Source organism: Pseudomonas sp. PME37.24/025 (assembly GCF_055556615.1).
Genome location: NZ_JBVHNK010000011.1, coordinates 1 through 57,671, shown reverse-complemented (window position 1 = coordinate 57,671; position 57,671 = coordinate 1). Strand labels below are relative to the sequence as shown.

41 protein-coding genes and 2 pseudogenes (1 of these 43 running past the window's edge) are annotated in these 57,671 nt (G+C 60.9%); 19 read left to right on the top strand and 24 right to left on the bottom strand.

Translation table 11 applies throughout. The annotated features are described in order from the left end of the window. Window positions 1-524, bottom strand: the 5' portion of a protein-coding gene (locus tag ACZ3HH_RS20195; RefSeq protein WP_465807048.1) for a chorismate--pyruvate lyase family protein. 40 nt of this gene lie to the left of the window's left edge; only the first 524 of its 564 coding nucleotides appear in the window; the start codon lies at window positions 522-524; its stop codon lies off the left edge, out of view. 200 nt (window positions 525-724) lie between these two features. Here ACZ3HH_RS20195 and ACZ3HH_RS20190 point away from each other — a divergent pair, with 200 nt between their 5' ends. From ACZ3HH_RS20190 to ACZ3HH_RS20180, 3 genes are all read left to right on the top strand, one after another. Beyond that, entirely contained in the window at window positions 725-892 is a 168-nt protein-coding gene (locus ACZ3HH_RS20190; RefSeq protein ID WP_465807046.1) for a rubredoxin, read from the top strand. 19 nt (window positions 893-911) lie between these two features. Continuing rightward, window positions 912-2,060, top strand: a complete 1,149-nt coding sequence (locus ACZ3HH_RS20185) for an NAD(P)/FAD-dependent oxidoreductase (protein ID WP_465807044.1) — start codon at window positions 912-914, stop codon at window positions 2,058-2,060. A 192-nt stretch (window positions 2,061-2,252) separates the two neighbouring features. After that, entirely contained in the window at window positions 2,253-2,528 is a 276-nt protein-coding gene (locus ACZ3HH_RS20180; protein ID WP_003213368.1) for an HU family DNA-binding protein, read from the top strand. 307 nt (window positions 2,529-2,835) lie between these two features. Here the strand turns inward: ACZ3HH_RS20180 and ACZ3HH_RS20175 are convergent, their stop codons facing one another. From ACZ3HH_RS20175 to tssA, 15 genes are all read right to left on the bottom strand, one after another. Beyond that, window positions 2,836-3,150, bottom strand: coding sequence for a hypothetical protein (locus ACZ3HH_RS20175; RefSeq protein WP_465807036.1), 315 nt, complete (start codon window positions 3,148-3,150; stop codon window positions 2,836-2,838). Between the two features lie 15 nt (window positions 3,151-3,165). Then, window positions 3,166-7,506: an RHS repeat-associated core domain-containing protein gene (locus tag ACZ3HH_RS20170; protein WP_465807034.1), complete on the bottom strand. Its 4,341-nt coding sequence runs from the start codon at window positions 7,504-7,506 to the stop codon at window positions 3,166-3,168. 12 nt (window positions 7,507-7,518) lie between these two features. Next, the gene (locus ACZ3HH_RS20165; protein WP_465807032.1) at window positions 7,519-7,953 is read right to left on the bottom strand and encodes a DcrB-related protein; all 435 of its coding nucleotides are present in this window, start codon (window positions 7,951-7,953) and stop codon (window positions 7,519-7,521) included. An 18-nt stretch (window positions 7,954-7,971) separates the two neighbouring features. Beyond that, window positions 7,972-9,909, bottom strand: a complete 1,938-nt coding sequence (locus ACZ3HH_RS20160; protein WP_465807030.1) for a type VI secretion system Vgr family protein — start codon at window positions 9,907-9,909, stop codon at window positions 7,972-7,974. Between the two features lie 171 nt (window positions 9,910-10,080). Next, window positions 10,081-12,759, bottom strand: a complete 2,679-nt coding sequence (gene tssH, locus ACZ3HH_RS20155) for a type VI secretion system ATPase TssH (RefSeq protein WP_465807028.1) — start codon at window positions 12,757-12,759, stop codon at window positions 10,081-10,083. Beyond that, complete coding sequence (tssG, locus tag ACZ3HH_RS20150; RefSeq protein WP_465807026.1) at window positions 12,752-13,804, bottom strand: type VI secretion system baseplate subunit TssG; 1,053 nt, start codon at window positions 13,802-13,804, stop codon at window positions 12,752-12,754. Before tssG ends, tssH begins: the two co-directional genes overlap by 8 nt. After that, window positions 13,768-15,627 (bottom strand): type VI secretion system baseplate subunit TssF, encoded by a 1,860-nt coding sequence (gene tssF / locus ACZ3HH_RS20145; RefSeq protein WP_465807024.1) that lies wholly within the window; start codon window positions 15,625-15,627, stop codon window positions 13,768-13,770. The genes tssG and tssF overlap by 37 nt, the downstream gene beginning before the upstream one ends. Further along, entirely contained in the window at window positions 15,624-16,136 is a 513-nt protein-coding gene (tssE, locus tag ACZ3HH_RS20140) for a type VI secretion system baseplate subunit TssE (protein WP_465807022.1), read from the bottom strand. The genes tssF and tssE overlap by 4 nt, the downstream gene beginning before the upstream one ends. Then, entirely contained in the window at window positions 16,130-16,570 is a 441-nt protein-coding gene (locus ACZ3HH_RS20135; RefSeq protein ID WP_465807020.1) for a hypothetical protein, read from the bottom strand. Before ACZ3HH_RS20135 ends, tssE begins: the two co-directional genes overlap by 7 nt. 68 nt (window positions 16,571-16,638) lie before the next feature. Beyond that, a complete protein-coding gene (locus tag ACZ3HH_RS20130) occupies window positions 16,639-17,079 on the bottom strand; it encodes a hypothetical protein (protein ID WP_465807018.1) in 441 nt (146 codons plus the stop codon). Then, window positions 17,076-17,534 (bottom strand): type VI secretion system amidase effector protein Tae4, encoded by a 459-nt coding sequence (locus ACZ3HH_RS20125; protein WP_465807016.1) that lies wholly within the window; start codon window positions 17,532-17,534, stop codon window positions 17,076-17,078. The genes ACZ3HH_RS20130 and ACZ3HH_RS20125 overlap by 4 nt, the downstream gene beginning before the upstream one ends. Window positions 17,535-17,616: 82 nt before the next feature. Next, window positions 17,617-18,105: an Hcp family type VI secretion system effector gene (locus ACZ3HH_RS20120; protein ID WP_007894494.1), complete on the bottom strand. Its 489-nt coding sequence runs from the start codon at window positions 18,103-18,105 to the stop codon at window positions 17,617-17,619. 234 nt (window positions 18,106-18,339) lie between these two features. Next, window positions 18,340-19,833, bottom strand: coding sequence for a type VI secretion system contractile sheath large subunit (gene tssC / locus ACZ3HH_RS20115; RefSeq protein ID WP_465807013.1), 1,494 nt, complete (start codon window positions 19,831-19,833; stop codon window positions 18,340-18,342). Window positions 19,834-19,848: 15 nt separating this feature from the next. After that, complete coding sequence (gene tssB, locus ACZ3HH_RS20110) at window positions 19,849-20,358, bottom strand: type VI secretion system contractile sheath small subunit (protein WP_007894500.1); 510 nt, start codon at window positions 20,356-20,358, stop codon at window positions 19,849-19,851. Window positions 20,359-20,438: 80 nt separating this feature from the next. Beyond that, window positions 20,439-21,458, bottom strand: coding sequence for a type VI secretion system protein TssA (tssA, locus tag ACZ3HH_RS20105; RefSeq protein ID WP_465807010.1), 1,020 nt, complete (start codon window positions 21,456-21,458; stop codon window positions 20,439-20,441). Between the two features lie 404 nt (window positions 21,459-21,862). Between tssA and tagH the strand changes: the two genes are divergently transcribed. The 12 genes from tagH to tagQ all read left to right on the top strand — a co-directional run bounded on the left by tagH (window position 21,863) and on the right by tagQ (window position 39,078). Beyond that, complete coding sequence (tagH, locus tag ACZ3HH_RS20100) at window positions 21,863-23,260, top strand: type VI secretion system-associated FHA domain protein TagH (protein WP_465807008.1); 1,398 nt, start codon at window positions 21,863-21,865, stop codon at window positions 23,258-23,260. A 75-nt stretch (window positions 23,261-23,335) separates the two neighbouring features. Next, complete coding sequence (tssJ, locus tag ACZ3HH_RS20095) at window positions 23,336-23,848, top strand: type VI secretion system lipoprotein TssJ (protein ID WP_465807006.1); 513 nt, start codon at window positions 23,336-23,338, stop codon at window positions 23,846-23,848. Window positions 23,849-23,863: 15 nt separating this feature from the next. Then, window positions 23,864-25,198 carry a type VI secretion system baseplate subunit TssK gene (tssK, locus tag ACZ3HH_RS20090; protein ID WP_465807004.1) on the top strand — a complete coding sequence of 445 codons (1,335 nt, stop codon included), beginning with the start codon at window positions 23,864-23,866 and terminating at the stop codon, window positions 25,196-25,198. 6 nt (window positions 25,199-25,204) lie between these two features. After that, window positions 25,205-26,503, top strand: coding sequence for a DotU family type VI secretion system protein (locus tag ACZ3HH_RS20085; RefSeq protein WP_465807002.1), 1,299 nt, complete (start codon window positions 25,205-25,207; stop codon window positions 26,501-26,503). Beyond that, entirely contained in the window at window positions 26,500-30,000 is a 3,501-nt protein-coding gene (gene tssM, locus ACZ3HH_RS20080) for a type VI secretion system membrane subunit TssM (RefSeq protein WP_465806999.1), read from the top strand. The genes ACZ3HH_RS20085 and tssM overlap by 4 nt, the downstream gene beginning before the upstream one ends. Next, window positions 29,997-30,647, top strand: a complete 651-nt coding sequence (gene tagF / locus ACZ3HH_RS20075) for a type VI secretion system-associated protein TagF (protein WP_465806997.1) — start codon at window positions 29,997-29,999, stop codon at window positions 30,645-30,647. Before tssM ends, tagF begins: the two co-directional genes overlap by 4 nt. Next, a complete protein-coding gene (locus tag ACZ3HH_RS20070; protein ID WP_465806995.1) occupies window positions 30,648-31,379 on the top strand; it encodes a PP2C family protein-serine/threonine phosphatase in 732 nt (243 codons plus the stop codon). Next, window positions 31,376-34,432, top strand: coding sequence for a serine/threonine-protein kinase (locus tag ACZ3HH_RS20065; RefSeq protein ID WP_465806993.1), 3,057 nt, complete (start codon window positions 31,376-31,378; stop codon window positions 34,430-34,432). The genes ACZ3HH_RS20070 and ACZ3HH_RS20065 overlap by 4 nt, the downstream gene beginning before the upstream one ends. Then, entirely contained in the window at window positions 34,432-35,148 is a 717-nt protein-coding gene (locus ACZ3HH_RS20060) for an ABC transporter ATP-binding protein (RefSeq protein ID WP_465807423.1), read from the top strand. The genes ACZ3HH_RS20065 and ACZ3HH_RS20060 overlap by 1 nt, the downstream gene beginning before the upstream one ends. Then, complete coding sequence (locus ACZ3HH_RS20055) at window positions 35,148-36,344, top strand: ABC transporter permease (RefSeq protein WP_465806991.1); 1,197 nt, start codon at window positions 35,148-35,150, stop codon at window positions 36,342-36,344. Before ACZ3HH_RS20060 ends, ACZ3HH_RS20055 begins: the two co-directional genes overlap by 1 nt. Next, window positions 36,337-38,064, top strand: a complete 1,728-nt coding sequence (locus ACZ3HH_RS20050) for a formylglycine-generating enzyme family protein (RefSeq protein WP_465806989.1) — start codon at window positions 36,337-36,339, stop codon at window positions 38,062-38,064. The genes ACZ3HH_RS20055 and ACZ3HH_RS20050 overlap by 8 nt, the downstream gene beginning before the upstream one ends. Window positions 38,065-38,148: 84 nt before the next feature. After that, window positions 38,149-39,078, top strand: a complete 930-nt coding sequence (tagQ, locus tag ACZ3HH_RS20045) for a type VI secretion system-associated lipoprotein TagQ (RefSeq protein ID WP_465806987.1) — start codon at window positions 38,149-38,151, stop codon at window positions 39,076-39,078. A gap of 165 nt (window positions 39,079-39,243) precedes the next feature. Here the strand turns inward: tagQ and ACZ3HH_RS20040 are convergent. After that, window positions 39,244-39,465, bottom strand: a pseudogene (locus ACZ3HH_RS20040) (DUF2931 family protein); the annotation flags it as partial. 206 nt (window positions 39,466-39,671) lie between these two features. On the opposite strand from ACZ3HH_RS20040, the gene ACZ3HH_RS20035 reads away from it, so the two are divergent. Further along, entirely contained in the window at window positions 39,672-41,552 is a 1,881-nt protein-coding gene (locus tag ACZ3HH_RS20035; RefSeq protein ID WP_460143884.1) for a methyl-accepting chemotaxis protein, read from the top strand. A 136-nt stretch (window positions 41,553-41,688) separates the two neighbouring features. On the opposite strand, the gene ACZ3HH_RS20030 is transcribed toward ACZ3HH_RS20035, so the two are convergent. From ACZ3HH_RS20030 to ACZ3HH_RS20010, 5 genes are all read right to left on the bottom strand, one after another. Then, window positions 41,689-42,156: an SRPBCC family protein gene (locus tag ACZ3HH_RS20030; RefSeq protein ID WP_465806984.1), complete on the bottom strand. Its 468-nt coding sequence runs from the start codon at window positions 42,154-42,156 to the stop codon at window positions 41,689-41,691. A 29-nt stretch (window positions 42,157-42,185) separates the two neighbouring features. Further along, window positions 42,186-45,602 (bottom strand): amino acid adenylation domain-containing protein, encoded by a 3,417-nt coding sequence (locus ACZ3HH_RS20025; RefSeq protein WP_465806982.1) that lies wholly within the window; start codon window positions 45,600-45,602, stop codon window positions 42,186-42,188. Window positions 45,603-45,615: 13 nt separating this feature from the next. After that, window positions 45,616-46,545, bottom strand: a complete 930-nt coding sequence (locus ACZ3HH_RS20020) for a diiron oxygenase (protein WP_465806980.1) — start codon at window positions 46,543-46,545, stop codon at window positions 45,616-45,618. Next, window positions 46,542-47,318 carry a DUF3050 domain-containing protein gene (locus tag ACZ3HH_RS20015; protein ID WP_465806978.1) on the bottom strand — a complete coding sequence of 259 codons (777 nt, stop codon included), beginning with the start codon at window positions 47,316-47,318 and terminating at the stop codon, window positions 46,542-46,544. Before ACZ3HH_RS20015 ends, ACZ3HH_RS20020 begins: the two co-directional genes overlap by 4 nt. Window positions 47,319-48,075: 757 nt before the next feature. Beyond that, entirely contained in the window at window positions 48,076-48,786 is a 711-nt protein-coding gene (locus ACZ3HH_RS20010; RefSeq protein ID WP_465806976.1) for a GntR family transcriptional regulator, read from the bottom strand. Window positions 48,787-48,985: 199 nt separating this feature from the next. Between ACZ3HH_RS20010 and lapG the strand changes: the two genes are divergently transcribed. From lapG to ACZ3HH_RS19995, 3 genes are all read left to right on the top strand, one after another. Continuing rightward, window positions 48,986-49,678, top strand: a complete 693-nt coding sequence (lapG, locus tag ACZ3HH_RS20005; RefSeq protein WP_038978373.1) for a cysteine protease LapG — start codon at window positions 48,986-48,988, stop codon at window positions 49,676-49,678. Window positions 49,679-49,692: 14 nt separating this feature from the next. Beyond that, window positions 49,693-51,639: a cyclic di-GMP receptor LapD gene (gene lapD, locus ACZ3HH_RS20000; protein ID WP_465806973.1), complete on the top strand. Its 1,947-nt coding sequence runs from the start codon at window positions 49,693-49,695 to the stop codon at window positions 51,637-51,639. A 456-nt stretch (window positions 51,640-52,095) separates the two neighbouring features. After that, a complete protein-coding gene (locus ACZ3HH_RS19995) occupies window positions 52,096-52,404 on the top strand; it encodes a DUF6124 family protein (RefSeq protein ID WP_465806971.1) in 309 nt (102 codons plus the stop codon). Between the two features lie 156 nt (window positions 52,405-52,560). On the opposite strand, the gene ACZ3HH_RS19990 is transcribed toward ACZ3HH_RS19995, so the two are convergent. Then, window positions 52,561-52,899, bottom strand: a complete 339-nt coding sequence (locus ACZ3HH_RS19990) for a tryptophan synthase subunit beta (protein WP_465806969.1) — start codon at window positions 52,897-52,899, stop codon at window positions 52,561-52,563. A gap of 147 nt (window positions 52,900-53,046) precedes the next feature. Further along, a pseudogene (locus ACZ3HH_RS19985) lies at window positions 53,047-57,671 on the bottom strand (LapA family giant adhesin); the annotation flags it as partial.

Genomic DNA, 57,671 nt, shown 5'->3' with positions numbered 1-57,671 from the left:
GTCGGCAGGAAAATCTCGGCCACCAGCACGCTCAAGGCGCCGCGGTCGAAACGCGAGCGCCGGCCCCACAGTTCAGGCGCCCGAGCATCCACCGGCAGCCATGCCTGAGGATAGTGACAAACTTCGATGGCCCGGCGCTGAAACGCCTGATCGCAAAACAGCAATTCGCCCAGAGAACGGCTGCCCAGCTCGTCCATATGCAATCCGTCGCCCTGCAACGCGCTACGCGCCGCTACGCTGCGGGCAAACACCCAGGCTTCACCGTGGCCGCGCAAATACACCTCGCGCACCCAGCCTTCACTGCCTTCGGCCAGCTCCAGCGCAGCACATTCGTCGGCGCGTAGCGATTGCCAGCCTTCGAACAGCGGCGTGACGCTGAAACCATCATTCGACAGGCGGATCAGGCGCCGGGTCAGCGATCCTTCGTCGAACAACCAGTCGAGCGTAGAGGCGTCGGGGAGGGGCATCAGTTGGCTTCGAGGGAGCCAGGCCGGTGTCGCGGAAGGGGATTTTGAGTGCGGCACAGTGAGTCATTATTGGCAGCAAATGAGGCGGCGAGCTTACCATGTCAGGCGGCGATTTTGATTGACCGGCCTGACGTTGCGCCGAACAGGCTTGCATCTGCCGGGTCCGATCAGTACAAAACGCCCCTGAGCCGGACGGCAACGCTTCACCGATCGACCGTTCGCGCCGGCAAAAGCCTGAATCCTGAGGAAGTACCTGAATGAAAAAGTGGCAATGTGTGGTCTGCGGCCTGATCTATAACGAAGCCGAGGGTTGGCCGGACGACGGTATTGCAGCGGGCACACAGTGGCAGGACGTGCCGGAAGATTGGCTGTGCCCGGACTGCGGCGTGGGCAAAATGGATTTCGAAATGATCGAAATCAACTAAGAATCCAAGGAGTAAGGGAATGAACGCACCTGTCGTGATCGTCGGCACTGGGCTGGCTGGCTACAACCTGGCCCGGGAGTTTCGCAAACTCGATGGCGAAACTCCGCTGCTGCTGATTACCGCAGATGACGGACGCTCCTACTCCAAGCCGATGCTCTCCACCGGCTTCGGCAAGAATAAAGACGCCGATGGCCTGAGCATGGCCGAACCGGGCGCCATGGCCGAGCAATTGAAGGCCGAAGTGCGCACCCACACGCGCATCAGCGGTATCGATCCGGGCCATAAACGCCTGTGGATTGGTGAGGAAGCGGTGATCTACCGCGACCTGATCCTGGCCTGGGGCGCGGAAACCGTGCGGGTGCCGATCGAAGGCGACGCGGCGGATGCCGTTTTCCCGATCAATGATCTTGAAGACTACGCACGCTTTCGTGCGGCTGCGGTCGGCAAGCGTCGAGTGTTGCTGCTGGGCGCCGGTTTGATCGGCTGCGAATTCGCCAACGATCTCATCCTCGGTGGTTACGAGGTGCAACTGGTTGCACCGTGCGAACAGGTCATGCCGACCTTGCTGCACCCGGCAGCGGCCGCTGCGGTCCAGGCCGGCCTGGAAAGCCTGGGCGCGCGCTTCCATCTCGGGCCAGTGCTCAATCGCCTGCAAAGAGTGGCTGATGGCCTGGAAGCGCATCTGTCCGATGGCCAGGTCATCCCTTGCGATGTGGTGGTGTCGGCCATCGGTCTGCGTCCGCGCATCGACCTGGCGGCCGCTGCCGGGCTGCAGGTCAACCGTGGTGTGGTGGTCGACCGTCATCTGAAAACTTCTCACGCCAACATCTATGCCTTGGGCGACTGCGCCGAGGTCGACGGGCTGAATCTGCTGTACGTCATGCCCCTCATGAGCTGTGCGAGAGCGCTGGCCCAGACCCTTGCCGGAAACCCGACGGCGGTGAGCTATGGCCCGATGCCCATCACCGTTAAAACCCCGGTCTGCCCATTGGTGGTTTCACCGCCACCACGGGGCATGGAGGGCGTCTGGACGGTCGAAGGGCAGGGCGCGGACATCAAGGTGTTGTGCCGCGACAGCGCCGGCAAATTGCTGGGCTATGCCCTGACAGGCGCGGCGGTGATGGAAAAACTCGCCCTGAACAAAGAGCTTCCAGCCTTGCTGGCGTAAATACCGGTCGTTCTGTCGGAATCACCCCGCTTTTGCTCCCACAAAGGTCGCGGGGAGACTGGCGCCGCTCTAAAGCGCGTGCCATTCTCACTCCCGTCTGCCGCAGAGTAGAGCACCTGCGGCGCCTTAGGCGCTGTTCCAACGAGAACAGCACGGACATAACAACAAAAAACCGTCAAAGGGGCTTCACTAATGCGTAAACCAGAACTCGCCGCTGCAATTGCGGAAAAAGCAGACCTCACCAAAGAACAGGCCAACCGCGTTCTCAACGCCGTTCTCGAAGAAATCACCGGCGCTCTGCACCGCAAAGACAGCGTCACGCTGGTGGGCTTCGGGACCTTCCTGCAACGCCATCGTGGTGCACGTACGGGCAAAAACCCGCAGACCGGTGAGCCAGTCAAAATCAAGGCCAGCAACACTGTTGCTTTCAAGCCGGGCAAGTCGTTGAAAGACAGCGTTAATCCATAGTTGCGGCGAATTCCCTGAAGAAGGGGGAGAACCGTATCGAAAAATGGGCATGCCGATTGAATCGGGTGCTCATTTTTTTGCCTTTATTACTTGCGCACATCGGCTCGGGTCAAATCCAGAGCGTTGTTGAGCTGCACTATTTTGCTGCCCAGTATCCGTTTAGACAGATCTCCCCCAGTAATTGACACCCCCAGTCCCTTGGCGTGTCGCGTTGAATGGTCACAATTTGGGTTGGGCCGTTGATGCGGGTGCCGTTGACACGGGCCCGGGGTTCGTAGTCTTCGTCCTCGTATAGAAAAAGGCTGGCTTAATCGCAATAAATGTATAAGTTCAAATTTTCATTGTAGGTATTATTTAGGAAGTTTATTAAGTTATTCAAATCGGTTGAATTTTGTTTGCTGGTTTTCATTGCTTTTTTTATTTCAGCTATTAGAGGTTCTATTTCACCAAAAAGAATGCTGGTGTCGGAGTAGTAATCGGAAAATTTATGTATTTTCGGGAAGTCTTTTTTGGGTTTTGCGATGCTCAGCAGAATATCGTGTGCGTCTTCACTTAGAGAAAATACGGGAGTTTTTTCATTAATGTTTTTTTGACTTTCTGAAGCCATAAAATCGAGTGGCATAGGGGTACCTGATTTTTAGGACGGGAAGGCTGTTACCACTTCGCCGTGTTTGTTGAGGATAACAGTCATTTTATTTTGGTGCTCAACGATGCTGGTTTGCTTGTTGGTGCGAGATCCAACGGGTTTTCCGAAATCAAGTTCGTATTTTGTATTGCCCTGCTTATCTTTCTGATAAGTCGCGGTGCCTCGGTTAACTGTTTTGTTCACCATGCGTTTCAATTTCTGCTCGTTGCCGACAGTAAACTTGCTCTTATGCGACCAGCGTGGGCCCGGAGTTCTAAAGTGACGTTCGTAAACATGTTTCCAACCTTTTTTTGTCCATTTCGGTCCGCTGCCACAAGACTTGAGTCCAAGCGGATCTATCCACCCAAATGGATCGAGTACATATTGATATAGATTGATTCCCCCCGCCAACCCAATCGGGTCCGGCGTCGTAAACCGCCCCACATCCGGATCATAAAACCTGAACGTATTGAAATGCAGCCCCGTCTCCCGGTCCAGGTACTGCCCCTGAAACCGCAGGTTCTGCTCTTCAATGTAATACGGCTCGCGCACCTCTTCTAACGTGTTGCCCCACACCCGATAAGTCGCCTGCCAGACGTTGTGGCCGTCCGCCTCGGTTAGCTGTTCCGGTAGGCCGTTGAGGTTGTTGTGGTAATAGCGGACTTTTTGCAGCGGTCCGGTGCCGTCGACGCGGGCCAGGGGTTCGTAACCTTCGTCTTCATAGAGGTAAAGGCTGGTCTGGCTGTGTTTATGTTCCTGCAACAGGCGCAGGCCGTCCCAGGTGAAGCGGGTTTCGCCGAGTGGGTAGCCGTTAGTGTCGTGCTCGGTTTTTTCGATGCGCCGGCCCAACGGGTCGTAGGTCATCCTGACCACGCTGCCGTTTTCATTGCGTACTTCAATCAATCGGCTTTCGGCGTCGTAACCGAAGCGCTGCAGGCCCCGCTTAGCGCTGCGTTTTTCGATCATCCGGCCAAATGCGTCGTAGCGGTAACGCTTGTCCTGGTAGGTCAGCAGTTTGTTGTGTACCACCAGTCCGGCGCCGGGTTGTGGGCCGTCCAGCAGGTTGGCGGCGGCGTCGTAGGCGAAGGTTTCGCGTTGGCCGTGCAGGCTGTCCTGACTGGCGATGATGCGGCCGGTGGCGTCGTAGTGCAGCAGTTGGCGGTGTTGCGCGGCGGGTTGTTGGTCGAGTTTGCCGATCAGGTTGTCGGCGGGGTCGTACTCGAAATGTTTCTGCACGGCGGCCGGCATCAGCGATGGCTGGCTGGTGTGTCGGCGTTGGCGTGAGCGTAAGCGCCCGCTGCGATCGTATTCGCTGCGGGTGCTGATCTGGCCTTGGGTGCGCAGCACTTCGCGGTGCAGGCGATCGCGTTCGAAGTCGCTGATGACCTGGCCGTCGAGGTTGATCTGATGCAGGTGGCCGCTGCCGTAATACAGGCGATTGATCCAGCGGTCGTCGGGCAGTTGGGTCTGGATCAGGTTGCCGAGTTCATCGTAGTGGTGGTGCAGGCTGCCGGCCGCGCTTTGTTCTTCGAGCAATTGGCCGAGGGCATCGTAGGCGAAGCTCAGGGTTTGTGCGTTGCCGTGGTGGTCGGTAAAGGTGACGGCGGTGAGCTGGTCCAGCGGGTCGTAGGTGTAGTCGGTACGGCCATCGTCGGTGAGTTTGGCGATCAGCCGGCCGACAGCGTCGCGTTCCAGTCGATGAACGACGGGGGCCAGGGGCGTTTCGGGGACGACGGCCAAGCCGGTGCCATAAGGCGCCGGAACAGCCGTTACCGCCGCGACGTTATCCAACAGGTTATAGGTGTAGCGCTTGGCGCTGCCGTCGAGATCTTGTTGTTCGGTCAGTCGATCAGCTGCGTCCCAGGCAAACCGATAACTTTCGCCGTTCTCGTTGGTCAGCGCTTGCAGCCGCCCATAGCTGTCATACCCGAACTGCACTTGCCGGCCATGGGCGTCGGTGCGCTGACGCACCTGGCCGCGACGGTTGTGTTGATAGAGCGTGGTGTGCCCGGCCGGGTCGGTATAACCGGTCAATTGGCCGCTGACGTCGCGCTGATAGTGCTCGGTACGGCCGCCCGGCAATTGGCTGCTGAGCAACCGCCCTTGGGCGTCGTAGCTGAATTGGGTGCGCTCGCCGAGGGCATCGGTGATGGTTTGCAGATAGCCCCGGTTGTCGTAAGTGAACCGCGTCGGGTAACCCGAGCAATCGATGTGTTCGACCAATTGGCCGAACGGGTTCCAGCGCAGCTTTTTGCTTTTACCGGTGGCGTCGATGATCTCGACGACCTGGCCGTGGGTGTCGTAGCGGTATCGGGTGATGTGGCCCAGCGGATCGGTTTCGGCGAGGCAGTTGCCGCGCTGATCGTAGCGATACTGCCAGCTGTTTCCGGCGGCGTCGGTGTCTACCAGCGGCAGGGCCCAGTGCTCGAGCCATAGGGTCGAATCGCTGCGGCCCAGCGGGTCGGTTTCGCCGATCAGGTTGCCAGCGTCGTCGTAGCTGTATTCGTAGTGCCCGCCCTGCGGGTCGGTGGCGCTGAGCAATTGGCGCTCGTCGTTCCACTCGAACTGCCAAGTCTGGCCGAGGTTGTCGGTGTACTCGGTGATTTGGTGTTGGCTGTTCCAGCGCCGCGTACTGACGCGCTGCAAACCATCGGTAATGCGCGTGACACCGGCGACGAGGTCATAGTCGAGCTGGTAAGCGTCGCCCTCGTCGGTCCAGTGCCGGACCACGCGCCATTCACGGTCTTCAATCAACGCCCATTCATAGAAACAACGTAGCCCCGTAGGCAACTTATGCTCGACCATCCGCTGCCCGGCATCGTAGGCGAAGCGCCGTTGCACCTGGCCGGTGGCGTCGCGCACTTCGGCCAGGTTGCCGGCTGCGTCGTAGCCATAGCTGGCGAGTATTTCGCGATGTTGGTCGGGGTACAGGCGTTCAACCCGAGCCACGCGACCGCCTTCTTGAATCAGCTCGACCTGCACCAGATCGAAGGTGTCGCGCAGTCGAACAAGTTGCCCGACGCCGTCATAGTCGAGATAAATGCGGTTGTCATTGCGGTCACCCAATTGATCAAGGCGCAGCAGCGCCGTATTGCCCGGCGTTGGATTGAACAACCGGTACACACCGTCATCGCTTTCAATCAGCAACTGCCCATTAACGTGGCGTCGAACACTCAGCCCTTCACCCGCACTGAACACCGCGCCGCCCAAGGGGATCGAACCCATGTCGATGCGCCGCGCCTGTTCATCGGTGTAGACCAGCGTTTCGCCGCCCTCGGGATGAGGCAGGATTTCAACCCGCACCTCATAAGACACACTCCAACCCGCCCCGAACAACCCGTTGCGACGCTCGTCGCGGCTGTTGTAGAAACGCTGCCAATCCATCGGCAAGATTCCAGGCAACACGAAATCCAGCTCATCGTCACCGCCCAGCACCTTGGCCCCGGTCGCCGCATGCACCGGGTTCGACGAGCCCATGGCGGCGTTGGCCATCGCCCCCATCGCGCTGCTGACGGCCATCGACGTCGCGCCACCGACCAGCATGCACGGCAGGTTACTCAGGAATTTGCCCTTGCCGCCCTTGAGCATCAGCAACGCCGTGACCGCCAGCCCCACGCCCGGGGTCTTGCCGCTGCGGATCTCGCGCACCACCACCGAACCGCCGCCAATGGTCACGTTGGAGGAAATCAGCCCGGAGCCCACCACCTTGGCATCGCAGGTGCTGCGGTCGCCGCTGCGCACGGCGGGCTGGCCGTTGATGGTGACTTTGTCCGAGCCCTCGGCCAGAAACTGCGGCGGCATCGGCGGATGCTTCATGCAGACGAGCAGGTCCAGCGGCTTGGGCACCGCGCCGGGCGCCGGGGTGGCGACGGTAGGGCGCCACATCTGCGAGAAGAAGCTTTCGGCCATGTCGAGGTAACTGGCTTCCGCTTCGGGCTCGGGTATTTCCAGCTCGGTGCCGGCCGGCGCGACATGGGACGGGATCGCCCCGGCGGCCCTGGCGGCGGGAATGTTGTTGGTGAGGGTGTTGGTGGAGCCGGTGAGAATGTTCGCCTGCACTGTGGGCGGAAACAGCGAATTACTGAAACTCTCGCATAAATTGCTCAGGCCCTTGTCGGCCCCGGTCTTGCTCATGGCGAGGCCGACGATCGTGCCCACCACCAAGCCGAGCACGACGCAACCCAACCCCCCGGTGACGACCGTGATGCCCGTGGCCGCCACCACGGCGGCGGTGGCCAGCGCGGTAATCGCAATGTTGGCCGCTACTTCCAGCACACCGCCGAGGATGTCGGCCATCATCGAGGTGTGGTTGAGTGCATCGCCCAGCCGGGCGGCCCAGAGTGCGTCAGACATGCAGGGTGCTCATCAGGCCGGAACGTCGAACAACAGCGAACTCTTGATGATCGCCCAATGCGCGGCTTCGGCATCGCCAAGTTTTTCGGCCTTCACGTAGCTCAGGGCGAGCATTTTGCGGGTGCCGGGCAACACCAGTGCCAACTGGTATTGGAAGACTTTGTCGTTGCCCTTGTTGAACTGGCTGCGCAATTCGATGCCTTCGACTTCCTGGTTGGCGCCCATGCGCACGGCGACGCCCGGTTGGAAACGCAAGTCTTGCACTTGCTTTTCCAGGCGCTTGAGCTGATCGTCGAAGTTGCTTTGCAAGGTTTCGCCCTCAGCCAGCAAGCTGCGGCTGACAATCAGCGAAGTGCCCAGTTCAGGGAACTTGAGGATGTTGATCGACGCGTCTTGCAGTTCGCCTGCCGGCAGTTGGAACTGGAGTTCATTGATTCGGTAAGTCATGGAACACAGCTCTCGTGATTAGCCCTTGGGCTTGGGAAACGCGGCATTGATGTTGGCGTCGATGCTGGCCTTGACGCCCTGGCCATCAGGCGTAGCGCCAGCGCCGCCGCCGTTGTTCAGGTGCAGCACGCCGCCGGTGTTGAACTCGGCATCACCGCTGGCATAGAAGCTGATTTGCACGCCGGTCAGGTTGATCTGGCCGCTGGCATTGAGCTCCAGGATGCTTTCACCACAGACCAGCCGCAGGTTCTCACCCACTTCAATGACGTAGCTCTGGCTGATGCTGTCGGTCTTGCGCTGACCCACCGAAAGAATGTCTTCCTGTTTGACGATACGCAGGCGGTTGTTGCCGATAGTCACCGTCTCGTTATGCCCGATGCTCTTGTTGCGGTCGTGGCCCACCGAGTGGCTTTCATCCACCTCGACCACGATGTCCTGGTTGCGCTCGGCATGGATGTACAGTTGCTCGGCGCCTTTCTTGTCTTCCATCCGGATTTCGTTGAAATTCGCCGGCGTGCCGCCCTTGCTCGAACGGCTTTTGGTACCGCTCTGAGTGGCATTGGCGGGTAACGCATAGGGTACGGTTTGTTCGGCGTTATACACACGACCGGTGACGATGGGCCTGTCGGGATCCCCTTCAAGGAAGCTGACGATCACTTCCTGCCCAATGCGCGGGATCTGCACCGTCCCCCAGTTCTTGCCTGCCCAAGCCTGCGACACACGTATCCAGCACGAACTGTTTTCGTTGGACTGGTCGTGGCGATCCCAATAGAAATGCACTTTCACCCGACCGAACTGGTCGGTCCAGATTTCCTCGCCCTTGGGGCCAACCACCAGTGCGGTCTGCGGACCTTTGACGATGGGGCGGTGGGTGTTGGGCAGGGGGCGGTAGCTTTGTTGGGCGTCGATGCAGGTCAGGCTGCTTTCGAACTGCGCCGAAGCGGCAGCGCCGCCGGTTTCCCCGCTTCCCTGGGCGACGTAGTAACGGGCGCCGACGATCAGGTATTCGCGGTTCTGGTCCTGGCGGCTGAAGCCGGTGAGGCTGAACAAATGACCGGACCCCAGACCCCGGGCGTTGCCGGCGAACTCGACCTGTTCGTGCAGGGTCTGCAAGGCTTCGATGCGGGTGCGGGCATAATGTTCGCCGTCTGCACTTTGCACATAGGTGCCGGGATAGTCGTACAGCGGGTAATCGCCTGCGGTGTGCGGACGAGGCATGGCCGAGCGCACGTCAATTCGCGCGCTGGGGCGCTGGAAGTCGTAGTCGTTGAGTTCCAGCGAGCCCGGCTGGACTTCCTGGGCCAGGTGCCAATCGTGGATGTGGTCGCGTTCGCGCTGCTGTTCATTCTTCGGGTAGTAGGGCACCGAAGCATAGCCGGGCGCGTTGGTGTGGGCGCCGTAGGCATCGGCCAACACCAGCACATGACGACCCTGTTCATGGCGGAAGAAGTAGTAGATTCCCTCCTGCTCCATCAGGCGGCTGACGAAATCGAAACTGGTTTCGCGATACTGCACGCAGTATTCCCACTCGCGATAAGGCCGGCTCAGGGCATCTTCGAAATCGGAAAACCCCAGGTCGCGAAAAACCTGTTTGATGATCTGCGGGATGGTCAGGTTCTGGAAAATCCGGCAATCGGACGTGCGGGTCAGCAGCCATAGCCAGGGCCGCAGCGTGGCCTGGTAGCTGGCGAACTGGCCCTGGTCGACGTTCTGGCTGCAACGGGCAACGATGCCATGGAAATAGCGCTCGCCACCGCCGTCCAGTTGCAGGCTCAAGCACATGGGTTTGCCCAGCAACTGGTTGAGGTCGATGGCGTTGTCCAGTGAGTGCAACTGCAGCTCGTAGTTGAACAGCCGCCCCAGCTCTTCGCCGCCGCCCATGTCCTTGAGCAACAGCACATCCGGCCCCAAGGGGCTGGTGATTTTTGCCAGGCGTGAGAGTTGCTTGAATAGCATCAGTTATCCCGTAAACGTTGTAATCGCCGCGCCGCTTTTCCCAGCAGAAACCAGATCAAATGTGGGAGCTGGCTTGCCTGCGATAGCGGTGTGACATTCAGCATTGATGCCGATTGATACACCGCTATCGCAGGCAAGCCAGCTCCCACACTGACCGCATTCCTCCAGGGGCTATGCGGCGTCGCTGAAGTCGTAGTGCAATTCGTTATCCCGGGCGCTGATCCGCACGCCTGCCAGCGCTTTGCCTTCGAGCATGCGGGTGAGGAACTCGCGGCTCATGTCCGGCAGCAGGCTGTTGGTCAGGATGGTGTCGATCATTCGCCCACCGCTTTCGGTTTCGGTGCAGCGGGAGACGATCAGGTCGATCACCGCGTCGTCGTAATCGAAGGCCACTTTATGGGTGTTCTCCACGCGCTTTTTGATGCGGTTGAGTTGCAGGCGGGTAATGGCCTTGAGCATCTCGTCGCTGAGCGGGTAGTACGGAATGGTCACCAGGCGGCCCAACAATGCCGGCGGGAAAATCTCCAGCAGCGGCTGGCGCAAGGCCTTGGCGATCTCTTCGGGCTCGGGCACGTTTTGCGGGTCTTTGCAGACCCGGGCAATCAACTCGGTGCCAGCGTTGGTGGTCAGCAGGATCAAGGTGTTCTTGAAGTCGATCACCCGGCCTTCGCCGTCCTCCATCACGCCTTTGTCGAAGACCTGGAAGAAGATCTCGTGCACGTCCGGGTGGGCTTTTTCCACCTCATCCAGCAGCACCACGCTGTAGGGTTTGCGTCGCACGGCTTCGGTCAGCACGCCGCCTTCGCCATAGCCGATATAGCCCGGTGGCGCGCCCTTGAGAGTGGACACGGTGTGAGCTTCCTGGAATTCGCTCATGTTGATGGTGATGACGTTCTGCTCACCGCCATACATGGCTTCGGCCAGGGCCAGGGCGGTTTCGGTCTTGCCCACGCCGGAGGTGCCAGCGAGCATGAACACGCCAATCGGCTTGCTCGGGTTGTCCAGGCCCGCACGGGAGGTCTGGATGCGTTTGGCGATCATCTGCAAGGCGTGGTCCTGGCCGATGATGCGTTTTTTCAGGTGCTGGTCGAGGTTGAGCACGGTTTCCAGTTCGTTACGGGCCATGCGGCCCACCGGAATCCCGGTCCAGTCGGCGACCACCGAAGCCACGGCCTGGTAATCGACCGTCGGCAGAATCAGCGGGGTTTCCCCTTGCAGAGCGCTGAGGCGCTGCTGCAGGTCCACCAGTTTCTCGCGCAGGGCGTGGCTGTCTTCACTGCCAACGTCGCTGTCTACCACGCCGACGCTTTCGCGCAGGGTGGCGCGGGTGGCGAGCAGTTCGTCCACCAGGGTTTTCTCTTCGGCCCAGCGGCTTTCGAGTTCGGCCAGGCGTTCGCGCTCGGCGGCCAGCAGGTTCTCGCTGTTGCTCTGGCGGGCGCCGATGACGATGCCGATGGCGTGCTCGCGGGCGATGATTTGCAGTTCGGTTTCCAGCGCCTCGATGCGACGACGGCTGTCGTCCACTTCGGCCGGCACGGCGTGCAGGCTGATAGCGACCCGGGCGCAGGCGGTGTCCAGCAGGCTCACGGATTTGTCCGGCAACTGGCGCGCCGGGATGTAGCGATGGGACAGCTTGACCGAGGCTTCCAGGGCTTCGTCAAGGATCTGCACCTGATGGTGTTTTTCCATGGTCGAGGCCACGCCGCGCATCATCAACAGCGCCTTGTCTTCGGACGGCTCGGCGACTTGCACCACCTGGAAGCGGCGGGTCAGGGCCGGGTCTTTCTCGATATGCTTCTTGTACTCGGCCCAGGTCGTGGCGGCCACGGTGCGCAGGGTACCCCGGGCCAGGGCCGGTTTGAGCAGGTTGGCCGCGTCCCCGGTGCCGGCGGCGCCACCGGCACCTACCAGCGTGTGGGCTTCGTCGATAAACAGGATGATCGGTTTTGGCGAGGCCTGGACGTCTTCGATGACCTGGCGCAGGCGCTGTTCGAATTCACCTTTCATGCTCGCGCCGGCCTGCAACAGGCCGACGTCGAGGCTGCGCAGTTCCACGTCCTTGAGCGCTGGCGGCACGTCACCGGCGACGATGCGCAGGGCAAAGCCTTCGACCACGGCGGTTTTACCGACACCGGCTTCACCGGTCAGAATCGGATTGTTCTGCCGGCGGCGCATGAGGATGTCCACCAGTTGGCGGATTTCTTCGTCACGCCCGACAATCGGATCTAGCTTGCCGCTGCGGGCCTGCTCGGTGAGGTCGACGGTAAAACGCTTGAGCGCTTCCTGCTTGCCCATGGCGCTTGGAGCCATGGCGCCACTGGCTTCACCGGGCACGCTGCCTGCGTTGAAACCATCGCTGGCGCTGAGCGCATTTTCCGGCGAGTCACCGACGTATTCGTCAAAACGCTCGCTCAGGGCTTCGACCTTGATCTTGTCAAACTCCGCCGACAGCCCCAGTAGCCCATGGCGCAGGCTCGGCGTCTTGAGGATGCCCAGCACCAGATAACCGGTGCGCACCTGGCTTTCGCCGAACATCAGGCTGCCGTAGACCCAGCCACGTTCCACGGCTTCTTCCACATGGGAGGACAAGTCAGTGATTGAAGTCGAGCCGCGTGGCAAACGGTCCAGGGCATCGGTCAGGTCCCGGGCCAGGCGCGCCGGCTCGATATTGAACTGACGGATGATGCGGTGCAGGTCTGAGTCCTGCAATTGCAGCAACTGATGAAACCAGTGGGCCAGTTCCACATAAGGGTTACCGCGCAACTTGCAGAACACGGTGGCGGCTTCGATGGCTTTGTAAGCCACGCTGTTGAGTTTACCGAACAACGCGGCGCGACTGATTTCACCCATGCTCTTGGCTCCTTGAGGTCTGTGAGGTGTTGGCTTGCTCGGCGTAATGCCGGGCCAGTATTAGATCGTTGGCATCTTTTTCAGGACGTCCCAGCCAGGTGTTGAAACCCAGGCGGAAGCGCCCATTGAGTTGCAACGCCGGTACTTCGGGCTGTTTCAGAATCAGGTTCAGGTCCCAGTCCAGTTCATGGCCCAGGTATTCGGCCACCCAGGCCACCAGCTCATTGAAGGGTTGGCTGCCGGGCAACATGCCCATGTAGTCATCCAGCTTGAGTGGGCCCAGGCGAATACGGAATTTGTGCTGGCGATCCCAGACGTAACGCCCCAGGCAAAAATCCATGCCCAATTGATGGGCGCTGACACCCACGCGGCTGCGTTCGGGCAGCTCCAGCCATTGGCCGACATACTCTTCGATCTCCACCGGCAGGCCGAAGTACTCGCTGAGAATGGCCTTCAAACCGTCCGGGTAGCGGGTTTGTGCCGACAGATGACCGCTGTAATGCAACTTCGCCGTGTCGGGGATCCGCCCTTGTTTGAGCAGGCTCGGCATGCCCCGGCCGCTCAGTGCTGCCAGGCGTGCCGACCAGTAGTCATCGTCCGGGCGGTCATGGCTGACCGTCGGCCGCGCTTCGGCCCAGGCCCGGTAAAACAGGCTCAGCAGGCGGTGATGGAACACATCCAGGAAGCGTTTACTGGTGCTGTCGGCGTTGTTGCGCTGGCGTTCGCGCACATATTCGGTGATGTGCAGCGGCAATGGGCCGTTGGGGCCGCCGAGGCCGAAAAAGAACTGCTCCAGGCGCGCCGGCGCACCGTCGATGCCTGGCTGTACCGACGCCAGAGTCGCCGGGGCGAAGGTGCAATCGGCTTGTTGCCCAAGACGCAGCGGATCATCGGCCAGACGCAACGAATGGCCCAGGCGCGGCAGTTCAGGCGATTCGCACTCGATGCGCCGCAACGCCTGGAAGAAGTCGTATTCCCAGGGCTCCCTGTGCATCGCGTCCAGGGTATTCACAGGGTCGGACGGCGTCCGGGCTTGGCTTTCCATCGCATGATCTCGCCGCGTTCGGTGGTACGGATCACCGTCTCGGTAAAGCTGTTGATCGACACGTAGCGTGCCAGGAAGCGTTCGAACACTGCACCGAGCAAGAAGACTCCAGTGCCGCGAAACGCGTTTTCATCGAATTCCAGGGTGATCTCCAGGCCACGACCAAACACGATCGGGCCCGGCATGGGCAAGCGTCGGGTGCAGGCCTTGCTGCTGACTTCGCGCAGGCCTTCGATCTGCAATTGCAACGCCGCATCGTTGCTGTCGCCGTACAGGCGCAGCAGTTCGCGCAGGGCGGCGGCGCCCTGGCCTTGTTCGCTGAGGGACAAATAATTCAGCGAAAGCTGGCTGATCAACCGCCATGCCTTGGCGTCGTGGGCATGGCTGGCGCGTGGGCGACTCGGGCCTGCCACGCAGCGCACCGCCGCTACCGGTGCGCTGTCGGCCAGGGTGAAATCGGTCTTGCTGTTGCCCACGCTCATGAACAGCGGCAGGTCGCGGTTGGTGCACAACGCTGTTACGCCCAGTTGACGCAGATCGTGGCGATAAGGCGCCTGCTGGCTGTCCACCAGGCTGACGAAGGTTTCGCTGCCGATGTAAGTCGAGCGCGGGCCGTTGCGCCGCTGACCGCTGGACAGCACGCGGGGTTCGCGCCGCACCGTGTACCAGGCCTGATCGCGGCCGTAGCGAGACGGATCGCGTACCGCATAGAACGGCAAAAAAGGCTGCTCCGACCCGGTGCCGTGGCCGGTGAGGGTGGTCAGGGAATGAATCTCGAAATCCATCGGCCGGGTGCGGTCGGCGATCACATGGTGTTCATTGACCCGTTCCGACAAGTGAATGCGATCCAGGCGCTTGGGAAACAAGTTGATTGCCGGGGTGCAGAACGGCAGGAACTGCGCGGCTCCGACGCTGCCTTCCAGGCTCGGATCGTGACGGTCGAACAGCACGATCAATTCCAGTTCCTGGCCGCCGCAGCGTTTGACCGCACGGCTCAACTGGGTGAAATCGACGAACAGAAAGCGGTGGGGCAGGGCGAAGTATTCCTGCAGCAGGCGATAGCCCTGGAAGGCCCGCGAGACCACTGGCAGTGCGGCGTCGGTATCGTCGAATCCCTGGGAGCGCAATGCGTCCTGCGGCAGGCGTTCCACCCAATCGCCGCCGGGCTGACGGGCGAACACGGCGCAGACATTGCCCAGCAGCTGTTCGTAGAGGCGGAAGGGTTGTTCGTCTGCGCCGCTGAGGTACAGCGGCAGGTTGTCCAGGGCCAGACTGTTGAACGGTAGTTCGGCGCCGGTGCGCAGGGTCAGGCGCAGACCGGCCTTGGCCTTGGGTTCGCTGGCGGCCAGGCGCCCGAGCACGGCGGACGGGTTGCCGAAGTACTCGGCCTGGCTGACCTGCAGCGGCCACAACGTCACCGCGTGGGCGGTGCGGTACTCGCAGCAGGTTTGGGTTTCGCGGCCCAGGGCGGCACGCAGGACCGTGTCCCGGGGCAGCGGGAAGCCGCTGCTCAGCGAGCCTTCATCAGGGTCGGCCTGCAATTGCACCACGGTCATCGACGGTGTCGGCGCCAGGTAATGGGGGTACGCGATTTCCAGCAGGTTATGAGTGAAGGTCGGGTATTCGGCATCGAGCTTGAGTTGTACCCGCGCCGTCAGATAAGCAAACCCTTCCAGCAAACGCTCGACGTACGGGTCGGCGCAGTCCATGCCGGACAACGTCAGCCGACTGGCGATTTTCGGGTATTCCTGGGCGAACTCCGCCGCGCTTTCGCGCACGTGGTGCAGCTCCTGGTTGTACAGTTCCAGCAGGCGCGGGTTCATGAGCGTCTCCGTTGTTCGGCGTTGATCACTCGCACATGGCCGGATTCCAGGTCCAGGTCGGTTTGCAGCATCAGGCGCAGCGGCACCGGCTGCGCCCAAAGGTCGCCTTCGATCTCGAAACTCAGGGCGTTGTGGTTCATCTCGGCGGATGCCCGGGCCCGCACGCGCAAAGTGTTACGCAGAATCCGCGGTTCGAAGGTGGCGATGGCCTGGTGGATCAGCGCTTCAAGCGCCGCGATATCGACGTTCGACGCACTGTTGCCGGCCAGGGCTGGCAGCCCGAAGTTGACCACTGACGTGCCGGCCTCGGTGTGCAACGTCGCATCGGCGCTGAGCAACGACGTGGTGTTGAGCAGCCACGCCAAATCACGCAGCACCGAGGCTTTCAGTTGGGTCAGGGAGAGCACGCGCTTGTCGGCGCTTTCCTTGAGGTTGCTCGGGTCGTCGTCGGTCAACCGGTCCAGCAGGGACGGTTGCAGGCGATCGCGGGTGGCGATTTCGGTTACCACGAGAAATGCGCCACGAAATTTTTCTGGTCCATGCCGCCGGTCATGCAGCCAGCACTATGAGCGACTTTCGACACTTCCATGGGCTGACCTTTGATTTGGCGGATGGCCTGATACCGAGCGTCACAATCACGGCTGGGAGCGGGTTCGGGTGTGGAGTGCTCCACGATAATGATTTGGGCGTTGTTGAAGGTTTCGACCCGTGGTTGACCCTTGCGGTCGACGCTCAGAAAGCACGGCCACGACATGTCTAGTTTCAAGATGCTTTGGTCCTGTTTGCGTAACGCACATTGCTGATCGTGGTTTTCCAGAGTCAATGTTTGTCCGGCGACAATGACTTCATTGCTGGGGGCAGCAAGTGGTTGCTGCCCGGCCCAGGCGTTGAGGCTCAACGGCAGGCAGCCGGACAGCAGCATCAACAGGGTTCGTTCGATCATTTCAACCCTCAAAGCCCAATCTGTTTTGCGCGATGCGCAGAGTCGTGTGTGATTGCATGTGAAGTCGCTTACCAAGTGAAAAGCGCTGTGTAGTCTTTCTGATCGCCTGCGCCGCGCAGGCAACTGGCACTGCGAGAAACCACCGAAGGTTCGAGCTGGCCTTTGATCTGGCGTACGGCGCGGTACTCGGACCGGCAGTCGCGACTGTTCGCAGGGTCAACGCTTATATGCAGCACAATGGCAATCGGTACATTGTTGAAGGACTCGACGTGCGGCTTGCCTTGTCGGTCAACCGCAAATTGGCAAGGCCATGGCATTTCGAGTGGCAGCACGCTCCGATCCGGTTTACGCAACACGCAGCGCTGCTGGTCGTTCTCCAGTGTCAGCTGTTGTGCGCCCAGGGTGACTACCTGATCCGCGGCAGCAGGCGGGGCTTGCTGGTCGGCGCACGCGGATACACTCGACAATACGCAACACAGGACCACAGCGTTTCGGCTGGACTTGATCATGTCAGCTCCCAGAACCAGATGGCTCGGGATCGGTAGGAAGGGTCGCTATACCGGCCGATGGTCAGGCCGCGATTCCACAGGTCGATATGGTCGCCAGTGCGATTGTCCGATGACTCTCCTGTCTGCTGGAAACAATCCTTGAAGAAGATGAGTCCGGTCTTGTCTTGTAACTTGCGGCGTTCCTCGGCACTTCCACCGAGAATCAGTGGCCGCCCCAGATGATGCTTCCACAACCAGTTCGCCAGCGACTCGGCACCCCTGGCATGTTCATGCGCACATTTGGGTTCGGTATAGGTAGATTTGTTGACCTTGATGGTCAGCTCCGCATTGAGCGTCATGCTCATACGGATAGCACACTGGTTTTCCCAAGGGCCCTCACAGGGCTTGGCGTCAGGATACGTAACCAGAAGGTCGGAATAGGCTTTCCACAAATTAATAAACGAAGGCTTGGCCATGACTCAGACACCGAGTGGAAAAGGATTGGATTCGAGCAGGCACCAAAACGCCCCCGGCGTATAACGCCGGGGGCATCTTCGATTACACCTTGACGTTCTGGCGGATGTTCCAGCCGAACTTGACCGGCCCGCCTTCCTTGGTGCCATCGGCCTTTTGCGGCTGGTAGTCCACCAGTACCTTGGCGAAGTTCAGGGTGAGGTTTTCGGTCAGGCGATCATCGCTGCCCGAGCCGCCGGTGCTCAGGGACGTGACCAGCACTTCTTCCAGGTTGATGATCATGTACTCGACCTGACTTTCGCCGCCGGCCTTGCGCACGGTCAGCTTGACCTTGTCGATGTGCTTGCCGCTAGCGCAGTGCATCATCAGGTTCGGTGAGGCTTTGTCGACGTACTTGGTCAGCGACAGGTCCTGGATGTTCACCTTGCCGGCACCACCACCGCTGCCCACGTGCATATTGCCGGACTGAGACATGCCCCAGCTCCAGTTCAAGACGTCGATTTCGTCCTTGTGGGCCTTGTCCATGGACTCGCCCTTGATGTCGCCGATCTTGATGAAAATATCAACAGCCATGTTTTCTCCCTGTGTGGTCTCTACCACATTGTTTAGTTAACGCCGACCTTGCGAAATCTGTTCAAAGCTCCTGCAGCATCACGCTCTTTTCGGGTCTGTCCCAATGCCAGTCAAGGCACAAAACCTGTGGGAGCGAGGCTTGCCCGCGATGCAGGCACCGCGGTTTTCAGCCGGACCGTGTTGATGCCATCGCGGGCAAGCCCGGCTCCCACACAAGCGTGCCACTGCAGGTTTTTATGCGCCTTTGGCCGAAGGCAGCTTGGATACCAGGCGCAGCGACACGGTCAGACCTTCGAGCTGATAGTGCGGGCGCAGGTAGAACCTGGAGTTGTAGTACCCCGGGTTGCCTTCCACGTCCTCGACGATCACTTCGGCCGCCGCCAATGGGTGCTGGGCCTTGGTGGTTTCGGTGGAGTGCGCCGGGTCGCCGTCGACGTAGTTGAGGATCCAGTCCTGCAGCCAACGCTGCATTTCGTCCTTCTCTTTGAAGGAGCCGATCTTGTCGCGCACGATGCACTTCAAGTAATGGGCGAAACGGCAGGTGGCGAACAGGTACGGCAGGCGCGCGGCCAAGTTGGCGTTGGCGGTGGCGTCCGGGTCGTCGTACTCGGCCGGTTTCTGCAACGACTGGGCGCCGATGAACGCGGCGAAGTCGGTGTTTTTCTTGTGCAGCAGCGGCATGAAACCGTTCTTCGCCAGTTCCGCTTCGCGGCGGTCCGAAATGGCGATTTCGGTCGGGCACTTCATGTCCACGCCGCCATCGTCGGTGGGGAAGGTGTGCGCCGGCAGGTTTTCCACTTCACCGCCAGACTCCACGCCACGAATGCGCGAGCACCAGCCGAAGTGTTTGAACGAGCGGTTGATATTCACCGCCATTGCGTAAGCGGCGTTGGCCCAGGTGTACTTGGAACTGTCGGCACCGTCGGTGTTTTCTTCGAAGGCGAAGGCCTCCACCGGATCGGTCTTGGCGCCATACGGCAGACGCGCGAGGAAACGCGGCATGGTCAGGCCGATGTAGCGCGAGTCTTCCGATTCGCGCAGCGAGCGCCAGCCAGCGTATTCCGGTGTGGTGAAGATTTTGGTCAGATCGCGTGGGTTCGACAGTTCCTGCCAGGAGCCCATGCCCATCACGGTCGGCGATGCGGCGGCGATGAACGGCGAGTGCATGGCCGCGCAGACTTTCGACAACTCGCCCAGCAGCTCGACATCCGGCGGCGACTGGTCGAAGTAGTAATCGCCCACGAGGCAACCGTAAGGTTCGCCGCCGAACTGGCCGTATTCTTCCTCGTACATCTTCTTGAAGATCGGGCTCTGGTCCCACGCGGTGCCCTTGAATTTCTTCAGGGTCTTGTGCAGGTCGGTCTTGGAGATGTTGAGCACGCGAATCTTCAGCTGCTCATCGCTCTCGGTGTTGTTGACCAGGTAGTGCAAGCCACGCCAGGCGCTTTCCAGTTGCTGGAAATCGGGGTGGTGGATGACCTGGTTGACCTGGGCGGTGAGCTTGGCGTCGATGGCCGCGATGATTGATTCGATCGACTTGATGGCGTCGTTGGACACCAGGTCGGTCTGCGCCAGGGCCTGTTCGGCCAGGGTGCGCACGGCGGTCTCGACGGCTTCGCGAGCGCGTTCGGTCTTGGGTTTGAATTCTTGCAGCAGCAGGGAGGAGAAGTCGCTGGTTTGCTCGGTTCCGGCGGCGGTTGACTGATTGTCACGTACTAATTCGTTCATGATCATTCGTCCTGATTAAGCCTGAGGCTCGGCTGGCTTCGGCGCACTGGCAAGCGCCTGGAGCAGCGCCGGATCCTTGATGGCCTTCATGATGATTTCTTCGGCACCGGTCTTGCCGTCCATGTAGGTCAGCAGGTTGGCCAGTTGGGTGCGCGCTTCGAGCAACTTGTTCAGCGAGTCGACTTTGCGCGCCACGGCGGCCGGGCTGAAGTCGTCCATGCTTTCAAAGGTGATGTCCAGGCTCAGATTGCCTTCGCCGGTCAACTCGTTGGGCACGTGAAATGCGACGCGTGGCTGCATGGCCTTGAGGCGCGAGTCGAAGTTGTCGACATCCACCTCGAGGAACTTGCGATCGGCCACGGGCGCCAGAGGCTCGGCGGGCTTGCCGGCGAGGTCCGCCATGACGCCCATGACGAAGGGCAACTGGACCTTTTTCTCGGCGCCGTAGAGCTCGACGTCGTACTCGATCTGCACTCGAGGCGCGCGGTTGCGCGCGATGAATTTCTGAGAACTTTGCTTCGCCACGTTGCTGCTCCTGGTCGCTTGAGCGACGGTGTTGGCGTCATCGGTGGTACCGGTGACGTGACTGCGTGATCCGTTCGCTTTTATTCGCTGTCTGGTCCGCGCAGGTTTTCAAATTGGCTCATGCCGTCGGGAATCAGGTTGCGCACGATGGCCGCAAAGTCGGCGTGCACCAGATTCTTCGCCCGGTTCAACAGCACCGGCAGCGGGCTGGAGGGCTCATGACGGGTGTAATACGCAAGAATCCGGTCCAGGCTGCGCAGCACGTCGTCGCGGTTGTTGATTTCGCCAGTGCTGCGCGGTGTGCTCGTCGCGGTGAGGTGTTCAACCGGCGCGGCACTGTCGTCGCTGATGGAATCGGGCAGGGGGCTGTCGCCGCTCTGCGGGGCGAACTGGCCGAGAATCTGCAGGGCCATTTTTAGCGGTTGCTTCAACAGGCCAAGGTCAACGCCCTGGGCGGAACCGATGTGTTCGCTGACTTGTTGCTCGATGGCCTCGGCGACGCTGCGGGCCTCGTGTAAAGCGGCGCGAGTGATTTCCAACTGTTCGGGATCGCTGTCGAGGAACGCCCCGGCGAGCTGCTCGGCGCCGAGGTTTTCGTCAGGGAAACTTTGCAGGCCGCTGGCATTGGCGGCGGCGCGCAGGCTGACAGCACCAAAGGTTCGCGAACGGGCCAGGATGCTTTCGCGCAGCAGGCGAATGGTGGCATCGGACGTCAGGCCGGCGAGGGCATTGATGCGCACGGTGGGGTCGTTGTCGTCTTCGGCATCCAGGCGCGGATGCAGGTCGGCCCAGTACTGCTTGAGCAACTCGCTGATCAGCGTCAGGACGCGGGCCAGGCCGGTGACGCCTTCGAGGGCAAGGGAGCTTTGCAAAAGGAAGTGGGTGATACGCAGGTCTTTGCTGCGTTGCAGCAAATCCAGACTTTGCTGCTGGATGCTGCGCCATTCAGGGGGGGCGGCAGGCAATATCGAATCGCCCATGCTGCGCTCGGGCTGGCCTTGGGAATCGCGTTCCAGGCGCAAAAAATCCGCGTCGTATTCCAGATCTTCGCCACAGGGCGAAGTCGCGGAAACGGCAGCGAGCAACAAAGGCACTTCCACTGAATTTGATCTCCCTATCGCCCGACTGACAGAGTCGGGCCGTTCACATGTTAGCTCCAGGTGGAACTACGCATGTTTCCTTGAGTGTAATGGCCCTTTGGATACGCGGTGATCTTAAAGTGCCATCATTGTTATTCAAGAAGTTGTTATTTTTGGTGTAGTACTTATGGCTTGTCAAGGTAAGCTATTTCCCCCGTGTGACAGATGTGAGGTGCTTAACAACCTGCGCGACCGATGGGTCGAGGCAGGCACTGATGCAGGTTTTTTGTCACGCAAGCCGGTTAAGATCAGCAATCATGCTGGAAAAATACCGTTTACGAGGTTGTTTGCAAGGTTGTCGGACCGAGTCTGGCGGGAGTGAATCCCGATTCGTCCGCGCGCAAAGTGTTCAGCAAGGAGGCAAGATGTCGCTGTGTTTGACTATCACTAGTTATCACAAAATTACCCCTGGCCAGTGCCCTGAGAAATCCATGAATCAGGGTGTGATGGCGATAGGTCGAAACTCTGATAATGACTGGGTATTGCCCGACCCTGAGCGCTTGGTTTCCGGCAAACATTGCGTTATTCAATATAAAGATGGCCGGTATTACTTAACCGATAACAGCACTAACGGTGTGGAATTGGTCAAGGCCGGTATTCGTCTGCGCAAGGGAAACAGCGAGCCGTTGCAAGATGGCGAAGTTATTCGCATCGGTGATTATGAAATCCAGGCACGTATTGATTTCAGTCTGCCAGTGACCGACGGCAATCCTTTCGCTGACTCGTCCAGCAGCTTTGAGGCCCTGATGGGGCGTCAGGGCGCCGTCGTGAATACGCCGACGTCGTTGCCCGTGACACCACCTGCGCATTTTCAGGGCGTATCGGCCATGGACACGATGCCGGACCTGTTCGACTTTCTGACACCGACCAGCGTTCCGCCGGCCACCCAGCCCGACCATGTCCCGGCCGAGCTGCACGACTTCCGCCCACCGACCCCGATCCCCACCCCAACGCCCGTGGCCGGGCCTGAACCGTTGGTGTCGGCCCCGGTGATTCCGGAAGATTGGGACCTGTTCAGCGACAAGCCTGCGCCGGTGGCTGTTGCCCCTTTGCCTGTTGCAGAGGTTGCGCCGCCAGCCGTACCTCACATCAGCGTACCGATCGAACCGGCACCCCGTTGCGAACCGCCTGTGGCCGTCGTCGAGCGCCTGGTCGATCCGGTCAACAATTCTGAACCCGACCTGTTGCAAGCCTTTCTACGCGGTGCCGGGCTGGATCAAGTGCGCCTGGACAAGGCCCAGGCCGAAGCGCAAATGGAAAGCATCGGCCGCAGTTATCGGCTGATGGTCGAAGGCCTGATCGATGTCTTGCGCGCCCGTAGCAGCCTCAAGGGCGAGTTCCGCATTCAGCAGACGATGATTCAACCGGTGGAAAACAACCCGCTGAAATTCGCTCCCAACGTCGATGAAGCGTTGCTGTTGCTGTTGCGCCACAGCAATCAGGCGTTCATGGCGCCGGACCTGGCTGTGCGCGACAGCTTCGATGACTTGCGTGCCCACCAATTGGCGGTGATGGCTGGCGTGGAGGCTGCAATCAAGCACCTGCTGGCGCGCTTCGAGCCGGCGCAACTTGAAGAACGCATGGGCAAGCCCGGTGGCCTTTCGAGTATTTTCAGTGGCTCGCGACAGGCCCAGTACTGGCAGCAGTTCACCGAGCTCTACAGCAATATTTCCCGCGAGGCCCAAGAGGATTTCCAGGACCTGTTCGGTCGGGAATTCAGCCGCGCCTACGAAGAACACAGTACAAGGCAGCGCCGCGGCTGAGCATCGCCATCGCATAGCGCCATTCATAGCAAAGAACGGAACAACGGATAGCTGAAACGTCATTGAGGACGCAGGATGATTCCCAGGTTTTTACTCGCAGTCGCCACCGCGCTTCTGCTGACCGCATGTGCCAAGGATGCGGTCAAACCCCAGCCCGAAGAGGCTGAGGTCGAGGCCGACACTGCCGCTGTCGAGTTGCACTTTCACGCCATTGCCGGGCTCAACCCCGGCGCCACTGGCCAGCCAGCCCCGGTCCGGGTGCGTATTTTCGAATTGAAAAACGCCGCCACCTTCGGCCGTTCCGATTATTTCGCACTGGCCGAACGGGCTCAGGCGACGCTCGGCGCAGATTTGATCGATCAGGACGAAGTGCTGATCCAGCCCGGCCAGCAGTTGAGCCTGCAACGCGACCTCGACCCGGCCACCCGCCATATCGGCGTACTGGTGGGGTATCGCGAGCTGGATCAGTCGTTGTGGCGCGCGGTGATGAATGTCCCGCCGCGCCAATACACCGAATACCAGATCAGCCTCGACGTGCGAGCCGTGCGCAGCGCCGTCGTGGTTTCCCCATCCAGCCCTGCCCAATAAGCAATCGGAGCCCCCATGTCCTGGAACAATCGTGTGGTCTGGTCGGAAGGCATGTTCATTGGAACGCAGCACTTCCAGCAGCATGACCGTTACCTGGAGAACCTCATCGATGCCCGGAGCCGTCCGCTGTCGGCCGGCGCCTGGGGTTTCTCCGAATTGCTGATCGACCAGGGTCTGCTGGCCCAGGGCAAACTGGCCATCATCTCGGCGCGGGGCCTGTTGCCGGACGGCACGCCATTCAACATTCCGCAGGATGACCTGGCGCCGAGCCCGCTGAATGTCGATGACAACCTGCGCGATGGTTTGGTGTACCTGGCTTTGCCGCTCAAGCGCGCCGGTGCGCGAGACACCGTTGACGAAGGCGAAACCCTGGGCGCTGCGCGCTACGTGAGCCAGGTGCGCGAAGTACGGGACGACAACGCGCCGTTTGAAAACCAGGCGCCGGTGGCCGTCGGCTCAAGGGCGCTGCGATTATTGGTTGCCCAGGATGGCATCAGCGACTACGCCGCCATCGGCCTGGTGCGTATCAAGGAGAAACGCGCCGACCGCGCCGTGGTGCTCGACGACTCTTATATCCCGCCGCTGCTGGACGTGGTCGCCTCCAACCCCCTGGCCGCGTTTCGCAACGAACTGCTGGGCCTGCTGCATCAACGCGGCGAAGCCCTCGCCGGGCGGGTGGTGGCATCCGGTGCCGGCGGTGCCTCGGAAATTGCCGATTTCATGCTGCTGCAACTGGTCAACCGTGCCCAGCCGCTGATCCAGCACTTGAGCCAGTTGAGCCCGTTGCACCCGGAGCGGTTCTACAGCGAGCTGGTGAGTCTGGCCGGGGAGTTCTCGACCTTTACCGCTTCCGGGCGGCGACCTCAGGAATACCCGCAGTACCAGCACGATGACTTGGCGCTGAGTTTTGCTCCCGTGATGCAGGCTCTGCGTGAGGCGCTATCGATGCTGATCGACAGCAAGGCCACGCCGATTCCGATCGTCGAAAAAGCCTACGGCGTTCATGTGGCGATGCTGGCCGACAAGGCACTGCTCGACAGCGCCAGCTTCATCCTGGTGGTGCGCGCCGATGTGCCCGCCGAAACCCTGCGTAGCCACTTCGGCCAACAGAGCAAGGTCGGCTCGGTGGAGCACATCCGCAATCTGGTCAACCTGCAATTACCGGGCATTGGTCTGCTGCCGCTGCCGGTGGCGCCACGGCAAATCCCGTATCACGCCGGCTCCACTTATTACGAACTGGACCGGGGCAGCGAGCATTGGCAGCAACTGGCCAACTCCGGCGGTTTTGCGTTCTACATCGCGGGGCAATTCCCGGGGCTGAACCTGGCTTTCTGGGCGATCCGAGGATAAACCGCAATGAGCAACGACGATCGTACCCAATTCATGCCGACACCCGGTGGCCGTGGTGCCGACCCGGTCCGCCCGGAGGCTGGTCGCGCCCAGGCCGCGCCGCTTTCGATGCCGGCCGCGCCGCTTTTGATCGGCACGGCCGAAGGTCTCAACCCCCTGGAGAGCGCCGCGGGCCCGTTGCTGGCTTTGCTGACTCGCTTGCGCAACACCATTGCCCATCCGGCGCCGGCGAGTCTGCGGGCGCAATTACTGGCCTACCTGCGCCAGTTCGAGGAGCGCGCCGAGGCTGCCGGCGTGGTGCGCAACGATGTGTTGCTGGCCCGTTACGCCTTATGCACGGCCCTGGATGAAGCGGTGTTGAGTACGCCGTGGGGTGGTGCCAGCGACTGGGGCAAACAGAGCCTGCTGATCACCGTGCACAACGAAGCCTGGGGCGGCGAGAAGGTGTTCCAGCTGTTGGAACATTGCCTGCAAAGCCCCCGCGAACGCTTGTATCTGCTGGAGCTGTTGTACCTGTGCATGTGCCTGGGTTTCGAAGGGCGTTATCGGGTCATGAACGACGGTCGCAGCCAACTGGAAGCCTTGCGTGAACGCACCAGTGCGGTTATCCGCAGTGCCCGTGGCGATTATGAGCGTGAACTGTCGCCCCATTGGCGCGGCGTCACCGTGGCCCGCGACCGGCTGGCGCAATTCATGCCGCCATGGATCGCCGTGGCCATCGGCGTGGCGTTGCTGCTGGCGCTGCTGTTTGGTCTGCGCTTGAAACTGGCCGCCGATGCCGAGCCGGTGTTCAAAAATATCCATGCGCTGGGTGAGATCCCGGTGCAGGCCATCGACCGTCCGGTGGTGCAACCGAAACTGATCGAGCGTCCACGCCTGGCGGGCTTTCTTGCCGATGAAATCAAGGCTGGGCGGATAGCGGTGGAAGACGCCGTTGACCGTTCAGTGGTGACCATCCGTGGCGATGAACTGTTCGCTTCGGGCAGCGCCAGCATCGTCGACAATTTTCAGCCGCTGATGCTGCGCATCGCCGATGCCATTCGCAAGGTCAAGGGTCAGGTCCGGGTGACCGGCCACAGCGACAATCGCCCGATTGCCACTTTGCGGTTTCCATCGAATTGGGCCTTGTCCGAGGCGCGGGCCACTTCGGTGCTGCAAATCCTTTCGGCCAAAACCGGCCAGCCTGAACGCTTCAGCGCCGAAGGCCGCAGCGACACCGAACCGTTGGCCTCGAACGCGACTACAGAGGGCCGCGCACGCAACCGTCGGGTCGAAATCACAGTGTTGGCGGAGGGGGTCGAGTGAAGGCGTTTTTCAGTTTTATCATCCGCTGGGTCATTCCGTTGCTGGGGTTGATTGCCCTGAGCCTGATCATTTGGTTTGTCGGGCCGCTGCTCGAGTTCCTGGTGCCCGAAGGCCGGCGCTGGGCGCTGATCATTCTGGTATTCGCGGTGTGGATCGCCTATCGGGTGTTTCGCATCATCCAGGCCCGGCGTCAGGCCGCTGAAGTGATGCGCAGCCTGGCGGCGCAAACCCCGCCGGACCCGACCAGTATCGCGACGGCAGAAGAACTCGAAACCCTGCGCCAGCGCATGGACGAAGCCTTGGCGCTGTTGAAGAAAGCCAAACTGGGCGGTGACGAGCGTCGTAACCTGTACGAACTCCCGTGGTACGTGATCATCGGCCCGCCGGGTTCGGGCAAGACCACGGCGCTGGTCAATTCCGGGCTGCATTTTCCGTTGGCGGCGCAGTTGGGCGCCGGGGCGGTCCGTGGCGTCGGTGGCACGCGCAATTGCGATTGGTGGTTTACCGATCAGGCCGTGCTGCTCGACACCGCCGGGCGCTACACCACCCAGGACAGCGACGCGACAGTCGATAAAGCGGCGTGGCTGGGTTTTCTCGGCCTGTTGAAAAAACAGCGGGCCCGACGCCCGATCGACGGCGCGTTTATCGCCATCAGCCTCTCCGATCTGCTGCTGGGCAGCGACGCCGAGCGCGCCGCCCATGCCGCCGCGATCCGCCTGCGTATCCAGGAGCTGTACACGCAACTCGGCGTGCGCTTTCCGATCTACCTGATGCTGACCAAGCTCGATCTGGTGCCAGGGTTCATGGAGTATTTCGATACCCTGAGCAAGGAAGAGCGGGTCCAGGTCTGGGGTATGACCTTTGCCCTGGACGACGGCAAAAACAATGACAGCCCGCTGGCCCATCTGCAAAGCGAATTCACCGGCCTGGAACAGCGCCTCAACGATCGTTTGGTGGAGCGTTTGCAACAGGAACGCGACCCGGCGCGGCGCGATCTGATCTACGGCTTCCCGCAACAGTTCGGCGCGTTGAAAGATTGCCTGCAAAGCTTCCTTGAGGGCGTATTCAAACCCAACGCCTTTGAAGAGCGGGTGCTGTTGCGCGGTGTGTATTTCACCAGCGGCACCCAGGAAGGCAGCCCGATTGACCGGCTGATCGGCTCCATGGCCCAGAGCATGAACCTGGACCGCCAGCATCTGGCGCGCCAGAACGGCACCGGGCGCAGTTACTTCATTGAAAAACTCTTCAGCGCCGTGGCCTTTGCCGAGCGTGGGCTGGTGGGGGTCAATCCGAAAGTCGAACGTCGGCGCAAGTGGATTGCCCGGGGCGTGCTGGCCTCGACCGTGGCCCTGGTGCTGGTGGTCGGGACCTTGTGGTGGGTCAGCTACCGCGCCAACCAGGCGTATATCGCGCAAGTCGATCAGAAAGTTGCGCCCCTGGGCCAGGCCGTGCAGAACCTCAGCCCGGCACAACGGGACGTGCTGGCGGTGTTGCCCTTGCTCAACGCGGTAAAGCACTTGGCCGACGATGCGCCGAGCTGGGCCGAAGGCCTGGGCCTGTATCAGGGCAACATGCTTGAAGCCGAGTCTGGCAGCGTCTATCGCAAGCTGCTGATCGCGGTCTTCGCGCCACGCTTGCTCACGCGCATCGAAGAGCAACTGCACGGCGGCGGCAATTCGGACTTCCTTTACGAAGGCTTGAAGGCCTACCTGATGCTCGCCGACGGCGAGCATTACGATGCCGACTTCATCAAGGCGTGGATCGCCCTGGACTGGGATCGCAGCCTGCCGCGCGACTTGCCGGCCGAGCAGCGCGCTGCCCTCGGGGAGCATTTGCAGGCACTGTTTGAGCGCCATCCACCCACCGCACGTCTGGACCCGCGCCTGATCGACGACCTGCGCCGACAGTTGCAGCAGCTGCCGGTGGCCCAGCGCGTCTATGACCGGGTCAAGCGGCAGAAACTGCCGGACGGCATCCCGGATTTTCGGATCAACGAGGCGGCCGGGCGTGATGCCGCGCTGGTGTTCAGCCGCAAGAGCGGCAAGCCGCTGGGCGAACCCTTGAGTGGTTTCTTCACCGCCAAGGGTTACCGTCAAGGGTTTTTGCTCACCAGCCTGAGCCAGACCGGTACCTTGGCCGAGGAGCAGTGGGTGCTCGGTCGCGACCAGGCAGAACAACAGAACGTCGCCAGCCTGGCCGCCGATGTGCGCCGTCTGTATTTCCAGGATTACCAGCGCCAGTGGGACGCCTTGCTGGCCGATATCGACTTCGTGCCGATCACCAGCGTGGCCCAGGCCGCCGATGTGCTGCGGGTGATTTCCGGCCCGACCTCGCCGTTGAAAAAACTGCTGGTAGCAGTGGCGAAGGAAACCGACCTGCAACAGGAAGAACGCCTGCTGGCCGCCAAGGGCGCGCCGGTGGAAGGCGGGGTCGACAAGCTCAAGGAGCGCTTGGGCACCTTGCTCGGCCAGGAGCAGGCGACGCAAAACACCCCGGATGCCAGTGAAGATCCCATCACCGCGCATTTTGCCGAACTCAACAGCATCGTCAGCAAAAACGAAGGCGAGCCGGCGGCTATCGACGGCCTGCTGGCCGACATGAACGCCCTGTATGTGCAGGTCAGCGCCATGGTCGGCGCCAGCGGCGACGCTTTGCTCGGCGAAGCCAAGAACCAGGCCGCAGCGGCGGCGACACGGGTCAGCCTCAACGCCGAACGTCAGCCGCCGCTGGTGCAGGGCCTGGTCAAGTCGGTGGTCAACTCCACCACCAACAGCATGATGGGCGGGGTACGCAATCAACTGAACGCGGCCTGGACCAGCGAAGTGCTGAACATCTATCGCCAGTCCCTGGCCGGGCGTTATCCGATGTCGCCCGGCAGTGCGCGGGACGCAACCCTGGACGACTTCGGCCAGTTCTTCGGCGTAGGCGGGGTGATGGACAACTACTTCCGCAAATACCTGCAGCCGTACGTGGATACCTCGACCCAGGCCTGGCGCTGGCAACCGGGTGCCGCACAGAAGCTCGGCATCGCCCCGGGCGTGCTGCAAACCTTCCAGCGGGCAGCGACCATCCGGGATGCGTTTTTCCGTTCCGGCGGCACCCAGCCGATGGTGCGCTTCGAACTCAAGCCCGTGGCGATGGACGCCACCATCACCCAGTTTTTGCTCGATCTCGATGGCCAGCAATTGAGCTACGACCACGGCCCGAGCCGCCCCACCTCCATGCAATGGCCCAACCCCGGCAGCATCGGCGTGGTGCGGATCTCGATCATGCCGCCTTCAGCCAGCGGTCGTTCGGGCATCACTTTGGACGGGCCTTGGGCCTGGTTCCGTCTGCTGGAGCAGTCGGACCTGACCGCCGGCAACTCGCCGGACCGCTTCAACCTGCGGCTGCGGGTCGATGGCGCCAGCGTCTCTTATGAGCTGCGGGCCAACAGCGCCTTCAACCCCTTCAAGAGCCGTGTGCTCAGCGGTTTCAGCCTGCCGGAGCGTCTATGAGCACGCCGGGCTTCTATGGAAAACTGGCCAGTCGCGGGGACTTTGTCAGCCGTGGCTTGCCGCAGAGTTTTATTGGCCCCTGGGATTCGTGGCTGGCGGCGGGCTTGCTCGCCAGCCAGAGCCTCGGGGACCGTTGGCTGGATGCCTATCTGGTCAGTCCGCTGTGGCGCTTTATGCTCGGGCCCGGTGTATGTGGGCCGCAGGCCGCCGTTGGGGTGGTGATGCCGAGCATCGATCGGGTTGGCCGGTATTTTCCGCTGACCGTCGCGGTGTTGCTGGATCACGACGCTGATCCGGCGTCGGTGGTGGGCGGCGCGGATGTCTGGTTTGAACAGGTTGAGCAATTGCTGTTGAGCACGTTGAGCGTGGAGGCGAGCTTCGAAGCCTTCGGTGCAGGACTGGAAACGCTGGGCGGCCCGGCGTACCTGCCACGTGCTCCAAGCAGCCGTTTTGCCGGCCTGCATCGCTTTGATGCCACTGACCCGAAGGCGCGAATGACCGTGCTTGCCGAACTGGCCTGCGAAGGCGCAAGCCTGTGGTGGGGCCGGGGTTCGGAGCGTATCGCTCCTGCTTTATTGCGGTGCCAGGGCTTGCCGGCCGCCGCTGATTTTGCGCAATTTTTGCTCGGCCAAGAAGGTGTTGTGTAGATGTGTCCAAGCCTTGGAAAGACGTTCAAGTCTGCAAGCAAGAGCCATGTCGGTATGGTCCGCCAGGTTAACGAAGATGCCTGCCTGGACCGGCCGGAAAACGGTCTGTGGGTGGTCGCCGATGGCATGGGCGGGCACGCGGCGGGCGACTACGTCAGCAGTCTGATCGTCGACAGTCTGCGTAACATCGCCGTGGGCCGCTCGCTGGATGAATACGTCGCGGCGCTGAAAACCGACCTGCTGCGGGTCAACGCCGCCGTGCGTGAAGAAACCGCCAACCGCGGCGTGACCATGATGGGCAGCACTGTGGTGGTGCTGGCGGCGCGCGGCTTGCGCGGGGTTTGCCTGTGGGCGGGTGACAGCCGCTTGTATCGCCTGCGTGACGGTCTGCTCGAAAGCATCTCGCGGGACCACAGTTACGTTCAGGATCTGCAGGACAGCGGCCTGCTCAGCGAAGCTGAAGCCCGGGTGCATCCACGAGCCAATATTGTCACCCGTGCCATTGGGGTCGAGGCGCAACTGGAGCTGGCGACAGTCGAGCTGCTGTTGATGCCCGGCGACAGTTACCTGTTGTGCAGCGACGGGCTGAACAAAACCATCGCTGACCATGAGATCAGTGAGGTGCTGAGTCACGACGAGCCCGGCGAAATCGCCAGCAGCCTGGTGTCCCTGGGTCTGATGCGCGGCGCTCCGGACAACATCACCGTCATCGTCGTGAAGGTGCCTTCATGAGCCTCACCGCGAACATTCTGATCCCGGGCTACGACATCGGCGATGAGATCGGCGAAGGCGCCATGGCCAGCGTTTACCTGGCGACCCAGCGCTCGCTGGAACGCAAGGTGGCATTGAAGGTCATGGCCGCTGCGCTGGCGGCCGACCCGAGTTTCTGCGAGCGCTTCCTGCGCGAAGGTAAAACCCTGGCGCGCCTGTCTCACCCGCATACGGTCACCATCCATGACATCGGCCATGTCGGTGAGCTGTATTACATGGCCATGGAATTCCTGCCCAACGGCACGCTCAAGGAGCGCATCGCCGCCGGTCTGACGCCGGAGCAGGGCCTGATCTATATCCGTCAGATCGCCTCGGCCCTGGGCTACGCCCATGGGCTGGGGCTGGTTCATCGCGACGTCAAACCGGCGAACATTCTGTTCCGTGCCGATGGCACGGCGGTGCTCTCAGACTTCGGCATCGCCAAGTCCATGGATGACCGCACCCAGTTCACCCAGGCCGGTTTCGCCGTCGGTACTCCCAGCTACATGAGCCCGGAACAGGCGCGCGGCCAGGATATTGATGGCCGGGCCGATCTTTATGCCCTGGGCGTGGTGCTCTACGAAATCCTCGTCGGCAAACTGCCGTATACCGGCAATGACGCACTCTCCACGGCCCTGGCGCATTTGACCGAACCGTTGCCGGAGTTGCCGGTGCACCACGGTCGCTATCAAGAAGTGCTGCGCAAGCTGTTGGCCAAGGATCCGGCCGAGCGTTTCCCGGATGCAGCGGCGCTGTTGCAGGCGCTGGATAATCTGCCTCGGGAATCGGTTGAGGCGACCACCATCCGGCCATTGCCAATTGCGGTATCGCCGATTGCGGTGAGCAATGATCTGGCGGGACTGACGCCGGTGTCCATCGATATACCGACTGGCCCCGCGCAGCCACAACCTCGATCCAAGCCTATACACAAGCCTGTTCCGCCGACTGTGAAGCCGTCGCCGTCGTCCACGGTCTCGGAACAGCGAAAAGGGCCGGTGTTTGCACTCGCCTTCGTCGCGGTAGCCGTGGCGCTGGCCTTGGGCGGCGCGGGTTATTGGTGGCTGTCCGGTGATGTCGAAGCCGACGCCAAGGTGCCGGTGGTTTCAGCACCGCCGGCCAGTGTGCCGCCGACCGTGGCGCCACCCGTAAAGCCCCCCGTGGCAACGGAGGTCGATGGCGGTCAGCGTCCGCTGCTGATGGCCGGCAAAAAAACCTTGTTCCAGCGAGTACTCAGCAAGCCGGGGGCGAAACTCGCCAGCGACCCGGGGGCCACACCCGACAAGTCCTTGCCGGCGTTCTCGGTGCTTTACGTCTATCAGCGCAAAGAGGTGGATGGCAGCGCGTGGTTGCGTGTCGGCGCCGCCACCGACGGGCGCAGCGACGGCTGGTTGCCGGCTGCGCAAGTCAGCGACTGGAAGCAAAGCCTGGTACTTAAGTTCACCGAACGCTCCGGCCGTGCGCCGGTGATGTTCCTGCGTCAGCCCGGCGACGTGGAGAAGCTGCTGGCCGATCCGTCGGCAGCCAAAAACCTGCTGCTCAAGGCCCAGCAGAATCGCGAAGACAACCAGCAGGTACTGGCCCTGGAACCGGCTGCGAGCGCGGTACCGCAAAACCAGTTTTACCTGTTGCCGATTTTCGATTCGCGCGAGAGCTTCGATGAGAACGGCCAGTCGGTGCAGTTGCTGAACGTGGCATCCATCGACCCCGGCAATGCGCCGAAGGCCGCTGCCAACAGCACGCCAATCATCACCGCCAACGCCGACGCATTCCGCACCGCCGTGGTGTTGGTCGTTGATACCACGGTGTCCATGCAGCCCTACATCGATCAGGTTCGCGACGTCGTACACCAACTGCAAACCCGCATCGCCGAGCGGGGCGAGCAGGACAGTGTCAGCTTCGGCCTGGTGGGGTTTCGCAGCAGCACCCAGAAAACCCCGGGCCTGGAATACGTCGCCAAAACCTTGATCACCCTGGAACAGGGCCGCGACCCACAGCGCTTCATGGATCTGGCGCGGCAGGTCAAGGCGTCTACGGTTTCCAGCCATTCGTTCAACGAAGATGCGTTTGCCGGTGTGATGGAAGCGGTCGAGGGCATGGACTGGTCTGGCTATGGCGGGCGCTTGATCCTGTTGGTCACCGATGCCGGTGCCTTGCGCAAGAACGACCCGTATGCCGCCACGCAAATGAACGAAGCCGAAGTGCGCCAAGCCGCGCTGGGCAAGCAGATCAAGATCTACGCCTTGCACCTGCTCAGCGATGCCGGCAAGAAAACCCATGGCGGTGCGCAAAGCCAATATCGCACCCTGACCGCCGACGCCAACCCGCAGATCGGCGACCTGTACATTCCGGTGCCGGGCGCCGATGTGCGCAAGTTCGGTGAGCGGGTGGACGAGATCGGTTCGGTGTTTGCCGACCTGGTGCATCAGGTGCGTGGCAACAAGCCGCAAACCGTACCGCTGCTGAGCGCCGCGCCGAGCCTGAGCGACAAATCGGCGGCCGTCGGCTACGCGATGCACATGGACTTCCTGGGGCGTAAAGCCGCCAGCCAGGCGCCGCAACTGGTCAGCGCCTGGACCGCCGACCGCGACCTGACCAACCCGGCACTGCCGGCGTTCCAGGTGTGCGTGATGTTGACCAAGTTGCAGCTCAACGACTTGCAGCAATCGCTGAAACTGATCGTCGATGCCGCCCGCAAGACCCAGACCTCACCGAAGAATTTCTTCCAGGAAATCGCCAGCGCCAGTGCCTACATGAGCCGCGATCCTTCGGCCTTGCGCAAGGGTGGCAACCTGGCCGATGGCGGGGTTCTGGGTGAGTACCTGGAAGGGCTGCCATACCGCAGCAAGTCGTTGAACATGACCCAGGATTTGTGGCTTTCGCTGAGCGTGGCCGAGCAGGAGGACTTTATCGACGAGCTGGATTCGAAGATCCGCCTCTACGAAACCTTCCACAACGACCTGGCTAACTGGGTGCGTTTCGGCGATGCCGAACCGGGCGATGCCTTGTACCGCGTTCCATTGTCGACGCTGCCGTGATGCTGAACATGAGCGCAGTGCACAAACACCGGGGCGTCGGCAGCCAGCGTTACAGCCTGGTGATTCCACGGCTGCAACTGCATGCCGGTGAACAATTGGCGGTGGTCGGTCCCAGTGGCTGCGGCAAAAGCACGTTGCTCGATTTGCTGGCGCTGGTGCTGGCGCCGGATCAGGCCGGGCAGTTTGATTTTGCGCTCGGCCAAACCAGGACGGACATTACTCGGCTGTGGCGCGCTGATGCGCAAAGTGCCCTGGCGGACCTGCGCCGCCGGCACTTGGGCTACGTGCTGCAAACCGGAGGCCTGCTGGATTTTCTGGACGTGCGCGGCAACATCGACCTGTCGCGCAAACTGCTCGGCTTGAAAGACGACGGCAGCGTGGATCGACTGGCCGGGGCGTTGGATATCGCCGATCAACTGGGCAAAAAACCGGGTGATTTGTCCGTCGGCCAACGGCAGCGGGTGAGTTGTGCCCGCGCCCTGGCCCATGGGCCGCATCTGCTGCTGGCCGATGAACCGACCGCCGCCCTCGATCCGCTGAACGCGGAACGTGTGATGCAGTTGCTGGTGACCCAGGCCCGCGAACATGGCGTGTGCTGCGTCGTCGCGACCCACGACGAGTCACTGGCCCGCGCCAGCGGTTTGCAGGTGCGGCGCATCAGTTGTCATCGCGACATCGATGGCGGTGTCACCGCCATCCTCGGGGAGGCCTGCTGATGCGCAGCGCGCTGGTGGCTTCCCTGGCCTGGCAGGATTACCGCAACGATGCGTGGCTGTCGGCTTGTTCGGTACTGGCGCTGGTGGCGGTGGTCGCACCGCTGCTGGTGCTGTTCGGCTTGAAATTCGGCTTGGTCAGCAGTTTGACCGAGGGCTTGGAAAACGACCCGGCCACCCGGGAAATCATTCCCTTGGGTGGCGGTCGGTTCAGTGCCGCGTTTATCGAACAATTGAGCCAGCGCAGCGACGTGGCTTTCGCCTTGCCGCGCACCCGGCAGATTGCCGCGACGGCGGATCTGACCGCTGGCGCTTCGACGGTGACCGTCGAAATGATCCCCACAGCCGCCAACGACCCCTTGCTCGGCAGCCTACCGGTGCCCCAAGGGCTGGATCAGGTGCTGCTCAGCCAGACCGCCGCCGAAAAACTCGGGGCCAAGGCCGGTGACTGGCTGGAGGCCAGTTTCGGTCGGCAGGTGGCTGGTCGTGGCGAGGCGCAGCGCACTCGCGTCCAGGTGCTGCACGTTCTGCCGCTGGAAGCCTTCGCCCGGGACGGATTGTTCGCGTCATTGACGTTACTGGAAGCGGCTGAAGATTACCGGGATGGTCGCGCCGTACCAGCGTTCGGTTGGCCAGGTGATGCGGTAGGCGTGACGGAGCAGCGGGTGTATCCGGCGTTTCGCCTGTACGCCCGCAACCTCAAGGATGTCGAGCCGCTGCGTCAGTACTTCGCTGCACAGAATCTGCTGGTCTCGACCCAGGCCCAGACCATCGCCCAGGTGCAATCGCTGAGCCGCAACCTGTCGATCGTGTTCTGGATCATCGCCGGATTGGCCTTGGCGGGAGCGTTCGCGGCGATTTTTGCTGGCGCGTTGGCGGCGGTCGAGCGCAAGCGCCGAGAGTTGTCGGTGTTGCGCCTGTTGGGGTTTTCCACGGCGGCGTTGCTTTTGTTTGTGGTGGTGCAGGCGCTGTACAGCGCCGGCCTTGCCGCCCTGTTGAGTGCCGGGCTGTATGGCCTGGCGCAATCGGGTTTAAACCATTTATTTGCGCAGATGCCGGGTGAGTACGCCAGCCATCTGCTGGCGCGTCACTACGCGTTGGCCCTGGCGGCCGTGCTCGGCGTCAGCGCCGTGGCGGCAGTCTGTGGTGGCTGGCGAGTGGCGCGTATCCAGGCGTGTGAAGGAATCCGAGATGTATAAGTTACTGGGCGCCGCCGTGGCGCTGAGCCTGGCCAGCATGGTCTGGGCTGATGAAAGCACCGACAAACTGGACAACCCCAAGCCGTTGCCCGACGACGTCAGCCTGCCGCTGCCGTGCGAAGGGCAAATGGTGTTCCGTTACGCCTACATCCTGGCGCAGGGCACTCTGGACGACCGCGAGATCAGCCTCGGCTATCCATTCAGCGAGGGCGAGGCCGGTTATCAACAGTCGTTCATCTCCGGTTACCGCCGGGACTTTATCAACGGCCAATTCACCCTCAAGGATCTGCCCAAGGATTGGGGCAAGACCATCACGCCGTTGATGCCCAAGACGGACGCCAAGACCCCGCTCAAACCGATGCTCTACTTCATCGGCAAATACGAAGTCACCGCCCGCCAATACGCCCAGGTCATGGCCCAGGCGCAATCGTTGGCCAGCGGCGAGCCGGCGCCGGCCTGCGAGGCATTGCAAGCCGAGGCCCCGCAAGGCATGGCCGGGCGTTTGCCCAAGGTGAAGTTGTCGCGATTCGAGGCCGAACGCTTCTCGGCGGTGTATAGCGCCTGGTTGATGAAATACCACAAGGACCTGCTACCGGTGAGTGGTCGCGGCACTTCGGCGGAAGAGGGCGGGCTGGGTTTTGTACGCTTGCCGACCGAGGTCGAGTGGGAATTTGCTGCCCGTGGCGGGCAGGCCGTTAGCCGTCAGGACCTGGAAGGGCGTCTGTTTCCCCGGCGTCTGGAAGGCAGCGAAAGCGATGGGCCATTGGCGGACTGGGCCGTCTTCAATCAGGTCGCCGGGGGCACCGGCCAGGCAGCGCGTCTGATGCCGATCGGTACCAAACTGCCAAACCCCATCGGCCTGTTCGACGTGATCGGCAACGCCGCCGAAATGGTCCAGGAGTCCTTCCAGCTTGTGCATGCCGGACGCCGCCAAGGCACCTACGGCGGCTTCGTGGTCAAGGGCGGCAATTACCTGGAAGGCGAGGGCACCTTGTTCACCGGGATGCGTCGCGAGTACCCGCTGTTCGCCGCCGACGGCACCGAGCAAAGCAACGAAACCACCGGCTTCCGGGTCGCGATTGGCGCGTTGTCGGCGCCACGTTCGCGCTACAAGGAGCTGTTTGCCCAATGGCAGAAAGAAGGTCGGCTGGCTTCGCTGACCGATGCCATCGACGACGCCCAGGACCCGACCAAACGCCTGGACAGCATCATCGCCGCCAGCGTCGACCCGCGCCTGCAAGCCGAATTGGGGCTGGTCAACGAAGAGCTCAAGCGCAACGTCTCGCTCATCGCCCAGCAGCGTGAGGAAGCGGCCGGCAACCTGATCCAGTCAGCGGCCCTGGTGGCCGAGACCATCAACAACTACAACATTCGCCTGACCAATTTGCAGAAGAGTCGCCAGCAGGCCCTGGACGCCAGGGACGAGGCCAGCGCCAAGCTGTTCGCTACCGCCATCGACAATGGCCGCAGCGCGCTGGACGGCGCGGTGGCGATCTATATCGACAACCTGGCGACCGGCACGCGCTACACCGATGCCGTGATTCAGGCGCAATTTCAACGCATCAAGGAAGAGTTGGAGCGCAAGCCGGTACTGGGCAAGAGCCTGGTAACGCGCGCAACGTTATTCGTTCGCCATGTCGGTGATTATCGTCAGCAACGACGAGCCGACCCGGCGGCGATATTGAAGGAATTGCTCGCATCGAACGCTCAGCGGTCTTGATCGTTCGTTGTACAGCGAGCTTGGAAGGGACTCAGGCGGCGGTGGGCCGTGCTGAGCTGGTCAAACTTAAAAGAGAACACAACTATGCTTTCCTCCCGTAAACCTTTTGCTTCGCTTTCCAAGCGTCACTTGCTGCTGATGGCCGTCGGCTTCAGCACCGTACTGACCGGTTGCGCCACGTCGCCGACCTCCAAGGTCGCCTCGAGCACCAAGGTCGAGTACTACCCCAACTGCTACGAGCCGGTGCAGCACCTGCGTGCCACTGATTCGAACATGACCAAGTCGGTCGTCACTGGCGCGGCCGTCGGCGCTGTCGGCGGTGCACTGCTGGGCGCCCTGACCGACTCTGAGAACCGTGGCCGCAACGCCGCCATCGGTGCAGCGGGTGGTGCCGTGGCGGGCGGCGCGGCCGGTTACTACACCGAGCGCCAGAAGCAGATCGCCGATGACAACCAGCGCATCGCGTCCTACGCCTCCGACGTCAACAAAAGTACCGCCGACATCGACCGCAGCACCGCGTACGCCAAGACTTCGCAGCAGTGCTACCAGAACGCGTTCACCAAACTGGTCGCCGACCGCAAGGCCAAGACCGTCAACGACACCGAAGGCCGCAAGCGTCTGGCAGAAATCGTCGCTGGCCTCAAAGAGTCCAACGACCTGATCGTCGCGGTTAACGGTAAAGCCAGCGAAGACCTGAACAACTACACCCAGGCCTATGAAAAAGACCTGCAGCAAGTAGGCGTGCAGCGCACTGACGTGGTCACTGTGGCAACCGCCGATACCACGCCGGTCGTGGCGCCGACCAAGAGCAAGAAAGCGGTGAAACCGGCGAAAAAACCGGTGCTGCCAACCGTGCCGAAAGAAGCGGTCAGCACCGAGAAAACCCTGCAGACCGCCAAGGTCAAACAGGATGAAAGCAAGCAGGTCGCCAGCGCCGGCACCACTCAGGTCAACAGCATGTGCAAGAACCCGGACCTGGGCGACTGGGCACCGGTGCCTTGCCCGAATGCTTGATTGAGTTGCTGTAGGTCTTTGATCACTCCCACGCTCTGCGTGGGAGTGATCTGTACTGGCTACACCTTGGCGCTCTGCGCCGCCCTCTCCTGCGCTTGCAGATAATCAAGCGCTCGCTACACCGGCAACTGCAGCTCATCCGCCATTCTGCTGAACGCTAATGTGCATGATCTCCCGGGCAGATTCGGGAATGACGATGCAGGCCTCACAGGTTTGCGGTTCTACCAAGGATTGCCAGCGCACGTAGATTAGCCGAGGCAGATCGGCACCAGTGACATGCCTCCCGCTTCGTCCAGCCCCGTTGCTTGTGAATAAAGCGAGTCGGTGCCACCGCCGTTTGCCCCGATACCATCGACATAAATGGTTAGCCGAAGGACTGTTGACCACGCTGGAAATCGGGCGCTCTACCACGCCGTTCGGCGGGTATCTGACGGTTTTCGTACAAACCCCTAAGATTTTTTCCACTCGTGCCGACAGACTGATGAGACATGTGTGCACCAAAGTAGAGCGGCTCCAGAATGCCGTCTGCGCTGTTACATGGAATGTTGCAATCCGGAACGCACCCCCACTTTTTGCATAAGAAGTCCCATGAAATGAATCTCAAGTTCAGCCATAAAATTCTGCTGGCCGCTTCAGGCGTCGTGGTGCTGGCTTTTGCGTTGTTCACTTTGTACAACGACTATCTGCAGCGAAACACCATTCGGCAAAATATTGAATCTTCCGTTGAGCAAGCGGGCGACCTGACCGCCAGCAGCGTGCAGAACTGGATGAGTGGCCGCGTGCTGGTCCTGGAAAACCTCGCCCAGAACGTCGCTCATCAAGGCGCCAATGCCGATCTGCCGGGGTTGGTCGACCAACCTGCCCTCACCTCGAACTTCCAGTTCACCTACGTCGGGCAGGCCAATGGTGTGTTCACCCAGCGCCCTGACGCGAAGATGCCGGACGGCTACGATCCGCGTCAGCGCCCTTGGTACAAACAAGCCGTGGTCGCCGACAAGACCATGCTGACCCCGCCTTACATGGCATCGGTCGGCGGGTTGGTGGTGACCATCGCCATGCCGGTGAAAAAGAACGGCGAACTGCTGGGCGTGGTCGGCGGCGACCTGAGTCTGGAAACCCTGGTGAAGATCATCAACTCGGTGGACTTCGGTGGCATCGGTCACGCGTTCCTCGTCAGCGCCGACGGTCAGGTGATCGTCAGCCCGGACAAGGATCAGGTCATGAAGAACCTGAAAGACATCTATCCGGGTTCCAGCGTCCGCATCGAGAAAGGCAATCAGGAAGTAGCACTGAACAAGCAGGACCGCATCCTCTCATTCACGCCGGTAAGTGGTTTGCCGAATGCCGAGTGGTATGTCGGTCTGTCGATCGACAAGGCCAAGGCCTACGCACCACTGAGCCAGTTCCGCACCTCGGCGCTGATCGCGATGTTCATCGCCGTGAGCGCCATTGCAGTTCTGCTGAGTCTGCTGATCAGCGTGCTGATGCGTCCGCTGACCACAATGGGCCGTGCAATGCAGGACATCGCTCAGGGCGAGGGCGACCTGACCCGTCGTCTGGTGGTAGAAAGCAAAGACGAATTCGGCGAGTTGGGCGGTTCCTTCAACCAGTTCGTTGAGCGGATTCATGCGTCGATTTCCGAAGTGTCCTCGGCGACCCGACAGGTTCATGACCTGTCGCAACGGGTAATGGCATCGTCCAACGCCTCGATCCTCGGCTCCGACGAACAAAGCGCCCGCACCAACAGTGTGGCCGCGGCGATCAACCAATTGGGCGCCGCCACCCAGGAAATCGCCCGCAACGCCGCCGATGCTTCGCAACACGCCAGCGGCGCGAGCGAGCAGGCCGATGACGGTCGTCAGGTGGTGGAAAAAACCATCCTGGCCATGACTGAGCTGTCGCAGAAAATCAGCCTGTCCTGCACGCAGATCGAAACCTTGAACGCGAGCACCGACAACATTGGCCACATTCTCGATGTGATCAAAGGTATCTCCCAGCAGACCAACTTGCTGGCGCTCAACGCGGCCATCGAAGCGGCCCGTGCCGGTGAGGCCGGTCGTGGTTTTGCGGTGGTGGCGGACGAGGTGCGTAACCTGGCTCATCGCACCCAGGAGTCGGCGGAAGAGATCCACAAAATGATCAGCTCGCTGCAGATCGGTTCTCGCGAAGCGGTAACCACCATGAACGCCAGTCAGGTGTCCAGCGAGCAGAGCGTCGAAGTGGCGAACCAGGCTGGTCTGCGACTGGTCAGCGTGACCCAGCGCATCGGCGAAATCGACGGCATGAACCAGTCGGTGGCCGCAGCGACCGAAGAGCAGACTGCAGTGGTGGAAACCCTCAACGTCGACGTCAACCAGATCAATCTGTTGAATCAGCAGAGCGTGGCTAACCTCAATGAAACATTGAAGGATTGCGATGCGCTGTCCCAGCAGGCCAATCGGTTGAAGCAGTTGGTTGATAGTTTCAAGATCTGATTTCTGGTTAGTTGGACCGCGTTATCGTTCAATCGCGGACAAGCCCGCTCCCACATGGTTTGTGTCGTACACACATCCCCTGTGGGAGCGGGCTTGCCCGCGATAGCGGTAGATCAGTCACCGCTGAACCGAAGCCTTACACAAACAGCTTCAACACATTCCCCATCGCATCATCGGCAAACCCCTGAACGAAATCCTTGAACCCCGGCAGGGCTTCGGCATCGCCCTGGGCCGGTTCGGCGATGATGGTCCAGGTCGCTCGCGAGTTGCCTGCGCCCAAGGATTCCACACTCATCGCCGCCCACAAATTGGCCACGCCCAGCGTGTTGTAAATCGTCGTCCAGGTCATGTTCAGCGCCTGGTCATCCCGGGAGTTGAGTTGCTCGACCACCAGGTTGCCATCCTTGAAGAATTTCTTGCGCAGCGACGACACGCCTTCGCCCGTCATCTCGATGTGCGACAGCGCCGGAATGAATTGATCGAAGCCGGCAAAGTTACCGACCACCGCCCAGACTTGCGTTGCATCGGCCGGTACTTCCACCGAAGAAATTACGTGGCAGCCGTGAGGGTTTTTGATCAGGGTATCGGGTTGCAGAGTCTTCATGGTTTTGCTCCTTGCAGGGGTAGGGTGAATCAGATGAAGTTGATTTCTTTGAGGTAGTCGCAGCCGCGCCGCAGCAGCGCCGGGGATTTTTCCGGGTAGTGCGCGCCCATCTGCCGGACGCCGGCCTGGGCGTTGTCGTGGCCGATCATCGAGATGTCGCCGATGTCTTCTTCGAAGCCGTTGAGGTAGAAGCCCAGCACGCCAAACAGCGCGTTATCACTGTCGACGCGGCCCAGTTGCTGCTGCCAGTCGGCGACGCTGACCATGGCGAACTCCCGACCGGCCTCGCGAAATGACGCCACGTAGCAATCCCAGCTCAGGGGCTCGGGGTTGTGCAGGTTGAACACCGCTTTTTCGGCCTGGTAACGGCTGGCGTGGAAGGCGATGAAACGGGCGAGGAAATCCACCGGCATCAGGTCGAAATTCAGCGCGAACTCCGGTACCTGACCGAGCTGGATCGACCCTTTGAGCATCAGCATCAAGCGATTCTTGTGGGGCTGACAGACGCCGGTGAGGCTGTTGAAACTGATGTTGCCGGGGCGATAAAGATTGACCCGCACCCCACGCTCCCGCGCTCGTTCGAGAATCCGCTCGCCGACCCATTTGGACAGGTTGTAGCCGTTCTTGATGTAGATCGGCGGTGTCTGCGCGGCGGGCAGTTCCAGCACCCGGCCATCGTCGGAAATCGTGCTGGACGCCGAGAGCGTCGAGACGAAGTTGAAGATTTTCTTGCTGCGTCCTTCACACAAACGCAGACACTCGAAAATCGGCTCGACGTTGTCCCGCGCCAACGACTCGTAATCGAGGACGTGATTGACGTTGGCGGCGTTGTGCACCAATGCGCCGAACTCGCGATCCAGCCGTGTGTAAACATCTTCGCTGAGCCCCAGTTGCGGACGAGTGATGTCCGCCGCGTAAACCCGCACCCGGCTCAAGTCCAGATGCTCCAGACGGTTTTCCCGCAACGCCTGAGCAAAGCGTTGCGCCGCCGATTGCCCGCCGCCATCGCGCACCAGGCACGCTACTTCGCTGGCGCCCCAGGCCAGCAGCGCTTCGACGATATGAACACCGACAAAACTGTTGGCGCCGGTGACGATCACCTTGTGTACATCGCCCATTCGGCTGACCGGCAGCGGCTCGATATCCAGTTCACGGAAGGCATCGGCCAGGGCTTTTTCGCTTAGCACTTCCTCGGTCCCGGAGCCGCGCACCAAGGTCGCCAGCTTCGCAATCGTCGGCAGTTCGATGAAGCGGTTGATCGATATGCTGCGGCCGAACTCCTCACGCAAACGCAGGAGCATGCGCGACAGCAGAATCGAGTGCCCGCCGAGATTGAAGAAACTTTCGTCGGTGGAAATGTCGCTGGCGGGCAGCTCCAGCAGCTCGGCCCAGATATTCTGCAGCAGCGCTTCATCGGCGCTGGCAGGCAAACGCCGCTGGCTGTTTTCGGTCACGTTGACGGGCAGTTCCAGCAACGCTTTGCGGTCGACCTTGCCGTTGCTGGCGAACGGCATGCTCGCCAGTTCGGTCCATGCGATCGGCTGCATGTAGTCCGGCAGAAACTGCATCGCGTGGGCTTTCAAGGCTTCGCGAGCAGCACCGGGTCGCTCTTCCTGAGGCTGCGCGAGAAAGGCCAGAATCCGTCGTTGAGGGTCGATGATCACCGCCACCTGACGGTACAGCTGACTGTCGCGCAGGCAGCGTTCGATTTCTTCCGGCTCGACCCGAAAGCCGCGAATCTTCACCTGATTGTCTCGCCGTCCGCACAGTTCGATACCGTCGGGGGTCCATTTGGCCATGTCGCCGGAGCGGTAGGCGCGCAAGCTCTGGCCGTTCGGCAGGCTCAGGTTCAGATAACGTTCGGCAGTCTGCTGCGGGTTGTTCAGGTAACCCAGACATACCCCTGGGCCGACGATGTACAACTCACCGACGGTGTGCTCGGTCACCGGTTGAAAGTCCTCATCGAGGATAAGCACCTGACTGTTGGCAATCGGTGCGCCGAGTGTCCGGTTGTTGTCGCCGGGGCGCAGTTGCCGCGCGGTGATCAGCACCGTGGCTTCGGTCGGGCCGTAGAGGTTGTAGAGATTGCCTTGGCGGGTCAGTTGCGCGATCACGTAGGGTTCGCAAACATCGCCACCGGTCATCACATGATCGAGGACCTGCAACTGATCCAGCGGCAGGATGCTCAACAGCGCCGGCGGCAAAAAGGCATGGCTGAGTCGTTGGTGGCGGATCAGCTCGACCAGTTGCAACGGGTCGCGACGTTGATCCTCGTTGGGCACGATCAGCTCGGCGCCCTGAAGCAGGGTCGGGAAAATATCGATCAGCGATGAGTCGAAACTCAATGATGAAAACTGCAATACCCGGCTCTGTTCGGTCAGCTGCACGTAGTTGGCGTACCACGCGGTGAAGTGCGCGAGGTTGGCCTGGCTGAGCAACACGCCTTTGGGGTGCCCCGTGGTGCCCGAGGTATAGAGCGCCATGCACGGTGCGTCGAGATCAGGTCGTTGGCGCATCAAGGGTTGATCGAGATTCACATCGCCGATGTTGATGCGGCTGATGTCCAGCCCCGGCATCGTCTCGCTGAGCGGATGTGCTCCGTCATGCAGCAACAACACCGCGCCGGCGTTTTCCAGAATGTACTGCTGACGTTGCAGCGGATGGCTTGGCTCCAGCGGCAGGTACACCGCGCCGCTGCCCAGGATCGCCAGAATCCCCGCATACAACGCGCTGCATTTTGGCAGGCAGATCCCGACCACCAACGGTCCCTGATGCTGATCGAGCAACGGCTGTAAACGCTGCTGGATGGCGCGGCTGTGGGCGTGCAGTTGCCGATAGCTCAGAGCCGTGCCGGCGACGTTCAGCGCCGGACGCTCGGCGGACTGGATGAAGCGTTGTTCGAGCCGCTCGATCATCGGGATCTGGCTCAGTTGAAGCAGCCAGGGTTGCGCCGTGGTGTTGAGCCGATGGACGAAGGCCAGGTGCTCTAAAAACAGCAGGTTTTCCACCTGCTCGAAGTGCGCGCAAGCCATCGGTTCTGCCTGCAAGAAATACTCGGCATCCCGGGATAAGCGGCTGACCAGCAGTGCCACGTGATCGACCAGATCGGCCACCGCTCGCAGGCGCAATGCCTGGCCGTTACCGGACAGTTCTTCGGCGACTGGCATGCGACTTAGCTGCATCGAGTTGTACGTGCACAGCAGGTCCAATGCCGGCAGGCCTGAGGCGCCCGGCACGCCGACACCCAGCTGCAGCGTCAGGCGCGGTGCATTGCCGAAGTCCTGAAATGGCAGGCTCGCATCGTCGATCAGCAAATCAAACGTGCCTGGCGCCAGCGCCTCCAGATTCGCCGGCCATGCCAGTGAATGACCGTGTTGTTCGAGTTCCAGCGCCAGGTCGGTCAGGGCCTGACTTTGCCCAATGAGCAAAATATCGAGACGTCTCATGATGTTCTCCTCGTTAAACCAGGTAGTCGCTCAGGGCGCTTTGCACACACGGTGAATCGAGCAGCGAACTGCTGCGGAAAAACCGCACGATGTTGGCGACCAGTGGGTGATGGCGATTGATCGGGAAGGCCAGCCCCGACACTTCGCTCTTGAGTGCCCGACGTGCCACATCGCTGATCTGCAAGGCGTCGATCAAGCAGAAGTCGAAGGACTTCTGAATGTCGTTGGTCAGGTAATGGCCGATGAACACCGGGAGGATTTGCGCGATGGACTGGCGGTCGTCTTCGCTCGCGGTGTGCCAATAGATGCGCACCAACCGCGCCCAGAACCCGGAATGGCGACCCTCGTCGAGCAAGTGATCGGCCATCAGGCCCTTGATCGACTGCTTGACCGTGTCGTCCTTGGCGAACGCCGCGACATCGCCGGTCACGGTGTTCTCGGCGATGGCCACGCAGATCAGCTCCACGGCGCTGCGCAGGTGTTCCGGTGCGAGGGCCACGGCCGCCGGAATGGCACGGCTCAGTTCGATTTCATCCGGCAGTCCGATCGGCGCGATGCCGGTCATGGCGACGGTTTGCTGCATGAAATCCATGGCCACCAGGGCGTGGTAATCCTCGTCCACCACCACGGTCATGGCGTCGTAGCGACAGGCGAACGGGAACGCCACGCTGAAGCGGTTTTTGGCGATGCTGCGGGCGGTCTTGTCGACGATCTCGGTTTCGAAAATCACCACGTCGTTGATGAATTTGTAGAGTGTCTGCACCAAGGCGAAATCCCGTTGTTCCGGGCAATCGCGCAGGAAGGTTTCGCTCAGCACCAGTGGCTGACGGCTCAGCGGATAGATCAGTTTGTCGTCGTTCTCCAGTACGCGCCGGGGGCGGGTGCGAATGGTTGCGCGGCTTTCCCACGCATCGGCGAAGGATTGGTAGTCGGCGGCGTTCATGCGTTCACCACTGCAACGGGTTCGCTCATGCTCAGGCGCAAACCGTCCCACAGGGCAATTCGGCTTTCCACGGCGGCAATGGCGCTGGCGTAGACGTCCTCTTCGCGCTGTGGATCGCCATCGACCAGGCGGGCGAGGAGTTTTTCCGCCGCCGGGCCGTGGTCTTCTGAGTCGACCTCGATGTGCCGCTCCAGGTAGTAACGGAAGGTCGGCGCCTGTTCGATGCCGATACCCCAATCGTCGAGAATCTGCTGGAACATCTGCGGAATCACACTCTCGCGGCCATGCAGAAACGCCGCCGCCACACTGTGCCCCGGTGCATGCATCGCGGTGTGCAAGGTGTGGCGCACGAACTGCGCGGCCGCCGGGTCGACGTCCACGCTTTGCAGTGCCACGTCATAGCTCACGCCTTCTTTTTGCAGCGCCACGAAGCGTTCGACGGCGACCGTGCTGGCACCGACTTCGCGCATCGCATCCAGGTACAACTCGAAATGGCTGTAGTGACCATGGGCCGGACGATCATCGGACTCTTCACCGAGCACGATCTCGTTGATCAACCGCGCAGCCTGAGGATCTCGCGGCGGCAGCCAGGGCAGTTGAACGCAGGTCAGTTCCTGTTGCAGGCGCTTGGTCAGCGACATGAAATCCCACACCGCAAACACATGGGTTTCCATAAAGCGTCGAAGGACCGATAACGAATGTATTTCAGAGAAGATCGGGTGCGCACTAAGTTCTGCTTTCTTCTGGTTAAGACGATCTTTAGTCGGTTTCATGAGCGAGCCTATAAGTGATCTGGAATACCGTTGAGGGTGGTGTTGATCAATAAGTGACGGTTGCTTGAAGTTTCTTATTGGCGAACAGGGGCCTCAATTGAATTGATGTTTTTCAGGTGTGTAATCACTAAGCGGTACGTGGTGCCCAGTGTTCATGGGCGGCGGAGAAAAACTAATACACGAATAAAGTTCCGGGCAAGTTATTTTTTAATTAATTTAAGGTTTAACTTTCTCGAGCGCGACAAGTTCCAATAAGACTTTTGTATTAAGTTTTATTTGGGCGTAGTTGCTCCTTTCGGCTTATATAGGCCAAAATTTAAATAAAGAGTGAATGCCTCACTCAAAGCAACTTTCTACTGGGTTCGTTAACGTGATTTGAGGGGGTGGAAGTTGGCTGGGAGCGACGCCGGTTCTTCCTTTCCCGTGGCAAGACTCCTTCCGTAGGTTCTTGGTGCGTCGACTGCTTCGCGGGAGCGATGCGTCGTCCGTCATTATTTGTTGGCAGCCCAAGAGTGAGCGTAATTCACGGCAGTCGCTATCACCCCTGCATGATCTGTCAGGTGCAGTTGTCGGGTTTGAGGGGGCGGGGGGCTTTGAGGAGCAGACATGAAATCGCTGCAGACCGGTCTGGGGTGCGAACGAAAGGAGGATTTGTGAGTAGATTTGTTCGTCGAGTAATCCGGGTGCGGATCAGCTCAATGTCGCGGCAAGCGAAAGCGAGCCGATCAATGGGCTCGCTCGGGGCTGTCGCTGCGGGTTACTTCGAGTTTTTCCTGCGCTGCGGTTCAGAGCTTTCGAGGTAGCGCGTGATGACTTCGACACCCCGGTTGAGGTGGTTTTCGAGCAACGTCACCGAGCGCTCGACGTCCCGCTCTTCGGCGGCCCGCAATAATGCTCGGTGATCTTCCTGGGACAGTTTGCCCAAGCCCATGGCTTCCAGATTGAAACGCAAGAAGCGCTCCTCTTCGTTCAACCCGTCTTCGACGAGCCTCAGCAGCCGCTTGTTGGGGGCTTTGTGGTAAAGCGCCATGTGGAACAGGCGATTGAGCCGGCCGATCTCGGTGTAGTCGTGTTCCGTTTCCAACTCGTCGATATAGCGCGCTGCCTGTTCGAAATCGGCGGCTTCAAGCAAGGGGATCGACCGACGCAGGGCTTCGGATTCCAGCAAAATTCGCAGCTCATAGGTTTCTGCCGCATCGCCCTGGACCAACGGTGCAACCACCGCGCCTTTATGGGCGACCACGTTGAGTAGCGATTGCGCTTCGAGTTGGCGCAAGGCTTCGCGCACCGGCATGCGGCTGACGCCGAACAGGTCGGCGAGGTCTTGCTGACGCAGAGCGATGCCGCAAGGAATGCGACCGTCGAGAATCGCCGCGCGCAGTGTTTCTTCGATCACCGAGCGCGCCAAATGGGCGGGAATCGGCCCGTTGACCTTGATGCTGCTGAGAGGGTTGGGCTTCTGTGTCACAACAAACGCACCCTGATCAAATGAATGGATTTGGATCCAAATGGACACTAGTGACTGCCTGACGGGTTGTCAAACGGGCAAAGGATCGCATTACCCTAAAGTCTAGCGTGCTGGCAATGATCTCACCGTGCCATTGTTTTTTATCGGGCTAACCTGCACCATCGACCGACTTCCACCTGCCTACCCTGGATGCCTCGCATTGGCGGTACGTTTCGCGATCCCTCGGACTTTGCGCTGGCTAGGCTGCGCGCTGCTGCTGGCCGGCGTCATGCTGGGCGGGCTGCATGCCGACTGGGATTTTTCGCTGATCAGCCGCCGCGCGCAGGCATTGTACGGGCCTTTGGGTGAAGGGCAGCAGCGCATCGATGCCTGGCAGCAATTGCTGGCCACGCAGAAGCAGATTGGCGAGCTGGAACAGCTCAACGTGGTTAACCGCTTCTTCAACAAGCAGATGCGTTATGAAGAAGACATCGACCTGTGGCATGAGGTCGATTATTGGGAAACGCCGATCGAAGCCTTGTGGAAAGGCGCTGGCGACTGCGAAGACTACGCTATCGCCAAGTATTTCAGTCTGCGCCATCTCGGTGTCTCCAGTGACAAGCTGCGCATCACCTACGTCAAGGCTTTGCGCCTGAACCGCGCGCACATGGTGCTGACCTACTACTCGAGCCCCGAGGCCATGCCTTTGGTGCTCGACAGCCTGATCGACGCGATCAAGCCTGCCAGCCAGCGAACCGATTTGCTGCCGGTCTACTCTTTCAATGCCGAAGGGTTGTGGTTGCCGGGTGCCAAGGGTAACAAGAAGGTCGGAGACACCAAACGCCTGTCCCGCTGGCAGGATGTGTTGAAGAAAATGCAGGCCGAAGGTTTCCCGGTCGAGACGACTAACTAGGAGCACGCGCTCAGATGTCTTTGTTCAAACAGCTGTTGATCGCTATCTGTCTGTTCCTGGTGGTCGCCTTCACCGGCAGCTTCATGGTCAGTCTGGAAAGCTCGCGTACCCAGTACGTCAACCAGTTGCGCTCCCACGCCCAGGACGCCGCCACGGCGTTGGCGCTGTCCCTGACGCCGAACATCGACGACCCGGCGATGGTCGAGTTGCTGGTCAGTTCGATCTTCGACAGTGGTTATTACGCAAGCATCCGTGTGGTCGATCTGGCCAACGACAAGACGATTGTCGAGCGCAGCGGCATCCCGGCGGTCACCAACGTGCCGGACTGGTTCGTCAAACTGATCGGCCTGGAACCGGCCGGTGGCGACGCGCTTGTCAGCCGTGGCTGGGAGCAGGCCGCGCGGGTCGAGGTGGTCAGCCATCCGATGTTCGCGTTGGCCAAGCTATGGCAGAGCGCATTGGGCAGCCTCGGCTGGTTGCTGATCTGCGGCGCGGTGAGTGCGGTGTTGGGCGCGCTGTTGCTGCGCCGGCAACTGAAGCCGCTGGATTACATGGTCAAGCAATCCCACGCGATTGCTCGCCGCGAATTCCTCAGCCTGCCGGAATTGCCGCGCACCCCGGAACTGCGTCGGGTGGTGCAGGCGATGAACCAGATGGTCGAGAAGCTCAAGGCGCTGTTCCAGGAACAGGCCGAACGCAGTGAAAAACTGCGGGCCGAGTCCTATCAGGACAACCTGACTGGCCTGGCCAACCGACGCTATTTCGAAATGCAATTGAACGCGCGAGTGAGCAATCCTGAGCAGGCCAGCTCCGGCTATTTGCTGCTGCTGCGGGTCAAGGATCTGGCCGGTTTGAACCAGCGGCTGGGTGGTCAGCGCACTGATGAATTGTTGAAAGCGGTGGGCGAGCAGTTGTCCCGTGAGTGCGCCAAGTACCCGGAAACCCAGAACCTCGTAACACGCATTCGGGGTGGTGAGTTCGCCGTGCTGGCGCCGGGGCTGGTGCGCGAAGAAGCGCTGCAACTGGCGAGTAACCTCGAAAGCGCCTTGGCGAGCCTGCATGCGACGGGCGCCACGGACGTAGCGTCGGTGGCTTCGATCGGGTTGGCGCCGTTTGCCCATGGCGACTCGCCGCAAGCGGTCATCGGGTTGGCGGATCAGGCACTGGCCCAGGCGGAAAGTCAGGGCGAACCAAGCTGGGCGTGCCTCGATCACAGTGCATCGGCCCGGGTTGGCGATGACCACCATGCCTGGCACACCTTGCTGGATCAGGCGTTGGATCAGCAGCGTTTCGAGCTGTACTTCCAGCCGGTGGTGGCCAGCCACGACACGCAGGTGGTGCTCCATTACAAAGTGCTGTCGCGCCTGCTCGGTGAGCAGGACCAGACCATTCCCGCCGGGCGTTTCCTGCCCTGGCTCGAGCGTTTCGGCTGGACCGCGCGGCTGGACCGTTTGATGCTGGAACGGGTGCTCGAGCAGATGGCCGACCATGAAGAGTCGCTGGCGCTGAACCTGTCTTCGGCGACACTGGCGGATCCGCAAGCGTTGAACAAAGTGTTCGAGATTCTGCGTCAGCATTCGAATCTGGGGGAACGACTGACCCTGGAAATTGGCGAAGAACAATTGCCTGAGCAAGCGGTGCTGGAACAGCTGACGCGGCGTTTGCGCGAACTTGGGTTTTCGTTGAGCCTGCAGCGTTTTGGTGGGCGTTTCAGCATGATCGGCAACCTGGCGCGGCTGGGGTTGGCGTATCTGAAGATCGACGGCAGTTACATCCGGGCGATTGATCAGGAGAGCGACAAGCGTCTGTTCATCGAGGCGATTCAGCGGGCGGCGCACAGCATTGATTTGCCGTTGATTGCCGAGCGGGTCGAGACCGAAGGGGAATTGTCGGTGATTCGTGAGATGGGGTTGTATGGGGTTCAGGGGCAACTCTTTGGTGAGCCGAAGCCTTGGCGGTGAGGCTGATGCCGTCATCGCGGGCAAGCCCGCTCCCACAGGATTTGTGTGGTACCACAATCCTGCGTTCACCTCCGCCCCCTGTGGGAGCGGGCTTGCCCGCAATGGCGCCCGTGCGGACACCGATTATTCCGGTAGCAAAGTCCTAGGAGATTTCCTTCAAGTTGTAGCGGTGTTGGTGAACTTGTTCCGGCTGAAATCCAAGGCTAGTCTGGCTTTGTCACCGAATAATCGGTGACACGGACGTGCAAGTCCGACCAAACTGTTTAGGTAGCGTGCTGCCATTCCTCTCAATGAGCATTTCGATGTTCACTGCTTTATGGCGGCTGCGCGCAGGAGATCCTCGGATCTGCTGGGTGTCCTAAACAGTCCCGGTCTTGCACACCTGCGCACGGCCGCCACCCTATTCGCGTGCAAGCGAACGGTGACGGCTCCAACTTACTGTTTAGGGTATTTCTTATGTTCAAAGTAACGCCGAATCCGCCAGATGATTCTGGTACCTCAGCATCAAACGAAACCCCCAAATCCCGCAAAGGCCACCTCTTCACCGTCTCCCCCGACATCGACACCGAAGCCCTTCTGGCCAATGCCTCCGAAGACTTGCTGTCCATCAGCGCCATCGCCGCCGACCTGGCGGATGACGTGGAAGGCTCACGGCGTTCAGTAGCCCTGGCGCTCAGCCGAATGGCCGATGGCGTGCAGTTATTGGTGGAACGGGCGCTGGATCACCTTGAATCGCCGCAGATGCAGGCTCGGGCCGAGGTTTAGCAGTTAAATCTGCGGTGTACTGAAGGGCGCCATCGCGAGCAGGCTCGCTCCCACATTGGATCTCAGTCGTTCACATATGCTGTGTTCACTGAAGATCAACTGTGGGAGCGAGCCTGCTCGCGATGGCGTCAGTAAAGGCAACAATGAAGGCAGGGACTAGATCAACCCCGTCTCTTCATCATCGATCAACTGGCTCAACCCGCCCAACGCTTCACGGGCCTGGGTCCGGTCCATCAGCTTGGCTTGTGCGGCCGGCGGCAGGTCGGTGACGCGGATCACGCCTTTTTGGGTCAGCACCTGAATCAAGTCATCGAGTACCCGGATCATTTCCAGGTCGCTCTGCTTGAGCTGCTTGAGGCTGGTCTCCACCACTTCGTGGGCGTACCAGGCCTGGATTTCATGATTATCAGCCGGCAGCGTTTCCGTGGCCTCGGCGTACGCCGTGGCTTCCACGCGCACCAACTGACCTTGTGCATCGCGTTGCACGTAAAACATTGAGCATCCCTCGGAAATAGACCAGCGTCGTGCTGTCAGCAGCATAGGTCAACGCAGGCGAGTATGCGGTGCGACGATGAAATCGTCACCCGTGAGGTGGACGCAAACGTGACGGCCGCCCGCTTTGGGCGGCCGTCAGCCTGCTGATCAGCTGTTGTTGTGATCGATCTTGATGGTCGGATCACTGCCAGCAATCAACGAGTTGATGCTGGCGCTGGACCAATTGTTACCTTCCAGTTTGATCGTCACGTCCGGTGTTGCCGCTGCGGCGTCGGCGCCATTGAACTTGCCGCCAGAGCTGACTTGCAGGGACGAAACACCATCCACCGTGGTGATCTTCAGGAAGTTATCAATGGTGCTGCCGCTTTCGCCCTGCAACAGATCACGCAGGTCGATGCGATCGCCTTCGCTGGCCTTGAAGTCCTTGATGACGTCGTTGCCGGTGTCGCCAGCCTTCCAGATGAAGGTGTCGGCACCCAAGCCGCCAATCAGGAGGTCGTTGCCGTGACCGCCGATCAATGAGTCATTGCCGCTGCCGCCGAGCAGAATGTCATTGCCCTTGCCGCCGTCGAGGAGGTCGTTGCCGCCCTGGCCGAAGAGAATGTCATTACCCGCGCCACCCAGCAGCGTGTCGCTGCCGTCGTGGGCCCCGGACACGTCGAACGCGGTGTAGTGCTCGGTGATGAACTGGTGCACGTTGCTGGTGGTGACTTTGCTGACATCGACGCCGGTCTGCTGGGCCACGAACGCCTGCATGGCCTGATAACCCTCGCCGGCAATGCCATTGAAGCTCACCAGATCGCCGAACAGGATGTCGTTGCCGTCACCGCCATTGACCATGTCGGCACCCGGCATCGTCGCTTCGGTATGGCCGATGACCGAGTTGGCCAGGTCTTTCGGGTCGATGTTGGTTTGTGGCGTTTGATCCGAGTCGTACGGCTTGAGATCGCCGAGGGTGATGTCCGTATTCAGGCCGATGGCTTCTACTGTCGACACGTTTTTCAGCAACGTGAAGCTGCTGGTGGAGTTGTCGATGGCAGTGGAATCGGTATAGCTGCCGGTGCCATCGCGATAGGACAGTTCGTACGTGCCGTTACCTTCGGCATGGAGGGTACCCAGTTCGGTACTGCTCCAGCGCCCCGAGTTTTTCAGAGTCAGCAGCGTGACGTTGCCGGCACTGTCGATGGTCAGGGAGTGAGTGCTGTCCAGGTAGCTGGAATAGGTCTGCCCCAATTTGTAATTGGTGGTGGTGATGACGTCATCGAGCTTCACGTTGCCGTACAAGGTCGGGTTGGTTTGCTCGCCGCTCTGGTAGTAGGTCGGCTTGCCGTCGGTGATGAAGTACGTAAGGTTCTTCGCGCCGGTGTTGGCAATGGCGTCGGCACTCTGGAACCAGTTGGCCGTGGTCTTGAACACGTCCTCGTAGTTGGTGCCGCCGCCGGACGACATCGAATCCAGAACGGATTTGAGCAAGGTCAGGGCGTTTGGATCGTTCAGGTTCACCGATACCGACTTGTTGACCTGGTTATCGAAGTCCACCAGGAAGATGTTCACCGTCCCGGAGTTGCCACCCATGCTTTGCTTGAGGGTGTTGAACACCGCAGTCAGCGAATCCTTGGCCGCGTTGATCGAAGAAGCGCTCATGCTGCCCGAGCTGTCGACCATGAATGCGATGTTGTAGTTGGTGCCCGGCACAACAGTCAGCCCGCCGATATCGGCGATCATGATGTCGTTGCCGTCGGTGCCGGTGATGGTGTCATCGGCGGCGGTGGCGGTGATGGCGTTGTATACCGCCGGGTAAACCGTAACGGGGATCTGTGCGGTGCTTGGCGCCGAACCACCCAGCGCTTCGGTGGATGTCGAGGTGACGGTCAGGGTGAAGTGGCCGTTGTAGTACGGCGGCGGCGTGACGGTCAGGGTGCCGAGGTTCCAGCCGGTGACGTTGGCTTCGCCGGAGGTGGCGCTGGCGGTGAAGGTGTGGCCCGCGCCATCGGTGAGCACCGAGCCCGCCGGGATGCCGCTGATCTTCACGCTCAGGCTTTCAGAGCCGTCGATGTCGGTCAGTGCCGTTTTGATCGCGGACAGATGAACGCTGGTGCCTTCGGCGCCTTCGTTGAGTTTGTAGCCGTCGTAGTAGCCTTCGCCACTGGTGCCGTGCAGGTCGGAAACCGTCACGCCAGAAGCGGCCAGATCGGCCACGCCGGTGTACAGCGGCACGCCGGCGCTGCTCAAGTCGACCGCCGCTCCGCCGTTGATCGACAGATTGACGTCATAGTTGCCCGGGCCCTTCTGGTTATGGTGGTAAATATCCAGGGTGTAATAACCGCTGGTGGTCGGGGTGAACGAACCGTTCAGGTTACCGCCTGCGCCCCATGTGGTTGCGGCCACGTTTTTACCACCGATGGTCACCAACAGGCTGTCGTCACCGGTACCGCTGAAGGTGTATGTCTTGCCGGCTTCGAGGTAGATCAGACCGGACGTTTTCGAGGCCGTCCCGACCGCGACGCTGCCGTCGGACTGAACGTTGGTCACGGTGCCGCTGGAGTTCGGTGTACCCGCGCCGTCGATGACCGATTTCAGCGTGCCGGAAGACGCGCCGTTGCCATCGGTGCCGAGGCCCGACAGACCGGTCCAGACTTCCTTGATCAGGCCAGTCGACTTGACGCTGTTGTCCGCGACGCTCAGGGAGGGCGCGTCGGCAACCGGCGTGATGTCGATTTTCACCGTGCCGGTGCTGCCCAGCAGTTGACCGTCGGTTGGCTGAAACTTGATCTGCGCGTAGTCCGCCTGGTTGTTGCCCACGTTGGTGCCGCCGTAGCCATCGACGCCTGATTCGTTGGCATCTGGCGTGAAGCGCAATTTGCCAGCGTCGATGTCGGCCTTGCTGAACGTCTGGTTGGTCGCCACGTCTTTCCAGGTCGCACCGTCCAGGTACTGCAATTTACCTTCGCCCGGCAACTGAGTGATTTTCACCCCCAGGTTGGCGGCCGGGCTATCGACATCGCTGATGCCGAAGGTCGACCAGCCGAGGATCAGCGGGGTGTCTTCGGTGCCGGTGACGTTAACCGGTGCGGCGGTCGGCGCATCGTTCACCGCCACTACGTTGACGGTGGTGGTCGCGGTGTTGGAGTAGTTGCTGCCATCGGTCACCGTCACGGTGATGATCCGCGGCACGGTGCTCGGATCTTCACTGCTGTTGGTGAAGCTGATGTTTTTGATCTGCTGCATGTAGTCGGCCAGCGTCGCGTTGCCCGACAGGGTCAGGGTGACCGTGCCGTCCTTGCTGTTGGCATTGATGGTGATGCCATTGACGCTGTTGCCCAGGTTCAGCGCGTCGCCCGGCTGACGGTTGGTCAGCACGATGGTGGCGCCGGTCAGCATCGTGCTGTCCGGGTCGGTGATTTTCAGGTCGGTGTCGCCGATCGAGACGCCTTGGCCGGTGGTGCCTTCAGTGAAGGTCACGTTGTAGTTGGCCCCGGTGGCGCCGCTGGAGTTGTTGGCGTCCAGGTCGAGAACCGGCGCTGCATCGTTGTCGATGATCGAGGTGCTGACGCTACCGTTGGAAGCGCTGACCGCGAGGTTTTCGAAGTTGCCGCCAGTGGCCGAGTCGATCTTGACCACGAAGTTCTCGGTGCCTTCGGTGAGCTTGTCGTCCAGCGTCGTGACGTCGAAGCTCGCGCTGCTGGCGCCCGCCGGGATTTTCACGGTGTACACGCCGGTGAAATCCGAACCGTCGGCGGCGGTGCCGCTGTAGACGATTTTCAGCGTCACTTCGGTCTGTGCCGGGTGAGTCAGGCTGACGGTGTAGCTGGCGGTCTGGCCTTCGGTGACCGAGGTGCTGCCGCTGATGCTGACTTCGGTTTTGTCGATCGTGTCGGTGACGGTGGTGACTGCCGCTGTGTTGCTGGTGACCAGGTTTTCGAAGTTGCCACCGGTGGCGTTGGAAATGGTCGCCTGGACAGTGCCGGCGTCTTTGTAGACGTCGTCCTTCGGCGCATCGACGGTCACGGTGCCAGTGGTTTTGCCGGCGTCGATGGTGATCACGGCGCCGTTGCTCAGCGTCACGGTCACCGGAGTGCCGGCGGCGTTGGTCAGGGTTGCGGTGTAAGTGATCTGGCTACCTTCGGCGACCGAGTTGGTCGCGTTCAGGCTGAGAGTGGTGGTGTCGACGGTGTCGGTCACAGTGGTGCTGACCGGCGATTTATCCGCCACCAGGTTCTCGTAGTTACCGCCGCTGACGCTGGTGATCGAGTTGGTCAGCGGGGTATGACCGGCCAATGCGTCGTTCGGTGCGGGGGCGGTCACGGTGCCGGTGGTTTGACCGACGTCGATAGTGATCGTCTGACCGTTGGCCAAGGACACGGTGACCGGGCTGCCAGTCACGGGGGCCCCGACAGTTGCGGTGTAGGTGACGGTGCCACCTTCAGCCGCTGAAGCGGTGGCATTCAGGGTGACGGTCGAGGTGTCGATGGTGTCGGTGATGCTGGTTACTGCTGGGGCAGTGCTTGGCACCAGGTTTTCGAAGTTGCCGCCGGTGGCGGTGGAGATGGTTGCCTGGACAGTGCCGGCGTCTTTGTAGACGTCGTCCTTCGGCGCATCGACGGTCACGGAGCCGGTAGTTTTACCCGCTTCGATGGTGATGACGGCGCCGTTGCTCAGCGTCACGGTCACCGGAGTGCCGGCGGCGTTGGTCAAGGTTGCCGTGTAGGTAATCTGGCTACCTTCGGCGACCGAGTCGGTCGCGCTCAGGCTGAGAGTGGTGGTGCTCGCGG

What these genes read in the sequence shown, in the direction of transcription:
- ACZ3HH_RS20190 (WP_465807046.1), top strand. Translation starts at nt 725, where the DNA reads ATGAAAAAGTGGCAATGTGTGGTCTGCGGCCTGATCTATAACGAAGCC.
- ACZ3HH_RS20185 (WP_465807044.1), top strand. Translation starts at nt 912, where the DNA reads ATGAACGCACCTGTCGTGATCGTCGGCACTGGGCTGGCTGGCTACAAC.
- ACZ3HH_RS20180 (WP_003213368.1), top strand. Translation starts at nt 2,253, where the DNA reads ATGCGTAAACCAGAACTCGCCGCTGCAATTGCGGAAAAAGCAGACCTC.
- ACZ3HH_RS20175 (WP_465807036.1), bottom strand. Translation starts at nt 3,150, where the DNA reads ATGCCACTCGATTTTATGGCTTCAGAAAGTCAAAAAAACATTAATGAA.
- ACZ3HH_RS20170 (WP_465807034.1), bottom strand. Translation starts at nt 7,506, where the DNA reads ATGTCTGACGCACTCTGGGCCGCCCGGCTGGGCGATGCACTCAACCAC.
- ACZ3HH_RS20165 (WP_465807032.1), bottom strand. Translation starts at nt 7,953, where the DNA reads ATGACTTACCGAATCAATGAACTCCAGTTCCAACTGCCGGCAGGCGAA.
- ACZ3HH_RS20160 (WP_465807030.1), bottom strand. Translation starts at nt 9,909, where the DNA reads ATGCTATTCAAGCAACTCTCACGCCTGGCAAAAATCACCAGCCCCTTG.
- tssH (WP_465807028.1), bottom strand. Translation starts at nt 12,759, where the DNA reads ATGGGTGAAATCAGTCGCGCCGCGTTGTTCGGTAAACTCAACAGCGTG.
- tssG (WP_465807026.1), bottom strand. Translation starts at nt 13,804, where the DNA reads ATGGAAAGCCAAGCCCGGACGCCGTCCGACCCTGTGAATACCCTGGAC.
- tssF (WP_465807024.1), bottom strand. Translation starts at nt 15,627, where the DNA reads ATGAACCCGCGCCTGCTGGAACTGTACAACCAGGAGCTGCACCACGTG.
- ACZ3HH_RS20135 (WP_465807020.1), bottom strand. Translation starts at nt 16,570, where the DNA reads ATGATCGAACGAACCCTGTTGATGCTGCTGTCCGGCTGCCTGCCGTTG.
- ACZ3HH_RS20130 (WP_465807018.1), bottom strand. Translation starts at nt 17,079, where the DNA reads ATGATCAAGTCCAGCCGAAACGCTGTGGTCCTGTGTTGCGTATTGTCG.
- ACZ3HH_RS20125 (WP_465807016.1), bottom strand. Translation starts at nt 17,534, where the DNA reads ATGGCCAAGCCTTCGTTTATTAATTTGTGGAAAGCCTATTCCGACCTT.
- ACZ3HH_RS20120 (WP_007894494.1), bottom strand. Translation starts at nt 18,105, where the DNA reads ATGGCTGTTGATATTTTCATCAAGATCGGCGACATCAAGGGCGAGTCC.
- tssC (WP_465807013.1), bottom strand. Translation starts at nt 19,833, where the DNA reads ATGAACGAATTAGTACGTGACAATCAGTCAACCGCCGCCGGAACCGAG.
- tagH (WP_465807008.1), top strand. Translation starts at nt 21,863, where the DNA reads ATGTCGCTGTGTTTGACTATCACTAGTTATCACAAAATTACCCCTGGC.
- tssJ (WP_465807006.1), top strand. Translation starts at nt 23,336, where the DNA reads ATGATTCCCAGGTTTTTACTCGCAGTCGCCACCGCGCTTCTGCTGACC.
- tssK (WP_465807004.1), top strand. Translation starts at nt 23,864, where the DNA reads ATGTCCTGGAACAATCGTGTGGTCTGGTCGGAAGGCATGTTCATTGGA.
- ACZ3HH_RS20085 (WP_465807002.1), top strand. Translation starts at nt 25,205, where the DNA reads ATGAGCAACGACGATCGTACCCAATTCATGCCGACACCCGGTGGCCGT.
- tagF (WP_465806997.1), top strand. Translation starts at nt 29,997, where the DNA reads ATGAGCACGCCGGGCTTCTATGGAAAACTGGCCAGTCGCGGGGACTTT.
- ACZ3HH_RS20070 (WP_465806995.1), top strand. Translation starts at nt 30,648, where the DNA reads ATGTGTCCAAGCCTTGGAAAGACGTTCAAGTCTGCAAGCAAGAGCCAT.
- ACZ3HH_RS20065 (WP_465806993.1), top strand. Translation starts at nt 31,376, where the DNA reads ATGAGCCTCACCGCGAACATTCTGATCCCGGGCTACGACATCGGCGAT.
- ACZ3HH_RS20060 (WP_465807423.1), top strand. Translation starts at nt 34,432, where the DNA reads ATGCTGAACATGAGCGCAGTGCACAAACACCGGGGCGTCGGCAGCCAG.
- ACZ3HH_RS20055 (WP_465806991.1), top strand. Translation starts at nt 35,148, where the DNA reads ATGCGCAGCGCGCTGGTGGCTTCCCTGGCCTGGCAGGATTACCGCAAC.
- ACZ3HH_RS20050 (WP_465806989.1), top strand. Translation starts at nt 36,337, where the DNA reads ATGTATAAGTTACTGGGCGCCGCCGTGGCGCTGAGCCTGGCCAGCATG.
- tagQ (WP_465806987.1), top strand. Translation starts at nt 38,149, where the DNA reads ATGCTTTCCTCCCGTAAACCTTTTGCTTCGCTTTCCAAGCGTCACTTG.
- ACZ3HH_RS20035 (WP_460143884.1), top strand. Translation starts at nt 39,672, where the DNA reads ATGAATCTCAAGTTCAGCCATAAAATTCTGCTGGCCGCTTCAGGCGTC.
- ACZ3HH_RS20030 (WP_465806984.1), bottom strand. Translation starts at nt 42,156, where the DNA reads ATGAAGACTCTGCAACCCGATACCCTGATCAAAAACCCTCACGGCTGC.
- ACZ3HH_RS20025 (WP_465806982.1), bottom strand. Translation starts at nt 45,602, where the DNA reads ATGAGACGTCTCGATATTTTGCTCATTGGGCAAAGTCAGGCCCTGACC.
- ACZ3HH_RS20020 (WP_465806980.1), bottom strand. Translation starts at nt 46,545, where the DNA reads ATGAACGCCGCCGACTACCAATCCTTCGCCGATGCGTGGGAAAGCCGC.
- ACZ3HH_RS20015 (WP_465806978.1), bottom strand. Translation starts at nt 47,318, where the DNA reads ATGAAACCGACTAAAGATCGTCTTAACCAGAAGAAAGCAGAACTTAGT.
- lapD (WP_465806973.1), top strand. Translation starts at nt 49,693, where the DNA reads ATGTCTTTGTTCAAACAGCTGTTGATCGCTATCTGTCTGTTCCTGGTG.
- ACZ3HH_RS19995 (WP_465806971.1), top strand. Translation starts at nt 52,096, where the DNA reads ATGTTCAAAGTAACGCCGAATCCGCCAGATGATTCTGGTACCTCAGCA.
- ACZ3HH_RS19990 (WP_465806969.1), bottom strand. Translation starts at nt 52,899, where the DNA reads ATGTTTTACGTGCAACGCGATGCACAAGGTCAGTTGGTGCGCGTGGAA.